The sequence below is a fragment of the Marivita sp. genome, assembly GCF_020055675.1.
Lineage (GTDB): Bacteria > Pseudomonadota > Alphaproteobacteria > Rhodobacterales > Rhodobacteraceae > Marivita.
The window spans coordinates 57163-113263 of sequence record NZ_JAIPUS010000008.1 but is presented as its reverse complement, the minus strand read 5'-3'; the positions used below and the strand labels follow the sequence as shown (position 1 = coordinate 113263).

The 56101-nt window shown below is 63.0% G+C and carries 55 protein-coding genes, 3 tRNA genes and 2 riboswitches (2 of these 60 running past the window's edge); of the genes, 29 read left to right on the top strand and 29 right to left on the bottom strand.

The window, feature by feature from the left end; translation table 11 throughout:
• The 7 genes from LCF59_RS07955 to LCF59_RS07925 form a co-directional block, all read right to left on the bottom strand.
• Positions 1–347: the start of a hypothetical protein gene (locus LCF59_RS07955; protein ID WP_292286917.1), read on the bottom strand. 550 nt of this gene lie to the left of the window's left edge; 347 of the gene's 897 nt are visible here — the first part of the coding sequence; its start codon is at positions 345–347; the stop codon falls past the left edge of the window.
• An 11-nt stretch (positions 348–358) separates the two neighbouring features.
• Positions 359–850, bottom strand: a complete 492-nt coding sequence (locus tag LCF59_RS07950) for a DUF2244 domain-containing protein (RefSeq protein ID WP_292286916.1) — start codon at positions 848–850, stop codon at positions 359–361.
• 7 nt (positions 851–857) lie between these two features.
• Positions 858–1157: a CcdB family protein gene (locus LCF59_RS07945; protein WP_292286915.1), complete on the bottom strand. Its 300-nt coding sequence runs from the start codon at positions 1155–1157 to the stop codon at positions 858–860.
• A gap of 2 nt (positions 1158–1159) precedes the next feature.
• The gene (locus tag LCF59_RS07940; RefSeq protein WP_292286914.1) at positions 1160–1381 is read right to left on the bottom strand and encodes a type II toxin-antitoxin system CcdA family antitoxin; all 222 of its coding nucleotides are present in this window, start codon (positions 1379–1381) and stop codon (positions 1160–1162) included.
• Between the two features lie 117 nt (positions 1382–1498).
• Positions 1499–3172, bottom strand: a complete 1674-nt coding sequence (gene ctaD, locus LCF59_RS07935) for a cytochrome c oxidase subunit I (protein WP_292286913.1) — start codon at positions 3170–3172, stop codon at positions 1499–1501.
• A 373-nt stretch (positions 3173–3545) separates the two neighbouring features.
• Complete coding sequence (gene lipB / locus LCF59_RS07930; protein WP_292286912.1) at positions 3546–4205, bottom strand: lipoyl(octanoyl) transferase LipB; 660 nt, start codon at positions 4203–4205, stop codon at positions 3546–3548.
• A gap of 5 nt (positions 4206–4210) precedes the next feature.
• Positions 4211–4996 (bottom strand): LytTR family DNA-binding domain-containing protein, encoded by a 786-nt coding sequence (locus LCF59_RS07925; RefSeq protein ID WP_292286911.1) that lies wholly within the window; start codon positions 4994–4996, stop codon positions 4211–4213.
• Between the two features lie 96 nt (positions 4997–5092).
• Here LCF59_RS07925 and LCF59_RS07920 point away from each other — a divergent pair, with 96 nt between their 5' ends.
• Positions 5093–5584: a DUF2306 domain-containing protein gene (locus LCF59_RS07920; protein ID WP_292286910.1), complete on the top strand. Its 492-nt coding sequence runs from the start codon at positions 5093–5095 to the stop codon at positions 5582–5584.
• A 70-nt stretch (positions 5585–5654) separates the two neighbouring features.
• Positions 5655–5741: transfer RNA gene (locus tag LCF59_RS07915), tRNA-Leu, on the top strand.
• 42 nt (positions 5742–5783) lie between these two features.
• Here LCF59_RS07915 and LCF59_RS07910 read toward each other — a convergent pair.
• The 9 genes from LCF59_RS07910 to LCF59_RS07870 form a co-directional block, all read right to left on the bottom strand.
• A complete protein-coding gene (locus tag LCF59_RS07910) occupies positions 5784–6809 on the bottom strand; it encodes an AbrB family transcriptional regulator (RefSeq protein ID WP_292286909.1) in 1026 nt (341 codons plus the stop codon).
• Positions 6806–7450: a GntR family transcriptional regulator gene (locus tag LCF59_RS07905; RefSeq protein WP_292286908.1), complete on the bottom strand. Its 645-nt coding sequence runs from the start codon at positions 7448–7450 to the stop codon at positions 6806–6808. Before LCF59_RS07905 ends, LCF59_RS07910 begins: the two co-directional genes overlap by 4 nt.
• Positions 7451–7524: 74 nt before the next feature.
• A complete protein-coding gene (locus tag LCF59_RS07900) occupies positions 7525–8460 on the bottom strand; it encodes an AEC family transporter (RefSeq protein WP_292286907.1) in 936 nt (311 codons plus the stop codon).
• Between the two features lie 48 nt (positions 8461–8508).
• Positions 8509–9303: an MBL fold metallo-hydrolase gene (locus LCF59_RS07895; protein WP_292286906.1), complete on the bottom strand. Its 795-nt coding sequence runs from the start codon at positions 9301–9303 to the stop codon at positions 8509–8511.
• An 8-nt stretch (positions 9304–9311) separates the two neighbouring features.
• On the bottom strand, positions 9312–10115 hold the full coding sequence (locus LCF59_RS07890; RefSeq protein WP_292286944.1) for a TatD family hydrolase: 804 nt from the start codon (positions 10113–10115) through the stop codon (positions 9312–9314).
• Between the two features lie 43 nt (positions 10116–10158).
• Entirely contained in the window at positions 10159–11286 is a 1128-nt protein-coding gene (locus LCF59_RS07885) for a DNA polymerase III subunit delta' (protein ID WP_292286905.1), read from the bottom strand.
• Positions 11283–11909, bottom strand: coding sequence for a dTMP kinase (gene tmk, locus LCF59_RS07880; RefSeq protein ID WP_292286904.1), 627 nt, complete (start codon positions 11907–11909; stop codon positions 11283–11285). Before tmk ends, LCF59_RS07885 begins: the two co-directional genes overlap by 4 nt.
• Positions 11906–13063, bottom strand: a complete 1158-nt coding sequence (locus LCF59_RS07875; protein ID WP_292286903.1) for a D-alanyl-D-alanine carboxypeptidase family protein — start codon at positions 13061–13063, stop codon at positions 11906–11908. The genes tmk and LCF59_RS07875 overlap by 4 nt, the downstream gene beginning before the upstream one ends.
• 34 nt (positions 13064–13097) lie before the next feature.
• Positions 13098–14000: an SPOR domain-containing protein gene (locus tag LCF59_RS07870; protein ID WP_292286902.1), complete on the bottom strand. Its 903-nt coding sequence runs from the start codon at positions 13998–14000 to the stop codon at positions 13098–13100.
• 182 nt (positions 14001–14182) lie between these two features.
• Between LCF59_RS07870 and LCF59_RS07865 the strand changes: the two genes are divergently transcribed.
• A tRNA-Ser gene (locus tag LCF59_RS07865) sits at positions 14183–14272 on the top strand.
• 1153 nt (positions 14273–15425) lie between these two features.
• Here LCF59_RS07865 and LCF59_RS07860 read toward each other — a convergent pair.
• Both LCF59_RS07860 and LCF59_RS07855 read right to left on the bottom strand, forming a co-directional pair.
• Positions 15426–18869 (bottom strand): pyruvate carboxylase, encoded by a 3444-nt coding sequence (locus LCF59_RS07860; RefSeq protein ID WP_292286901.1) that lies wholly within the window; start codon positions 18867–18869, stop codon positions 15426–15428.
• Between the two features lie 49 nt (positions 18870–18918).
• Positions 18919–20118, bottom strand: coding sequence for an alpha-hydroxy acid oxidase (locus LCF59_RS07855; protein ID WP_292286900.1), 1200 nt, complete (start codon positions 20116–20118; stop codon positions 18919–18921).
• Positions 20119–20269: 151 nt separating this feature from the next.
• Here LCF59_RS07855 and LCF59_RS07850 point away from each other — a divergent pair, with 151 nt between their 5' ends.
• From LCF59_RS07850 to LCF59_RS07835, 4 genes are all read left to right on the top strand, one after another.
• Positions 20270–22639 (top strand): ATP-dependent helicase, encoded by a 2370-nt coding sequence (locus tag LCF59_RS07850; protein WP_292286899.1) that lies wholly within the window; start codon positions 20270–20272, stop codon positions 22637–22639.
• 181 nt (positions 22640–22820) lie between these two features.
• A riboswitch (SAM riboswitch) is annotated at positions 22821–22897 on the top strand.
• Positions 22898–22953: 56 nt separating this feature from the next.
• Positions 22954–24132, top strand: a complete 1179-nt coding sequence (gene metZ, locus LCF59_RS07845) for an O-succinylhomoserine sulfhydrylase (RefSeq protein ID WP_292286898.1) — start codon at positions 22954–22956, stop codon at positions 24130–24132.
• A gap of 122 nt (positions 24133–24254) precedes the next feature.
• Entirely contained in the window at positions 24255–25355 is a 1101-nt protein-coding gene (gene folE2, locus LCF59_RS07840) for a GTP cyclohydrolase FolE2 (RefSeq protein ID WP_292286897.1), read from the top strand.
• A 158-nt stretch (positions 25356–25513) separates the two neighbouring features.
• Positions 25514–26965 carry a TrkH family potassium uptake protein gene (locus tag LCF59_RS07835; protein WP_292286896.1) on the top strand — a complete coding sequence of 484 codons (1452 nt, stop codon included), beginning with the start codon at positions 25514–25516 and terminating at the stop codon, positions 26963–26965.
• 433 nt (positions 26966–27398) lie between these two features.
• On the opposite strand, the gene LCF59_RS07830 is transcribed toward LCF59_RS07835, so the two are convergent.
• The 9 genes from LCF59_RS07830 to LCF59_RS07790 all read right to left on the bottom strand — a co-directional run bounded on the left by LCF59_RS07830 (position 27399) and on the right by LCF59_RS07790 (position 35876).
• Positions 27399–30566, bottom strand: coding sequence for a valine--tRNA ligase (locus LCF59_RS07830; protein ID WP_292286895.1), 3168 nt, complete (start codon positions 30564–30566; stop codon positions 27399–27401).
• Positions 30567–30998: 432 nt separating this feature from the next.
• Positions 30999–31217: a DUF1127 domain-containing protein gene (locus LCF59_RS07825; RefSeq protein ID WP_292286894.1), complete on the bottom strand. Its 219-nt coding sequence runs from the start codon at positions 31215–31217 to the stop codon at positions 30999–31001.
• Positions 31218–31731: 514 nt separating this feature from the next.
• A complete protein-coding gene (locus LCF59_RS07820; protein ID WP_292286893.1) occupies positions 31732–32568 on the bottom strand; it encodes an energy transducer TonB in 837 nt (278 codons plus the stop codon).
• A complete protein-coding gene (locus tag LCF59_RS07815) occupies positions 32565–32951 on the bottom strand; it encodes a biopolymer transporter ExbD (protein ID WP_292286892.1) in 387 nt (128 codons plus the stop codon). Before LCF59_RS07815 ends, LCF59_RS07820 begins: the two co-directional genes overlap by 4 nt.
• Complete coding sequence (locus LCF59_RS07810; RefSeq protein WP_292286891.1) at positions 32948–33322, bottom strand: biopolymer transporter ExbD; 375 nt, start codon at positions 33320–33322, stop codon at positions 32948–32950. Before LCF59_RS07810 ends, LCF59_RS07815 begins: the two co-directional genes overlap by 4 nt.
• A gap of 1 nt (position 33323) precedes the next feature.
• Complete coding sequence (locus LCF59_RS07805; RefSeq protein WP_292286890.1) at positions 33324–33944, bottom strand: MotA/TolQ/ExbB proton channel family protein; 621 nt, start codon at positions 33942–33944, stop codon at positions 33324–33326.
• Positions 33941–34183: a hypothetical protein gene (locus LCF59_RS07800; RefSeq protein ID WP_292286889.1), complete on the bottom strand. Its 243-nt coding sequence runs from the start codon at positions 34181–34183 to the stop codon at positions 33941–33943. The genes LCF59_RS07805 and LCF59_RS07800 overlap by 4 nt, the downstream gene beginning before the upstream one ends.
• Positions 34180–34938 (bottom strand): ABC transporter ATP-binding protein, encoded by a 759-nt coding sequence (locus tag LCF59_RS07795; RefSeq protein ID WP_292286888.1) that lies wholly within the window; start codon positions 34936–34938, stop codon positions 34180–34182. Before LCF59_RS07795 ends, LCF59_RS07800 begins: the two co-directional genes overlap by 4 nt.
• Positions 34935–35876, bottom strand: coding sequence for an iron ABC transporter permease (locus tag LCF59_RS07790; RefSeq protein ID WP_292286943.1), 942 nt, complete (start codon positions 35874–35876; stop codon positions 34935–34937). Before LCF59_RS07790 ends, LCF59_RS07795 begins: the two co-directional genes overlap by 4 nt.
• 145 nt (positions 35877–36021) lie before the next feature.
• A riboswitch (cobalamin riboswitch) is annotated at positions 36022–36204 on the bottom strand.
• Between the two features lie 650 nt (positions 36205–36854).
• On the opposite strand from LCF59_RS07790, the gene mraZ reads away from it, so the two are divergent.
• From mraZ to LCF59_RS07705, 17 genes are all read left to right on the top strand, one after another.
• A complete protein-coding gene (mraZ, locus tag LCF59_RS07785) occupies positions 36855–37364 on the top strand; it encodes a division/cell wall cluster transcriptional repressor MraZ (RefSeq protein ID WP_292286887.1) in 510 nt (169 codons plus the stop codon).
• A gap of 6 nt (positions 37365–37370) precedes the next feature.
• Positions 37371–38363, top strand: a complete 993-nt coding sequence (gene rsmH, locus LCF59_RS07780) for a 16S rRNA (cytosine(1402)-N(4))-methyltransferase RsmH (protein ID WP_292286942.1) — start codon at positions 37371–37373, stop codon at positions 38361–38363.
• Positions 38363–38716, top strand: a complete 354-nt coding sequence (locus LCF59_RS07775; RefSeq protein ID WP_292286886.1) for a cell division protein FtsL — start codon at positions 38363–38365, stop codon at positions 38714–38716. Before rsmH ends, LCF59_RS07775 begins: the two co-directional genes overlap by 1 nt.
• Positions 38713–40500, top strand: coding sequence for a penicillin-binding protein 2 (locus LCF59_RS07770; protein ID WP_292286885.1), 1788 nt, complete (start codon positions 38713–38715; stop codon positions 40498–40500). Before LCF59_RS07775 ends, LCF59_RS07770 begins: the two co-directional genes overlap by 4 nt.
• Positions 40501–40543: 43 nt before the next feature.
• On the top strand, positions 40544–42028 hold the full coding sequence (locus LCF59_RS07765) for a UDP-N-acetylmuramoyl-L-alanyl-D-glutamate--2,6-diaminopimelate ligase (protein WP_292286884.1): 1485 nt from the start codon (positions 40544–40546) through the stop codon (positions 42026–42028).
• Entirely contained in the window at positions 42025–43455 is a 1431-nt protein-coding gene (gene murF / locus LCF59_RS07760) for a UDP-N-acetylmuramoyl-tripeptide--D-alanyl-D-alanine ligase (protein ID WP_292286883.1), read from the top strand. The genes LCF59_RS07765 and murF overlap by 4 nt, the downstream gene beginning before the upstream one ends.
• A gap of 7 nt (positions 43456–43462) precedes the next feature.
• Entirely contained in the window at positions 43463–44545 is a 1083-nt protein-coding gene (gene mraY, locus LCF59_RS07755) for a phospho-N-acetylmuramoyl-pentapeptide-transferase (protein WP_292286882.1), read from the top strand.
• 245 nt (positions 44546–44790) lie between these two features.
• Entirely contained in the window at positions 44791–46023 is a 1233-nt protein-coding gene (locus tag LCF59_RS07750; protein ID WP_292286881.1) for a Coenzyme F420 hydrogenase/dehydrogenase, beta subunit C-terminal domain, read from the top strand.
• Between the two features lie 56 nt (positions 46024–46079).
• Positions 46080–46559 (top strand): UPF0262 family protein, encoded by a 480-nt coding sequence (locus tag LCF59_RS07745; RefSeq protein ID WP_292286880.1) that lies wholly within the window; start codon positions 46080–46082, stop codon positions 46557–46559.
• A 4-nt stretch (positions 46560–46563) separates the two neighbouring features.
• The gene (locus tag LCF59_RS07740) at positions 46564–47013 is read left to right on the top strand and encodes a low molecular weight phosphatase family protein (RefSeq protein ID WP_292286941.1); all 450 of its coding nucleotides are present in this window, start codon (positions 46564–46566) and stop codon (positions 47011–47013) included.
• Positions 47010–47405 (top strand): ketosteroid isomerase-related protein, encoded by a 396-nt coding sequence (locus LCF59_RS07735; protein ID WP_292286879.1) that lies wholly within the window; start codon positions 47010–47012, stop codon positions 47403–47405. The genes LCF59_RS07740 and LCF59_RS07735 overlap by 4 nt, the downstream gene beginning before the upstream one ends.
• Entirely contained in the window at positions 47405–48001 is a 597-nt protein-coding gene (locus tag LCF59_RS07730) for a GNAT family N-acetyltransferase (protein WP_292286878.1), read from the top strand. The genes LCF59_RS07735 and LCF59_RS07730 overlap by 1 nt, the downstream gene beginning before the upstream one ends.
• Positions 47998–48882 (top strand): carbon-nitrogen hydrolase family protein, encoded by an 885-nt coding sequence (locus tag LCF59_RS07725; protein ID WP_292286877.1) that lies wholly within the window; start codon positions 47998–48000, stop codon positions 48880–48882. Before LCF59_RS07730 ends, LCF59_RS07725 begins: the two co-directional genes overlap by 4 nt.
• Positions 48883–48964: 82 nt before the next feature.
• On the top strand, positions 48965–49183 hold the full coding sequence (gene infA, locus LCF59_RS07720; RefSeq protein WP_005978431.1) for a translation initiation factor IF-1: 219 nt from the start codon (positions 48965–48967) through the stop codon (positions 49181–49183).
• A gap of 7 nt (positions 49184–49190) precedes the next feature.
• A complete protein-coding gene (locus tag LCF59_RS07715) occupies positions 49191–49769 on the top strand; it encodes a nucleoside triphosphate pyrophosphatase (RefSeq protein WP_292286876.1) in 579 nt (192 codons plus the stop codon).
• Entirely contained in the window at positions 49766–50788 is a 1023-nt protein-coding gene (locus LCF59_RS07710) for a ribonuclease E/G (protein WP_292286875.1), read from the top strand. Before LCF59_RS07715 ends, LCF59_RS07710 begins: the two co-directional genes overlap by 4 nt.
• Positions 50785–50976: a DNA gyrase inhibitor YacG gene (locus LCF59_RS07705; protein ID WP_292286874.1), complete on the top strand. Its 192-nt coding sequence runs from the start codon at positions 50785–50787 to the stop codon at positions 50974–50976. The genes LCF59_RS07710 and LCF59_RS07705 overlap by 4 nt, the downstream gene beginning before the upstream one ends.
• Before the next feature lie 66 nt (positions 50977–51042).
• On the opposite strand, the gene LCF59_RS07700 is transcribed toward LCF59_RS07705, so the two are convergent.
• Positions 51043–52308, bottom strand: a complete 1266-nt coding sequence (locus tag LCF59_RS07700) for a DUF4147 domain-containing protein (protein ID WP_292286873.1) — start codon at positions 52306–52308, stop codon at positions 51043–51045.
• Between the two features lie 90 nt (positions 52309–52398).
• A tRNA-Tyr gene (locus LCF59_RS07695) sits at positions 52399–52482 on the bottom strand.
• 119 nt (positions 52483–52601) lie between these two features.
• Between LCF59_RS07695 and rlmB the strand changes: the two genes are divergently transcribed.
• The 5 genes from rlmB to nusB all read left to right on the top strand — a co-directional run.
• Positions 52602–53381, top strand: a complete 780-nt coding sequence (gene rlmB, locus LCF59_RS07690) for a 23S rRNA (guanosine(2251)-2'-O)-methyltransferase RlmB (RefSeq protein WP_292286872.1) — start codon at positions 52602–52604, stop codon at positions 53379–53381.
• 49 nt (positions 53382–53430) lie between these two features.
• Positions 53431–53775 carry a hypothetical protein gene (locus LCF59_RS07685; RefSeq protein WP_292286871.1) on the top strand — a complete coding sequence of 115 codons (345 nt, stop codon included), beginning with the start codon at positions 53431–53433 and terminating at the stop codon, positions 53773–53775.
• Positions 53776–53978: 203 nt separating this feature from the next.
• Positions 53979–55106 (top strand): 3,4-dihydroxy-2-butanone-4-phosphate synthase, encoded by a 1128-nt coding sequence (gene ribB, locus LCF59_RS07680; protein WP_292286870.1) that lies wholly within the window; start codon positions 53979–53981, stop codon positions 55104–55106.
• Positions 55106–55657 (top strand): 6,7-dimethyl-8-ribityllumazine synthase, encoded by a 552-nt coding sequence (locus LCF59_RS07675; RefSeq protein WP_292286869.1) that lies wholly within the window; start codon positions 55106–55108, stop codon positions 55655–55657. The genes ribB and LCF59_RS07675 overlap by 1 nt, the downstream gene beginning before the upstream one ends.
• Positions 55654–56101, top strand: the 5' portion of a protein-coding gene (gene nusB, locus LCF59_RS07670) for a transcription antitermination factor NusB (protein ID WP_292286868.1). The gene runs 41 nt beyond the window's last position; only the first 448 of its 489 coding nucleotides appear in the window; it begins with the start codon at positions 55654–55656; its stop codon lies beyond the right edge, outside the window. The genes LCF59_RS07675 and nusB overlap by 4 nt, the downstream gene beginning before the upstream one ends.

Here is a 56101-nt window from a genome sequence, read left to right as displayed (position 1 = left end):
TCGTCAAAGGGCAGGTAGCTGATGCGTGGATCGTCTGGCAGATCCGGCTGGTTCTGACAGCAGACCACCGCCCGCCAATTGGGATTGTCTTGTGCCGTGAAGCTGTCCAGCGTGGTCCGGAGGCGTGCCGTGACGGACTGCCAGTCGCCAACGTGATGCGCGCTAACCAACGGGATGAGGAACATGACATGCTCTGCCGTCTTGCGCGGGGTGTCCGCGGTGCGCAATGACACAGCAGCGCGTTCGGATGCTGCCAGGCCTGTTGCCGGGGCGGTGTCACCCGCGAGACGGGTTCGCAGCAGATGCCAGGCGCGGGTGAGTTTGGGAACGGCGGGGACTTGTGCCATGACGCCTCGGCTCAGGGTTGGACAATACGGCGGAGCTTGTCACTCAGTTCCCCGTAGAGCGCTTTGCGTTCGTCTTCGCTCAGAAACGCGCCGATCTCAACCTCGCGCCCGGAACCGGACAACGTGACGTAATGCGGCACGGGGCCGCCCTTGTGGTGCATGTTCACCTTGGTCCAATAGGGGTTGCACTGCCACTCCAGCGGATCGCTGGTGCGTGTCTGTCGTGTCAGGTGCAGGGTGTCGGTGGTGAGCGTCAGCACTTCGAGGATTTGCAGGTCGCGCTCGTTGCGCCGCAGCGCGTACCACATCGCCCCGAGCGCCAGAAGCATGAACGGCAGAATCCCCCAAAGCGCAACCGTGCCAAGCAGCCCGTAGAGCGGGATCGTCGACAGGGTAAAGATGCCCAGAATCGTCGCCGCGAACCCATGCGCAGGCAGGGATTGGTGCGGCCAGAGGCGCAGTTCCTGATGGTCCTGCGAGGTGTCGGTCCATGTATACGGCATGGTTCGTTTAGTATCCTGTCAGCAGAAGATCCGTCGCACGGATGATGTCGTCGCGCTGATGAGACGCCGAGCCCAGTCGTGTCCCAAGTTCTTTCTTCGTCAGGGTTGCCAATTCGGTTGCTTGCAATCGCAAAGTCACATCGCCCAAGGTCAGCTTCGGACTCAGGTTGTTGAGCGGTGGCTCGGGCCAGTTTTCCGACACCAGTCTCGCAACGACGCGGGTGGCAAGGCTCTCGAAAGTGTCGCTTTGCAGGACAAGCACATAGGTGTCGTTGGACGTTCGATAGACATCATATTGCCGTGCCATGCCTACCACTTCCGATAGGCGTCGAGGGGCAAGCCTTCGTCTTCGACCCGGCGATTATAGGCCTGGATGGCGTCCTTGTTTTCCTCTTCCCAGCGGTTGGCTTCAGCCTGGCGAAGCTGTTCCTTGATCCCCGCTTCGGCGGCGCGGGACAGGTTCACCCCGGCGTTCTTGGCGCGGGCGATGAGGTCGGCATCAAGGCTGAGACTGGTGGATTTACGCGGCATCGGGGGTCTCCTTTGCCCGATTGAATACCGTATAACCTACCTGCCAACAACGGTAGGTTTTATAGCAAATGGCCCCGGCGTTTCCGCCGGGGCCATTCTTTTCGGATCACACAGCGCTTAATGCGCGTGGGCCTTTTCCCAGTCTTCCCGCTTCGGGAGCTGCTCGAACGTGTGCTCGGGCGGCGGCGAAGTAAGGGTCCATTCCAAGGTATCCGCGTATTCGTTCCAAGGGTTCTTCGCGGTCTCGGCACGGCCCTTGGCAAGGCTCCAGGCGATGACGCCGATGAAGAACAGGAACGACGCGAAGGACAGGAACGCACCCCAGCTCGACACGTAGTTCCAGAAGGCGAAGGCCTCGGGATAGTCGATATAGCGGCGTGGCATGCCCTGACGGCCCAGGAAGTGCTGCGGGAAGAACGTCAGGTTCGCACCGATGAAGAACGTCCAGAAGTGCAGCTTGCCGGCCCATTCGGGATACATCTTGCCGGTCATCTTGGGGAAGTAGAAGTAGATCCCCGCGAAGATGCCGAACACGGCCCCAAGGCTCATCACGTAGTGGAAGTGCGCCACGACATAGTAGGTATCATGGTAGGCGCGGTCCACGGCGGCCTGGCTCAGGACAATGCCCGTCACGCCACCGACGGTGAACAGGAACAGGAACCCGAAGGCCCAGAGCATCGGCGTCTTGAACTCGATCGAGCCGCCCCACATGGTGGCAATCCACGAAAAGATCTTGACCCCTGTCGGCACCGCGATGACCATCGTTGCCAGCATGAAATAGCTCTGCTGGGTCAGCGACATGCCGACGGTGTACATGTGGTGTGCCCACACGACGAAGCCCAGGGCGCCGATCGCGATGATCGCCCAGACCATCGGCAGGTAACCGAAGATCGGCTTGCGGCTGAACGTTGCGATGACATGGCTGATGATGCCGAACGCGGGCAGGATCACGATGTAGACCTCAGGGTGGCCAAAGAACCACAGGATGTGCTGGTAGAGAACCGGGTCACCACCGCCTGCGGGGTCGAAGAAGGTCGTGCCGAAGTTGCGGTCGGTGAGCAGCATGGTGATCGCACCCGCCAGAACCGGCAGCGCCAGAAGGATCAGCCAGGCTGTGACGAAGATCGACCATGCAAAGAGCGGCACCTTGAACAGGGTCATCCCCGGTGCGCGCATGTTCAGGAAGGTGGTGATCACGTTGATCGCCCCGAGGATCGAGGACGCACCCGACACGTGCACAGCAAAAATCGCGAGGTCCATCGACATCCCGCCTTCGTTGACCGAAAGCGGCGGGTACAGGACCCAGCCCACGCCGGAGCCGAGCTGCCCGTTGCCGCCCGGCGCAAAGACCGAGCAGATCGCCAGGGTGGTGCCGGCCACGAACAACCAGAACGACAGGTTGTTCAGACGCGGAAACGCCATGTCCGGCGCGCCGATCTGCAAGGGCATGAAGTAATTGCCAAACCCGCCGAACAGCGCCGGGATCACCACGAAAAACATCATCAGGATGCCGTGGGCCGTGATCAGCACGTTCCATAGATGCCCGTTGGGGGTACAATCGCCGACCGCCGCTGCGGTGAATCGGGCGCCCTCCATACACATGTATTGAACACCGGGGTTCATCAGCTCCATGCGCATGTAGACTGTGAATGCCACCGAGATGAAGCCCGCGAGACCGGCGACGATCAGGTACAGAATCCCGATGTCCTTGTGGTTCGTGGACATGAACCAACGCGTGAAAAACCCGCGCTCGTCCTCATGCTCGTGGCCGTGAATGGCGGCGTCTGCCATATCTGCCTCCTGCTGGTTCCCAATGAAATGGCACAAGGCCTCGCCAAGCGCATTTCTCTCACCGACGTTTTAGAATGTGTGACCGGTGGCGGCAACGGATGTATTTGACGCAGATCAAACTTTATTGTCGCAGTTTGTCCGGATGGACGCGCTTGTGACCCGGACGCGGGCCCGATGAATCGGCCCCCTCAGCACGGCGGGAGTCCCGTCCTGCAATGGCCGGGAGCGCAGGAACAGTCCTTCCGCGTTCAAGCCGCAGTCAAGACCACGCAGCGGGGACTGTGCGAAAACCGCCAAGCCCGCTTTGCCGGACGCGAAGTTTTTCGCGAATCGCATCTTCAACGCTGTTTCGAAGGAGTGATCGGTTCACATACTAGGCGCGGTCGGGCCCGAAAATCGTATCGAACGACCGGCGCAGGGCCACGTCGACGTCATCCATCGTGACGGGCATGCCCAGATCGACCAGAGAGGTCACCCCGTATTGCGTGATGCCGCAGGGCACGATGCCGTCGAAATGCTCCAACTCCGGTTCGACGTTGATCGATATCCCGTGGAAGCTGACCCATTTGCGCAGGCGGATGCCGATGGCGGCGATCTTGTCCTCGGCAGGTCTGCCATCCGGCAACCGCGGTTTGTCTGGCCGATCGATCCAGACACCCACGCGCCCGTCGCGGATATGTCCGGTCAGGCCAAACTCGCCCAACGTGGCGATCACCCAACGTTCGAGATCCTGCACGAAGCAGCGCACGTCTCGGCCGCGTTTGCCGACATCGAGCATCACATAGACCACCCGCTGGCCCGGCCCGTGATAGGTATACTGCCCGCCGCGTTTCGTCGCATAAACGGGAAAGCGGTCCGGGTCCCGGAGGTCGGCAACATCAGAACTGGTTCCGCCGGTATAGAGCGGGGGATGTTCGACCAGCCATACCAATTCCGGCGCGGTACCCGACGCGATCTCGGCCGCGCGGGCCTCCATCAGGGCCACGGCATGATCGTATTCCGTCAGACCGTCTTCGATGATCCATTCAACCATATGTGTTATCGCGGCAAGAGCCCCGCCCGTTTCAGTTTCGGAATATTGCTGCGGCTGACAGGAATGTCGGCCCCGTTTGTCATATGCAGACGCGCGCGGTCGCCATCGCGGGTCACGCCGGTGACCTGATCAAATGCCGCCCAATGCGAACGATGGACCCGGTCACCTTGCGTGTCGCCGACCTCGCGGATCGCATCGGCCAGGCGCATCAGGATCATGTCTTCGCCTTTCGTCGTGTGCACCCGGACGTAATGATCCTCGACCGAGAGCGCGATCAACGCACCGCGCTTGTCCAGCGGCAGGCGGTCAAGGATCGCCGGAGGTGTGACATCGCCTTGCGCGCGGGCCTCCTGTCGCGGAGCGAGGTGACGGCTGAACGTGTCGATCACCGCCATGATCACCACGGATATCGCGATGATCGTGGCAACGAAAGTGGGGAACGCCGTCTTGCCGGGCAAACGGCCGAAGACGACCAGGTTCAGAAGTGTCACCGCCACGGCCATGCAGAGCCCGGTCGACCCGCCGGCCAGTGCCACGCGCAGCCAATGCCGGCCGAGCCCGTCCGCACGGTGCAGGAAAACCAGGCTCAGACTGTAGCCGGTGGCATAGCCGCCCGCGACAAGCAGCAGCCAATAGGCCAGCCGCTCAAGGGTGTTGAGCGACGTGATGGTGCCGAACGGACCGACCAGCGCGAGGATCACCGTCACCCCTGCAATCGCCGTCAGCGTCAGCGGATGTGCCATGTGCAGGCGCCATTCGCGAAGCGCGGAATGCGATTCGGTGTCTGTCACGAAGCCCTCTCGTCGTTCGGCGCATCCGGTCTGGCGTGCAGCCGGTCCCTTGGCACAGGTGGTGCCGTATCCAAAACCAAACAGCAAGAGGCCAACATGACGCTCACCCCCTTGATGTCCGCCCCTGTCGTGATCCAGATCCATGTGATCGCCGCGCTTTTATCCATCGTCCTTGGCCCGGTGGTGCTCTACCGCCCGCGCCGGGACCGCATGCACAGGCGCCTCGGCCATGTCTGGGTGACAGCGATGGCGACGGTGGCCCTGTCCGCCATGCTGATCCCGAGCTTTGCCAGCCCATTCCATTTCGGCATCCTGCATGGCTTCGCGGTGTTGACCTGCGTCACGCTGGTGATCGGTGTCCGGTCCGCGATCCGACGCGACATCGCTGGCCATGAAGCCGCATTTCGCAGCTTGTACTGGAACGGTCTGCTGATCGCGGGATTATTCACTTTGCTGCCCGGCAGGCGCATCAACGAGATGCTGTTCGGGGAGCGTGCGCAGCTCGGCTACCTGGTGATCGCGCTGGGTGCCGCGCTCTTGATCCGGCGCGTGGCGCGGGGTCTGCGCTCTGGTCCGATGCAGGCCTGAGATCGGCGAAATTTGTCCTTGCCCCCCCTGCGGCAGATCGCTAAAGAGCGCATCACCAAGTCGGGACAGTGCGGTCGTGGCGGAATTGGTAGACGCGCAGCGTTGAGGTCGCTGTGGGGTAACACCCGTGGAAGTTCGAGTCTTCTCGACCGCACCATACTCTCTGGAAGAGACCGACGGACCCCATGAATTGCGGACCCTAGTCGAAGCGTTGGCTGAAGAGCCGTGCGGCTATGGGGGCACCGAGTATCACGACGACGATGCGCAGCACGTGGTGTGCCACGACAAAGGCCACGTCTGCTCCGACAATCAATGCCAGGACTGTCAATTCGGCCTGGCCGCCCGGGGCAAAGGCCAGAAGCGTCTCCATGCCCGGGGCCAACCCCATGCCATAGATCACTTCGACGAAGATGAGGGTCAGGATGATCAGGATCAGGCAAAAGCCCAGCCCGGCCACCAGGTCTCTGCGGACTTCGGCGAAGGTGATTCCGGCGTATTTCGTGCCGATTGCCATGCCGATGAAAAACTGCGCCGCCCAGATCGCCTCGGTTGGGGGGCGGTTTTGCAGGCCGCCGGCAAGGGTTACCGCCGCAGTGGCGATCATGGGGCCAAGGATCGACGCGCCGAACAATCCGACACGATCGGCCACGCGCCAGCCGACGAAGGCGCATACGACCATCAGGGCCATTTCATCCAGCGGCACGCCCGAGGCTGGCGTGCCGGGCGGGTTCGACAGGTCGGCGTCCCATATGCCGATCAGCAGAAACGGCAGGGCAAAGACAATCACCATGACCCGTGTCGCGTGGATCAGGCTGACGGATTTGACATTCGCGCCGGCCTCTTCGCCGAAAATGATCATGTCCTGGAGCCCGCCGGGCATGGTCGCGTAATAGGCGGTCGGGAAGTCATACCCGCAATAGCGTTGGAAATACGGTATGCCGATCAGCCCGATACAGGCCACCATGATCGGCATCAGCAACAGCGTGGGCCACATCGCCGGAAAGGTTGCCAGAACCGCGGGAGTCAGTGTGGCGCCCACCGCGACGCCAAGTATCGTGCGCATGGAGTCGTTCAGCGTTTTCAGGCCGCGCATTGGCACCCCGGCAAGGGCGGCCACAAGACAGGCCGACATCGGTCCCAGCAACCATGGAAGTGGCAGGTGGAGTATCTTGAACACAACCACACCGCACCCGGCGACCGCGAAAGCAAGCAGAACCTCCCTCACGAGGACAGCCCCTTGAGCCGGTAGCGCAGCGACGTTTGCAGATGCGCCTCTGCGGCGCTTGCGGCCATATCGCCGTCGCGCTGGCGCAGGGCGGTGATCACATCGGCATGTTGCATCACCACGATCCGCACGCGCTCCGGGTCGTGATAGGTGGTGGGACCCAAGAGGATCAGGGCAGTGTTGATCGCGTCGGCGGAGGACAACAGAAACCTGTTGCGGGCCGCACGGTAGAGCGCCGCGTGAAAGTCCTGATTGATCGCGGCGCCAAGGGTCGGAGTCTGCCTGGCCGCCTCCAGCCGGGCATTCATTTCCTCCAGCGCGTCGAATTCGGCCTCGGATCCGTGCTGCGCGGCCATCCGCGCCGCCGTGCGTTCGAGCACGATCCGCATCTCGTAAAGTTCCACGATTTCGGTTTGTGACAGTTTGCGGATCACCGCGCCGATACGCGGGCGGTGTTCGATGACACCTGCGGTTTCGAGCCGCCTGAGTGCTTCGCGCACCGGGGTTCGGGACAGGTCGAGCCGTTTGGCAACGTCCTCTTCGCGCAAACGGTCACCGGGTGCGAAATCTCCGTTGCGCAGCGCGGCGATCAGGCTGGCATAGGCGGTTTCGCCGCTGGAAAGGGAGGTGTCGGGGGCCATCCCGTGCTCGTATCCGGTCGGATACAATAGGTCCAGTCCTCGTCACGGATCCGATTGGCCGGCGGGAGGGATGATCAGGGCAGAGTGCCCAGCCAGAGCCACGCCGTGACAATCGACAGGCCGCTGGCCATCAGCACCGAAGACGCGGCGACCCGGCGGGCGCGGCCATAGATATTGGCAAAGACATAGCAATTCACACCGGGCGCCATTGCTGCGGTGATCACGGCGCTGCGCATGGCGTCGTCCGGCAGGGCAAAGCTGGTGCCAAGGGTCCATGTGATTGCGGGATGCAACAGCAGGGTGATCGCACAGACAAAAAGGATGATCCGCATGTCCCCGTCAGGCCGGTAGCGATAAAGAACGCCGCCCATCGCGAAGAGCGCGGCGGGAAGGGCGGTGCGCACGATCATGTCCAGCGCCTCGGTAAAGGGGGCAGGCAACGAGATGCCCAACAGGTTGAACATCGTGCCGAAAGCGATTCCGATCACCAGTGCGTTGCGAAACATCGCCCTGACCACGATCATCGGCACGTCCCTGTTGGGCTGACGCGCGGCGCGTGCGCGAACGAACTCCATCACGGTGATGCCCACGCCATAGCAGAACGGCGAGTGCAGCGCGATGATGGCATAGTTCGCCGCCAGCGCATCCGGCCCGAAGGCGCGTTCCGTGATGGCGAGCCCCAGAAGCACCGAATTGGCGAACAAGCAGCAAAAACCGATGGCGACCGAATCCTGCCAATCGCGTTTGAACAGGTGGCGCGCGCCCAGCAGACCAATCGTGAAACATGTCAGCGACCCGGTATAGAAGCTGACGAGCAGGGGCACGGAAAAGCTGTCCGCCAGATCGAGCGTCCAGATCGCGCGAAACAGCAGGCACGGGATCGCCACGTTCTGGGTAAAGATCATCAGCCCGTCGACCGTGGTTTCGGACAAAAGCCCGCGCCAGGCCGCGGCATAGCCGAAACCGATCACGATAAAGACGGGAAAGATAACGTCGATCAGCGCCTGCATGTCAGGCCGGACCCTTTAACCTGGACCCGCCATATCGCCTGCAGCCTGTCACACCAGGGATTGCGTGATGACCATGCCGTCATACGCGGGTGTGATGTGATCGGGTGTTTCAGCCTCGACCGTGGCGTAATCCAGATCGACATGCATGTTGGTCAGCACGCCGCGCCTGGGCTGGGCGCGCTCGATCCAGGCCAGGGATTTTTCCAGATGGGCATGTGTCGGGTGCGGATCGCGGCGCAGCGCATCCAGAACCCAGACATCAAGGTCTTGCAGATGGGTGTCCCAGACCGGGTCCGGAATCTCGGCCACGTCTGGCAAGTAGACCAGGTCGCCGATCCGAAAGCCCAGCGCGTCTATGCTGCCGTGGTTGACCTCGAACGGGTCGAAAGTGAGCGGCCCGCCAGCGCCATCGATCCGCACCGGTCCGTTGATCGTGTTCATCTCGAGGATCGGCGGATAGGGGCTGTCCGACGGTTGCACGAAGGCATAGCCGAAGCGCGAATAGAGATCGTTCTGCGTGTCGCCATCTGCCCAGACCTGAAGCCGTCTTTTCATGTTGAAGACGATCATCCGCAGATCGTCGAGCCCGTGCACGTGATCGGCGTGGCTGTGGGTGTAGATCACCGCATCCAGCTCTCCGATGCCGCTATCCAGCAATTGCGCGCGCATGTCGGGGCTGGTGTCGATCAGCACGCGCGTCGTGCCCGCATCCGTGACCCGCTCGACAAGCATGGAGCAGCGCCGGCGTGTATTGCGCGGATTATTCGGGTCACACGCGCCCCAAAGGCCCCCAAGGCGCGGCACGCCGCCGGACGATCCGCAGCCCAGAATTGTAAAGCGCATATCGCCCCTCACGTGGTCGCCTCGTACTCTGCGGCTTTCCAGAACAGGTGGTTGAAATTTTCCTCTGTCTGTGCGGCGAAGCGGGCATAGTCCAGTCCAAAGACCTCCGCACCGACCTGTGCGGTATGCGCGGTATAAGCGGGTTCATTGCGCTTGCCGCGATAGGGCGGTGGCGCGAGATAGGGGCTGTCGGTTTCCACCAGCACCCGGTCGACGGGCGCGGCCGCGAAAATGTCGCGCAGGTCCTGGCTTTTGGGGAACGTGGCGATCCCTGACATCGACAGGTAAAATCCCAGATCCAATGCCGTGCGCGCTAATTCGGCTGAGGAGGAAAAACAATGCATGACACAGGTATATGGCTTGACCTTGACGCCTTCGGTCAAGATGCGCGCCATGTCGTCATCCGCCGCGCGGGCATGGATGATAAGCGGCAGGCCGGTTTCCTGCGCTGCCTCGATATGCACGCGCAAGGAGCGTTTCTGAATCTCTGCGCTCTCTGACGTGTAGTGGTAGTCCAGCCCCGTTTCCCCGATCCCGACGAATTTCGGATGCTGCGCCATCGACACCAGGTCATCGACGGTCGCCAGGGGTTCGTCGGCGGCGCTCATCGGATGTGTGCCGGCGGCATAGAACACCGGCGCATGCGCCTCGGCAATGGCGCGCACCGTCGGCTCCAGCCGCAGTTTGGTGCAAATCGTGACCATGCGGCGCACGCCCGCCGCCAGGGCGCGGTCGATGATCTCGGGGCGTTCGCCGTCGAAATCGGGAAAATCCAGATGGCAGTGGCTGTCGGTGATCTGAGGTATGGACATGCCCGTGGTATCGGGGATGCGGCGCGGGGCGTCAAGCAATGGCTCAGCCCCTGGGACATCCATCCTGTATCGCCAGAAAGCTGGACAGCAGCAGTGACCCGGCCTCCACGTTGACAGCCCGGCCATGGCGCAGGCGCTCGCCCTGGTCCTGCGCCAATTGCGCCCATATGCGCGCCTCGGCGGGGCCGGGGCACAGGCGCCGAAATGTCTCGGCTTCCTGCGGCGCCGCTTCCGGATCGGGCGGCTGGCCGATGGCCCCGCTGCGCGCCAGCCGGGCAAAGGCCCGATCCATCAGGCCCAGCAACAGATCCAGCCGCTCCTCCTGGCCGCGCCCGGCGGCACTTTCGGCCAGCGCGATCGCATGTGGGCGGCTCAGGTCGGGCAGGGTGGAGAACAGTTTGACCAGGTCGGCATACAGCTTGAGTCCGTCCCTTTGCATCAGCCGGACCGCGTCGCCCACGGACCCGCCTGACAATGCGGCAAGGGCGGCCGGATCGCCGAGTGTCTGGTCGATCCCGGTGGCGGCCAGCGCCTGCGCCATATCGGCGACGTTCAGCGGGGCCAGCCGCAATTCGCGGCAGCGCGACCGGATGGTTGGCAGCAGGCGCGAGGGCTGGTGGCTGACCAGCAGCAGCGTTGTGCGCTCTGGCGGCTCTTCCAGCAGCTTGAGCAGCGCATTCGCGGCGTTCACGTTCATGTCGTCGGCGGTATCGACGATCACGACCCGGCGCCCGCCATCGACAGAGGACAGCGCAAAGAAATTCTTCAATCGCCGGACCTCGTCCACGGTAATCTGCGCTCTCAGACGTTTGGCCTTTTCGTCATAGGGGCGGCGCAGGGCAAACAATCCGGGTTCGGAGCCGGCCATGATGCGGCGGGATACCGGGTGGTCGTCCGCGATTGCGAGGTCGGTCGGCGGCGGTGCTGCGCCGAAAAGACCAGCCTCATCCGATATCGGGGTGGCGAGCAGGAAGCGCGCGATCTGCCATGCAAGCGTTGCCTTGCCGACGCCGCGCGGCCCCGTGATCAGCCAACCATGGTGCAGCCTGTCAGACCCGAAGGCCTGCAGGAAATCGGCCTGCGCTGCATCCTGACCGAACAGCTTTGCCGTCTCGCGTGGATGCGGCGCCCCGTCGATGCGGTCGGGTTCGGTCCGTGTGGTCTCGGTCATGGCAGGTGTCCGCTTATCGCAGCCCAGACATCGCCTGCAACGCGGTCGGCGTCCCGGGCGCCGTCAATGACATGAAAGCGGTTGGCAAATTCCTTGGCCAGCCCAAGGAACCCGGCGCGCATCCTGTCTTGCAGGCCCTGGCCAAAATCCTCGAACCGTTCCTCTTTGGTCTGGCGCGCCTTGGCGCGGCTGAGGCCGGTGGCCGGGTCCATATCGATCAGCAGGGTCAGATCAGGCTCGACCCCGATCATCAACTCGTGCAGCGCGTCCACCTTGGCGCGCAGATTGCCGCGCGACAGGCCCTGATACATGCGGGTACTGTCGGCGAAACGGTCGCAGATCACGACCTTGCCCGCCTCAAGGGCAGGCTGGATCGTCCGTTCCAGGTGATCGCGCCGAGCAGCGGTGAAAAGCAGCAATTCGGTATCGGCCGACCAGCGGTCCGGATCGCCCTGAAGGACAAGCGCGCGGATCTCTTCCGCGCCGGGGCTGCCACCGGGCTCACGGGTCAGGATGGCGTCATGGCCGCTCTCGCACAGCCGTGTCGCCAGGCGTCGTGCCTGGGTGGATTTGCCTGACCCGTCGATCCCTTCAAAGCTGACAAATAGCCCGGATCGGCTCACATCGCGTCCTCGGCCTGCATCCGCCCCAGAAGCACCTGAGAGACACTGATCATGCGCGCGACAAATCCGCTGGCGGGCACCGCATGCGCTGCGTAAAGGGGAATGCGATGTTCCGGCAGGTCGTCGGGCCTGATGATCAGTTCGGCAAGCTGCCGCCCCTCGGCAATCGGTGCCTCGATGGGTCCGGTGTAGGCCACTTCGGCGGTGACCTCGCGTCCGGGCGTGTTGGGCAGCAGGATCGTGAGGTCCTGGTCCGCCATCAGGCCAACGGTTTCGCGGGCGCCCATCCAGACATCCGCCTGTGCGATCACGTCCCCGGCGCGGGTCACTGTCTGCTCGGCGAATTGGCGAAAGGCCCAATTGACGATGGACTCGGCTTCGCGTGCGCGTGTCGACGCCGCATCCAGCCCGGTGATGGTGAAGATCACGCGGCGGTCGCCCTGCTTGGCCGATCCGACAAGACCGTAGCCCGCCTCCTGGGTGTGGCCGGTCTTGAGCCCGTCCGCCCCGATGCCAAGCGTCAGCAAAGGGTTGCGATTGAACCGGTTCGAGGATTCCGCCTCGTCGAACAGGAATTCGGTCTCCGCGAACATCTGGTAGAAATCCGGGAAATCCTCGATGATGCGTTGCGCCAGCAGGGTCAGGTCGCGGACGGACATCACATGGCCTTCGGCGGGCCAGCCGCTGGAATTCTTGAAGGTCGAATTCGTCATGCCCATCTGCTGCGCGCGTTGGGTCATCATCGCGGCAAACCCGGCTTCCGTGCCGTCAGGTGACAAGGCCTCCGCGATCACGACACAGGCATCGTTGCCCGACAAAACGATGATCCCGCGCAACAACTCCTCGACCGAGACGCGCTCACCGGTCCGCAGAAAGAGCGTTGAGCCGCCAAAGGAGTTGGCGTGCGCCGATACCGGCAACGCCTCGTCCAGGCTCAAACGCCCGTCGCGCACGGCCTCGAAGGCGATATACAGCGTCATCAGCTTGGACATCGACGCCGGGGGCAGGGGCACGTCGGCATTCTTGGACAAAAGAACCGTCCCGGTCTTTTCATCCAGCACAAACGCCGCGCTGGCCTGCGTATCGAACGCGGCCAGGGGCGCGGTGGCCAGCATCAACGCCGCGATCCCGGCGGCAAGATATTTGCGGATCATGGCGGGTCTCCTGTCATACCTGCAACGGTCTGGACTAGTTGGTGACGGCGTAGGCGTCGGTAAACCCGGTATCCTTGATCTTGGCAAGCAAGGCGCTGCGTTCCGCGCGGGTTTGCGCCGGGCCGACGATGACGCGCCAAAAGGTCTTGCCGCTGGAGGATTGTTCGAGAACCGTCGGCACCATGCCTGCCTGGCGCATCGCCGTGGCGGTGTTGTTGGCGTTTTCTTCGACGCTGAATATGCCGATTTGCAGGAACGGCTTTTCGAGGGAAGACGCCGGCGGCTTCGGTGTATTCGTCTCCTGGGTCGGTGCTGCCTCGCCTGGCGCTGCGTCCAGTGCCGCGGCGGCGGATGCAGCCACCGGATCGAGCGTGGTTTCGGCCACGTCGGACGGCGCGTCCAGAGTGCCGTCGCCGCTGGGCGCGTCCTGCGGGGGGGCGGCTGTGGCACCTTCCGGGGCCTCCTCGCGGCGGAGCGCCACCACGTTCAACTCTGTCGGGGCCCCGGCCAGCACATCCAGCGCGGCGGCCGCGTCGGAGGAGATTTGCAAGCGCGGTCCGGGCGTGTCGCGCTCCTTGCGGAACAGCGCGCCGATCACGAAACTGTCATTGGTCTCGTTGCGGATGATCGCACGCTCGGGCTCGGAGACATCCGGATGCGCCGCCCAGACCCCGCCCAGCGATGGACGCCCGTCCCAAAGCCCGGCTTCGGTAACCTGGAAGACCTCGGGCGCTTCGACGTCGCGCTCCACCAGACGTGTCGATCGGGTGCCGCCTGCGGCAGGCACATCCATTTGCGCCTCGGCGATGTCACCCCCCTGCAGGAAGGCCGGCATGTTGGCCGTCTCGCAGGCCGCCAACGACAGGGCCGCAATGCCACAAAGCGTTGCGTTCTGAGTGCTGCGCCAAAACCGGAAACTCGTTATCGTGTTGCTCATTGCCTGCGTGCCTTCTGCTTTGCCGCCCCGCGCGCGCCTCGCCCCTGCCAGCCCGGCGCAGCTTTCGTTGCAACCACGCTTACAGACTTCGGTGCCGCAAGAAAAGTCCGACGCTTGCGAAGCACAGATTTTCCTGTCCCCCGCTTCCAGAATCGCGGACAGCGGTCTAAGAAGCGTCCACCGGAGGTTTGGCAGAGTGGTCGAATGCGGCGGTCTTGAAAACCGTTGGGCGTGAGAGCGTCCCCAGGGTTCGAATCCCTGAGCCTCCGCCAATTTCTTCAGTGCGCTTCAAATTATTGAAATTACTTAATAAAAAATAGCGCAGGAAATTTTGACCACACACGCCAACCACACACGTTTACCACACCTTTTCCCGCATTAAGTGTGGCGCTTGGCCGAGTCCCACCGCTTTTCAAGCCCGCCGAATCTATCCGACTGAGGTTGCCTCCGAAATATGACCCAGCTTGGTTCGATCTCGAACAACCACATGTCGATTACTTGCAAGGTCTGTGGCTACAACACCCTCCTGACCTGCCCCCGTAGAACTGGGCCATTCAAAATGAGAGTTTGTTCTCGTAACGTTCAAAACGACGAGGAGAACAGACGAGGCGCGAAGCATCAACTGTTGAGTTCGAAGCGGCAGGTTTTAGGGTGCAATTATAAGGCGATTCCCGCTCTAAGAGCTACTGGAGTTGAGTGGCATTGAAGTTCTTGGGAACATCTCAACAATCCAACTACTGCTTGAGCCAGAATTGTCACCCGCTTTCGTGTAGCCCGTGTCATGCAGCCGATAAACGCTCGATGCCGCGTGATTCAGGATCCTCTTTTCGAAACGCATCGCAGCATCCGCTTGTTGCCGGAAAGCCGACTATGGGTCGGAGTGTGTTGAAGGACGCCGACAGCATGCAACCTTGCAAACTTAAACACCCGAGACCCAGCCGATATCTTGTCCCCGCGCGGGGTCAAGGCCGAAGGCCGCCGAGCATCGCCGGGCCGCCCCCCGGCACGGCGATTGGGTTGGTCTGGGCGCTGAGACCGGAGATGACGCGCCAGTTACGGGGATAAAGCGCGCCGGCTCGACCTTTGGATCGCCGCACCGCGGCCCTGCGACACGCGGCTGGGTCTCGCGCTGTATCCTGTGCGCATCGCCCTGCGGACAGCCTGCCTTGGGCACGGCGGCCCCCCCGGCACGGCGATTGGGCTTGGCAATGCGCGTTGTCCAGAGACTGCGCACCGGTTTCGGGGATAAACTGCTCTGGACCATCGGTTGCATAGGCCGCGCCACGGACCGGCGCTGCGCGGCTCTGACAGGGCCTCCGCCAGACCTCGGCAAATCTTGACAAATGGTAAATCCGTCCCTGTAACCCATTGAAATCATGTGGGGCAGGGGGCGTCCCATGCGTGGGACACCCCGGCGGGCGTGGATCACTCCAGCTCGATCAGCAGGTCCTTGGCATCGATCTGGGCCGCCGCCTGGACGTGGACCGCCTTCACCCTGGCGTCCCTTTCGGCGTGCAGGCCGGTCTCCATTTTCATCGCCTCGATCGTCAGCAGCAGGTCGCCTTCCTTGACCGTCTGCCCCGGCTGGACCGCGACCGACGCGACCACCCCCGGCATCGGCGCGCCGATATGGTCCGGATTGGCCCCGTCCGCCTTGGGCCGCGCCGCCGTCGAGGCCTTGGCCTTGCGGTCGGCCACCCGGATCGTGCGCGGCTGGCCGTTCAATTCGAAGAACACCCGGACCTCGCCATCATCCTGGGTCTCGCCCACCGCGATCAGCCGGATTTCCAGCGTCTTGCCGGGGTCGATCTCGGCGCTGATCTGCTCGCCCTGCTTCATCCCGTAGAAGAAGGTCAGCGTCGGCAGCACCCTCACCGGCCCGTAGATCCGGTGCCGGCCCATGTAGTCCAGGAACACCTTGGGATACATCAGGTAGGCATTGAGATCCTCGTCGTCGATCGCCTTGCCCTCGAGCTGCTTGACCACGGCGGTCCGCGTCTCCTCTATATCCACCGGCTCCGCATGTTTGCCGGGCCGGTCGGTGAAGGGGGTGTCCCCCTTGAGCACTTTTTTCTGAATCGCGGCGGGCCATCCGCCCGGTGGCTGTCCGAGATTGCCGCGCATCATGTCGACCACCGAGTCGGGGAAGGACACGTCTTTTTCCGGGTCCTCGACATCCGCGCGGGTGAGCCCCTGGCTCACCATCATCAGCGCCATGTCGCCCACCACCTTGGAGGACGGCGTGACCTTGACGATATCGCCGAACATCCGGTTCACATCCGCATAGGTCTGGGCGACCTCGTGCCAGCGCTCCTCGAGCCCCATGGAGCGCGCCTGGGCCTTGAGGTTGGTGAATTGCCCGCCCGGCATCTCGTGCAGGTAAACCTCGGATGCGGGGGCCTGCTGACCGCTCTCGAAGGCCGCGTATTGCCCGCGCACGGTTTCCCAGTAGTTCGAGATCTCGCGGATCGCCGAGATATCCAGCCCGGTTTCCCGTTCGGTGTGCCGCAGCGCTTCGACCACCGATCCCAATGTCGGCTGCGAGGTGTTGCCCGACAGCGCGTCCATCGCCGCATCCACCGCATCGACGCCCGCGGCTGCCGCTGCCATGATCGTGGCGATGCCGGCTCCGCTCGTGTCGTGGGTGTGGAAATGCAGCGGCAGGCCGACCTCTTCCTTGAGCGCCTTGACCAGCGGCCCGGCGGCGGCGGGCTTCAAAAGCCCCGCCATGTCCTTGAGGCCCAGGATGTGCGCGCCGGCGTCGCGCAACTCTTTGCCCATTCCGACATAGTACTTGAGGTCGTACTTGGACCGCGCCGGATCGTTCAGATCGCCTGTGTAACAGATCGTGCCTTCCAGAACCCGGTTCGTGTCCAGCACGGCATCCATCGCGACTCGCATGTTCTCGGTCCAGTTGAGGCTGTCGAAGACGCGGAACACATCGACCCCGGTCTCTGCCGCCTGTTTGACAAAAAACTGCACAACGTTGTCGGGGTAGTTGGTATAGCCCACGCCGTTCGCGCCCCGCAGCAGCATCTGCGTCATGATGTTGGGCATCCGCGCGCGCAGGTCGCGCAGGCGCTGCCACGGGCATTCCTGCAGGAACCGGTAGGCCACGTCGAATGTCGCACCGCCCCAGCATTCCACGCTGAACAGTTGCGGCAGGTTGGCGGCATAGGCCGGTGCCACGGTGATCATGTCGATCGACCGCATCCGCGTCGCCAGCAGGGATTGATGCCCGTCGCGCATCGTGGTGTCGGTGATGAGCACTTCTTTCTGTGCCGCCATCCAGTCGGCCACGGCCTGCGGGCCGTTTTCCTCCAGCAGGGTCTTGGTGCCGGGGGGTGGCGTCTCGACCCTCGCTTTCGGCGCGCGTGCGGGTTTCAGATCGGGATGTGGCTTGGCGCGTCCCTGCACCTCGGGATGACCGTTCACGGTGATGTCGGCGATGTAGGTCAATACCTTGGTGCCCCGGTCGCGCCGTTTCTTGAACTGGAACAGCTCGGGCGTCTCATCGATGAACTTGGTGGTGTACTGGTTGTTCAGGAAGGTCGGGTGCTTGAGCAGGTTTTCGACAAAGGAGATATTGGTCGACACACCGCGCACGCGAAATTCGCGCAACGCGCGGTCCATGCGAGCGATGGCCTTTTCCGGTGTTGGGGCCCAGGCCGTGACCTTGGTAAGAAGCGAGTCGTAGTAGCGCGTGATGACCCCACCCGCATAGGCCGTGCCGCCGTCCAGACGGATGCCCATGCCAGTGGCCGAGCGGTAGGCCGTGATCCGGCCGTAATCGGGGATGAAGTTGTTCTGCGGGTCCTCGGTCGTCACGCGGGTCTGAAGCGCGTGGCCGTTCAGGCGGATGTCGTATTGGCTGGCCTTGCCTGTCGCCTCGGACAGTGACTTGCCCTCGGCGATCATGATCTGCGCCTGCACGATGTCGATGCCGGTCACTTCCTCGGTGACGGTATGTTCGACCTGCACGCGGGGGTTTACCTCGATGAAGTAGAACTTGCCGTCATCCATATCCATCAGGAATTCGACGGTGCCGGCGCATTCGTAATTGACATGGGCGCAGATCTTGCGGCCCAGCTCGCACAGCTCTTCGCGTTGCGCCTCGGACAGATAGGGGGCGGGGGCGCGCTCCACGACTTTCTGGTTACGGCGCTGGACCGAGCAATCGCGTTCGTAGAGGTGATAGATGCTGCCCTGCTTGTCGCCGAGAATCTGCACCTCGACATGGCGGGCGCGGATGATCATCTTTTCGAGATAGCCTTCGCCATTGCCGAATGCCGCTTCCGCTTCACGGCGGCCTTCGAGCACTTTCTCTTTCAACTCCTTGGGGTCGTTGATTGGACGCATCCCGCGCCCGCCGCCGCCCCAGCTTGCCTTGAGCATCAGCGGATAGCCGATCTCCTCGGCCTTCTTGGCGATGGCGTCCCAATCGTCGCCCAGCACGTCTGTCGCGGGGATCACGGGCACACCCGCCTCGATCGCCACACGGCGCGCGCTGGCCTTGTCACCCAGCGCGCGCATGGTCTCGGCGCGCGGGCCGATAAAGGTGATGCCGTTGGCGGCGCAGGCATCCACAAGATCGGGGTTTTCCGACAGCAGGCCATAGCCCGGATGGATCGCATCCGCACCCGCGCCCTTGGCGACGCGGATGATCTCGTCAATGCTCAGATAGGCCGCGACGGGTCCAAGGTCTTCGCCGATACGGTAGGCTTCGTCCGCCTTGAACCGGTGCAGACCCAGCTTGTCCTCTTCGGCATAGACGGCAACCGTCTTCTTGCCCATTTCGTTGGCCGCCCGCATGATGCGGATGGCAATCTCGCCTCGGTTGGCAATGAGGATCTTCCTGAAATCTGGCATGGCAGCGGTCCTGACGTATTGGCTTTGATGGCTGCTTAGTAGGAATTCGTCACGGTCTCAATTGCAAGTCACGGGTTTCCTCGAACGACACGGGCCGCCCGAACGTGTCGTGTGCGTCGAGTTTCGCCGTGCCGCGCAGATCGGCGGGTCGGGCCACGCCCAGTTGCCCCAGATTGGCGACCATGTCTTTCTTCAGGATGTCGACCAGATGGGCAGGGCCATCGGTATCCAACGCCCCCAGCGCATAATGCCACGCCCGGCCCAGCATGACGAAATCGGCCCCCAGGGCGATGGCGCGCAGCACGTCCAACCCGCCTTCGATCCCGCTGTCGAAGATCAGCGGCAGCGTCGTGGCCCTGCGCATCGCGGGCAGCACCTCGATCGGGGCCGGGGCCGCATCGAACTGGCGTCCGGCATGGTTTGAAAGCCAGATCGCATCAACGCCCGCCTGTTCCAGCCGCGGCGCATCTTCGGGGTTCAACACGCCCTTGACGAAGAATTTGCCATCCCAGGCATCGCGCAGCCAACGCACGTAATCCCAGTCTGGCGAGGTGCGCAGCATGTAGCCCGCGTGCTGTGTCGAATTCAGCCCCGTGACCTTGCCGGCGTAATCATCGATCAGCCGCATCCGGGGCATGCCATGCGTGGCGGTACCGATCGCCCAGGCCGGGCAGGTCGCGATCTGTGCCAGCAGCCTTGGTGTCAGCTTGGGCGGCGTGGTCAGGCCCGACCGCACCTGGCGTTCGCGGCGGGACGGAACCGGCACATCGACGGTCAGTATCAGCGTCGAGAACCCGGCATCCCCGGCGCGTTTGAGCATGTCGGTGCGGATGCTCTCGTCGCGGGGCGGATACATCTGGAACCATCCGTTGCCCTCCAGCCGCGGCGCCACGTCTTCGGGCGTGCGGGTGGCCACGGTGGAAATGCTGTAGGGCATGCCCGCCTTGGTCGCCGCCCGCGCCAGCTTGCGCTCCGCATCGGGCCAGATCAGTCCGGACATGCCAACCGGGCTGATCCCGACGGGCAGGGAATAGCTGCGGTCACAGAGCGAGGTCGCCAGATCAATCTCGATCTCGCCATGCAGGATCGACGGTGTGAACAGGACCTGGTCCAGCGCCGACCGGTTGCGTCGCAGCGTGGCTTCGAGTCCGGTGGCCGAATCAAGATACTCCCAGACGAATTTCGGAATGCGCCGCTGCGCGCGCCTCTTGAGGTCCCCGATCGCGGGGTATTTTGCGTGATAATCCATAACCGCGCATTTGTGGACAGAAGTCGGGAATTGTCCAGAACCGGATTTTCGAAATCTCCGGCCAGTTCCTGCGAAGAAACCCGCGCGGTGCCGGAGTGAACATTATCAGAACATCTTTATCTCTGCTGCCTGTGGCGTTATCTTGCCTCGCATGAGCAGTTTCGATGAAATGGAGGCGTTCGAAAACGCCTCCCTGTCCGCCCGCGCCATGTCTGCGCGCCCGCAGCCCTATCTGGACGATCTCAACCCGGCACAGCGCCAGGCGGTCGAGACGCTGGACGGCCCTGTCCTGATGCTGGCCGGCGCCGGCACCGGCAAGACCAAGGCGCTGACCACCCGAATCGTGCACCTGTTAAACACGGGCCGTGCGCGGCCCAACGAAATCCTTGCCGTGACATTTACCAACAAGGCCGCGCGCGAGATGAAGGAGCGGGTGGGGCGGCTCTTGGGCCAGACCGTCGAAGGTATGCCGTGGCTTGGTACCTTCCATGCGATCTGCGTGAAACTGCTGCGCCGCCACGCCGAACTGGTGGGGCTGAAATCGAACTTCACGATTCTCGACACCGACGACCAGTTGCGGCTCCTGAAGCAACTTGTCCGTGCCGCAGGCATCGACGACAAACGCTGGCCCGCACGGCAACTCGCAGGCATCATCGACGGCTGGAAAAACCGCGCGATCACCCCCGACAAGGTGCCCGCCGCCGATGCAGGCGCGTACAACCACCAAGGGCCAAAGCTTTACGCGCTCTACCAGGCGCGGCTCAAGGAACTGAACGCGGTGGATTTCGGCGACTTGCTCTTGCATGTCGTGACGATCTTTCAGGCGCATCCGGACGTGCTCGGGCAGTATCAACGCTGGTTCAAATACATCCTCGTGGACGAGTACCAGGACACCAACGTCGCGCAGTATCTCTGGCTGCGGCTGCTGGCGAGCGCTCACAAGAACGTCTGCTGTGTCGGTGACGATGACCAGTCGATCTATGGCTGGCGCGGCGCCGAGGTGGGCAACATCCTGCGGTTCGAGAAGGATTTCGAAGGCGCGCATGTGGTGCGCCTGGAACAGAACTACCGCTCCACGCCGCACATCCTGGCTGCGGCGTCGGGCGTCATCGCGGGCAACCAGGGGCGTCTGGGCAAGACGCTCTGGACCGCCGCGGAAGACGGCGAAAAGGTTCGTCTCATCGGCCATTGGGACGGCGAGGAAGAGGCCCGCTGGATCGGCGAGGAAATCGAGGCGATGCAGTCCGGCACACGGGGCCTGCGGGCGTTTTCGCTCGACGACATGGCGATTCTCGTCCGCGCGTCTCACCAAATGCGGGCCTTCGAGGACCGGTTCCTGACCATCGGTCTGCCCTATCGCGTGATCGGCGGGCCGCGATTCTATGAACGGATGGAGATCCGCGACGCGATGGCCTATTTCCGCGTCGTGATCAGCCCGGACGACGACCTGGCGTTCGAGCGGATCGTGAACACCCCCAAGCGGGGTTTGGGTGACAAGGCGCAGCAAACCCTGCAAACGGTGGCGCGCGAAAATGGCGTGTCGCTGGTCGAAGGGGCGCGACTGGCGGTTGACCAGGGGCTGATCAAGGGCAAGGGCGGGTCCGAACTGGGCCAGCTTGTTCGCGATCTGGACCGCTGGGGGCGCATGGTCGAAGACGCGGATGTCGACCATCCCGAACTTGCGGGCATGGTTCTGGACGAAAGCGGCTATACCGCGATGTGGCAGAACGACAAGACCCCCGAAGCGCCGGGGCGGCTCGAGAACCTGAAGGAACTGGTCAAGGCGCTTGAGGAATTCGAAAACCTGCAAGGGTTCCTGGAGCATGTCAGCCTGATCATGGACAACGACAAGGGCGGCGATGGCGAGAAAGTGTCGATCATGACGCTGCATGCCGCCAAGGGGCTGGAGTTTCCCGCCGTGTTCCTGCCCGGTTGGGAAGACGGGCTGTTCCCGTCGCAGCGCTCGATGGACGAATCGGGGCTCAAGGGGCTCGAGGAAGAGCGCCGCCTCGCCTATGTCGGGATTACCCGCGCCGAAGAGGTGAGCACGATTTCCTTTGCCGCCAACCGGCGCGTGTTCGGCCAGTGGCAATCGGCACTGCCGTCGCGGTTCATCGACGAATTGCCGGAAGACCATGTCGAGGTGCTTACGCCACCGGGCCTCTATGGCGGCGGTTACGGCGCGGCGGGCATGGCATCACCCGCCACCCAGATGATGGCCGGGTCCGACCTGCACGACAAGGCAGCAGAGGCGAATGTCTATAACTCGCCGGGCTGGCGGCGGCTGCAATCCCGCGCGGCCCAGCGGCCCATGAGCCAACCGACCGAAGCGCGCAACACGATTATCGACGCCACCGCCGTATCCTCCTATGAACTGGGTGAACGCGTTTTTCACCAGAAATTTGGCTATGGCGCCGTGTTGGGGATCGAAGGTGACAAGCTCGAGATCGATTTCGACAAGGCCGGGATAAAGAAGGTGGTCGCCCGCTTCATATGTGCCGCCGATGACGTGCCCTTCTGAATCCGGTGGAATGCGCTGACGCGCATGCAGGTTTGTGGTGCCCGTGACGGCGGGGACACAAGGCACGCGGACGATCGCGCCGATTGGCCGACCTCGCGTTGGCATATTTGAAAAGAGAAGAAGCAGGGGGCCGGCGCTTGACGGCGTCGCGTCTTCTTGATTCCGGGCGTGTATCGGTCTATGCCACCGATGTGGCGATTTGTTACCGGATTGCGGGCCACGTTAAACACGCCGCTAAAAGGTCAGCTGAAAGCCCCCTTTCGCTTGGCCGGAACGGGGCTTTTTCGTTGGGCTGCGGCCCAAAAGGTGATGGAATGAAAAACAGAAAACCGAGAACGAAACTGGTGCATGGCGGCACCAGGCGCAGCCAGTGGGGCGAGGTGAGCGAGGCGATGTTCCTCACCCAGGGCTTTGTCTACGACAGCGCCGAGCAGGCCGAGCAGCGGTTTATCCAGGCTGGACCGGACGAATATATCTACGCGCGGTACGGCAACCCGACGGTCGCGATGTTCGAAGACCGCATCGCGATGCTGGAAGGGGCCGAGGACGCCTTTGCCACCGCCAGCGGTATGGCGGCTGTGAATGGCGCGTTGATGTCGATGCTCAAGGCCGGTGATCACCTTGTGTCGGCGCGGGCGCTGTTCGGATCCTGTTTGTACATCGTCGAGGATATACTGCCGCGCTATGGTGTCGAGGTGACGTTGGTCGATGGCGCCGATCTGGGACAGTGGCGCGCTGCGGTGGGGCCCGACACGCGCGCCGTGTTTTTCGAATCGATGTCGAACCCTGCGCTGGAGCTGGTTGATATCGCGGCAGTTTCTGAAATTGCCCGGGCACATGGCGCGACCGTGGTGGTGGACAACGTGTTTTCGACCCCGGTCTTTTCCGATGCCCTGGCGCAAGGCGCCGACGTGGTGATCTATTCCTCGACCAAACACATCGACGGGCAAGGGCGCACGCTTGGCGGGGTGATCCTGGGGACGCGCGACCATATCCGCAAGGTCGTGGAACCTTACATGAAGCATACCGGTGGGTCGATGTCGCCCTTCACCGCATGGGTGCAGCTCAAGGGGTTGGAAACGCTCGATCTTCGGGTGCGCGCGCAGGCGAAATCGGCACAGGAGATTGCCGAGTCGCTGGAAGGACACCCGGCGCTGCGCAGGGTGATCTACCCCGGCCTGCCGTCGCATCCGCAGGCGGCGCTGGCGCAGCGTCAGCTGGGGTCAGGCAGTACGATGGTTGCGATCGAACTGGCCGGCGGCAAGGACGCCGCCTTTGCCTTTCTCAACGCGCTGGGGATCATCGTGATCTCGAACAACCTTGGAGATGCCAAGAGTATCGTGACCCATCCGGCCACGACCACCCATCAGCGGCTTGCTGCCGAACAGCGCGACATGTTGGGGATCACTGACGGATTGGTGCGCCTCTCGATCGGAATTGAGGATACGGAGGACCTGATCGACGATATCCAGTCGGCGCTGGCGGCTGTGTGAGCGCAGGTTTTTCCCCCGCAGATTGATCTGCATGCGATGTCGGGACGTAACAGGGTCTATGGAATAAATCCTGATCGCACCTATGTTTGAGTGACGCGACCAACAGGCGAGGGGGCCTGAGTATGAACATCCATACACCTGAGATCGACCGCAAACCGAGTCGGGACGAGGCGGAGGCCGCTTTGGCGCTGTTGCGCCAATGGGCCGAAAAGGCACAAGATGCCGAGATCGACACCGTCGATCCCGCTCTGCGCAGCTTTGTGGATGGCGCAGACAACATGCCTTACCCGGAGATGCGCCGGGACTATCCCGGCGGGTTTTCCGTGGACGACTCGTACAAGGCGTCTCTGCCCGATCTTCAGAACGGCCCGTCGGCCCTGATCCGGGGCGCCAATCGCGGGATCCAGCATGTCGGGATCTCCAATTTCCGCCTGCCGATCCGCTATCATACCCGCGACAATGGTGACCTGACACTGGAGACAAGCGTCACCGGCACGGTCAGCCTTGAGGCCGACAAGAAGGGCATCAACATGAGCCGCATCATGCGGTCGTTTTATGAGCATGCCGAAAAGACCTTCAGCTTCGATGTTATCGAACGCGCGCTGGATGACTACAAATCCAACCTCGAGTCCTTCGATGCGCGGATCAACATGCGCCTGTCCTTCCCGATGAAGGTCGATAGCCTGCGCTCGGGCTTGTCCGGCTACCAGTATTACGACATCGCGCTGGAGCTGTTCGACCAGGACGGCGTGCGCCACAGGATCATGCATCTGGACTATGTCTACAGCTCGACCTGCCCATGTTCGCTGGAATTGAGCGAACATGCCCGCCGCACGCGCGGGCAGTTGGCGACGCCGCATTCGCAACGCTCCGTGGCGCGGATTTCGGTGGATCTGAAGGATGACAAATGCCTGTGGTTCGAAGACGTGATCGACATGTGCCGCAGTGCCGTGCCCACTGAAACGCAGGTCATGGTCAAGCGCGAGGACGAACAGGCCTTTGCCGAACTGAACGCGGCCAACCCGATCTTCGTCGAGGATGCGGCGCGGCTCTTTGCCGAGCAATTGCAAGCGGATCCCCGAATCGGCGATTACCGTGTGCTGGCCAGCCATCAGGAAAGCCTGCACAGCCACGATGCTGTGTCGGTCCTGACCGAGGGCGACTTGTTTGCGGCGCAGAGCCTTGATCCAAAGCTGTTCTCGACCTTGTTTCACGTCGGTTGAGAGCGGCGGGGGCGGGGGGCACCCAGATGGTGATCCCCCAACCGGCCTGCGGCGAACCCGGGTGCCATTTTCCGCGCCCGTTTTTCCGGGCGTATCTTCATGGAACATTCCGCGTCGATGCTTGACAGCCTGCAACGGGGGGGCCAACGGTAGCCCTCATGTTCGATATCCGTCCCGTGGCCTATGTGATTGGATTGCTGGTTGCCGTTCTCGGGGCAACCATGCTTTTGCCGATGCTGGTCGACATCGCCGAAGGGCGCGGCGAATGGTACGTTTTCCTGCAAAGCTCTGTTCTGACCATGTTTTCCGGCGGCCTGATGGCGCTGGCTTCGGCCAATGGAGTAAAGCAAGGGCTGTCGATCCAGCAGACCTTTCTGCTGACCACCGGTGTCTGGCTCATCTTGCCGATCTTCGGCGCGCTGCCTTTTGTTCTTGGCGCGACCGAGGCGCGATTTGTCGATGCGTTTTTCGAGGCGATGTCAGGGCTGACAACCACAGGTTCGACGGTATTGTCGGGGCTTGAGGCGCTGCCAAAGGGGCTGTTGCTCTGGCGCGGACTTCTGCAGTGGCTCGGCGGAATCGGGATCATTGTGGTGGCGATGGTGTTCCTGCCCGAATTACGAGTCGGAGGGATGCAGATCTTCCGCACCGAATCCTTCGACACGATGGGCAAGATCCTGCCGCGGGCCACCGAAATTTCCGCTTCAATTTCAACGATCTATGTCGGTCTCACTTTGGCTTGCGCCGTATCCTACGGGGTTGCGGGTATGGGGGTGTTCGATGCCACGGTGCATGCCATGACAACCATCGCCACCGGCGGGTTTGCCAATTACGACGCCTCTTTCGGGGCTTTCAACCCGATGGTCGAATACATGGCCGCCATCTTCATGCTGCTCGCGGCGCTGCCATTTGTGCGCTACGTCCAGCTGACCGCGACTCGCTCGGCCAAACCGCTGCTCAAGGACAGGCAAATCCGTGCGTTTTTCGGGACCGTGGCGGTTCTCGTCGCGGTTCTGGTGGCATGGCGCGCGCTGTCCATGGGCGTGCAGACCGAAGAAATGCTGCGAAAAACGCTGTTCAACGTCGTCTCGATTATCACCGGGACGGGCTATGCGTCGCAGGATTACGGGCTTTGGGGGCCGTTGGCGGTGGCGGTGTTCTTTTTTATCGGCCTGATCGGGGGATGCGCCGGATCGACCGCCTGTTCGATCAAGGTGTTCCGCTACCAGCTTCTTTTCGCGTCGATCGGCGTGCAATTGCGCAAGGTTCGCACACCGCATGGCGTCTTCATGCCGCGATATGATGGCCGACCGGTCGGAGAGGAAGTGCTGAACTCGGTGATCTCGTTCTTTGTGTTCTTCGTGGTGACTCTGGGTGTCCTGTCCGTTGCGCTTGGCATGACGGGGCTGGATTTGATCACCTCCGTCTCGGGCGCGGCGGCGGCTCTTGCCAATATCGGCCCCGGCCTCGGGCCCGAGATTGGTCCGTCTGGCAATTTCGGCGGGTTGAACGATACCGCCAAATGGATGCTGTCACTTGGGATGCTCTTGGGCCGGCTTGAACTTCTGGCGGTCTATGCCCTTGTCACCGTCAGTTTCTGGAGAGCCTGACGCGGCACCCGTGCGCAAGCCCGTTTGAACGGGTTTGAAACGCGGTTTCGAAACCGCGTCGCACGGGCTTTCGAAAGCCCGTCCACCGCCCGGGTCCTTTTCGACGTCTTGATGCCTGTCCGTCAGACAGAGTGGCACGATGCGCCTCAAGCGGAGGGAGAGGATCACTCCGACAGCGCGACTGACAGCACCTTGTGCCTCATCATGCCCCGGCACCGGGGGCAAACCATGAGAGACCGGTCACACAGCGGTCACACAAGGCCCGATCCGGGTTACAGGTCCGGGAGATGTCCCCCGCCGTGCAAGCAGGAGGACGGTCATGCCCCTTCGGGTGACGCCTCTTCTATAGCAAGCTGCAGGATCGCAGGCATCCTGCTTACCCGGACATACCCGGCTGGGGGGGGCGGTATGGCCTGTTTGCCCCCGTGTCACATCACCCAATTTCAGCCAGCCGGTTCAAGGCATCGCGCAGCTTTTCCGCCTCATCTTTGCGGGCTGCAAGATTGGCGCGTGTCTCGGCCACAACCTCTTCTGGTGCGCTCTGGACGAACTTGGGGTTGTTCAACCGTCCGGTCATCCCGCCGATTTCCTTTTCCAGCTTCTCGAGCGACTTGTGCAGCCGGTCCTTTTCCGCTGCGACATCTATGATGTCAGCCAGCGGCAGACCGAAGGTCGCGCCATCAACCGGAACCGTGGCGCTCCCCTTGGGAAAGCTGTCGACCGGGGTCAGCTCATCGATACGGGCCAAGCGTTTGATCAGCACCTCGTTGCGGTCCCATGCCGCGCTGGCGGCATCGTCCATATCCTTGACCACCAGCGGCAGGTAAAGACCCACTGGAACATGCATCTGCTGACGCGCCGAGCGGATGCCCTCGATCAGCCCGATCACCCAGTTCATTTCGAGATCGGCCTCGGCGTCGATCAGATCGGTCCCGTAGGCGGGCCAATCGGCATGGACCAGCATGCTGTCGTGTTGCCCGGTCACCGACCAGAGTTCTTCGGTGATGAAGGGCATGATCGGGTGCAGCAGGATCAGGCACTGGTCGATGACCCAGGCCATTGTTTCCTTGGTTTCTGCGGTTTGCGGGCCGTCGTCGAGCAGCAGCGGCTTGGAGAATTCGACGTACCAGTCACAGACCTTGCCCCAGACAAAGCGATAGAGCGCCGCCGCCGCGTCGTCGAAACGATAGGCCTCCAGCGCGGCATCCACGTCAGCCCGCACGCGAGCGGTTTCGCCGATGATCCAGGTGTTCACCGTTGTGGTGGCCTTGGGCATGTCGGCGTTGGATGTGCGGGTCTCGAACACGCCGTTCATCTCTGCAAAGCGCGTGGCATTCCACAGCTTGGTGCCGAAATTTCGGTAGCCCGCGATGCGTTGCAGGTCGAGTTTCAGCACTCCGCCCAGCGAGGCCATCGCCGCATTTGTAAAGCGCAGCGCATCCGCGCCGTAATCGTCGATGATTTCAAGCGGGTCAACCACGTTGCCCAACGACTTGGACATCTTCTTGCCCTTGGCGTCGCGCACGAGCCCGTGCAGGTAGACGTCCTTGAAGGGCACTTGGTCGACCACCGCCAATTGCATCATCATCATCCGGGCGACCCAGAAAAACAGGATGTCCTGCCCGGTGACCAGGACGCTTGTCGGGAAATACCGGGCCAGTTCCGGCGTCTCTTCCGGCCAACCCAGCGTCCCGATCGGCCAAAGACCGGAGGAGAACCACGTGTCGAGCACGTCGGGGTCTTGCCAGACGGGATAGACCAGCTTGGTCGGGTCCTGGTCATGCGCCTCGTAGTTGGCGAGGCTCGCGGCCAACTGCTCTGATGCCTCCGCGCGATCGGACACCTCGACCAACCGCGCGTGGTTCAGCGGTGTCGGCAGATCCGCCAATACATCCGCAAACCGGCCTTGCAGGTCATCAAAGCTGGCCGCCGCGTGGTGCTGTTCGCTGCCCTTGGGCAGGGCCTGCGCGCTGAGCAGGCGGCCCATCTCCACCAGGTCAAGGGCGCCATCACCTTCGTCGTCGCGGAAGCCTTCGCGCGCAAGGTCGAACCCGTACCAGACCGGGATCTGGTGCCCCCACCAAAGCTGGCGCGAGATGCACCATGGTTCGATGTTTTCCAGCCAGTGGTAATAGGTCCGCTCGCCGGACTCCGGCACGATTTTGACCTCACCCGAGCGCACGGCGTCCAGCGCGGGGCCGACGATCTTTTCGGCGTCGACGAACCACTGGTCGGTGAGCATCGGCTCGATCACCACCTTGGACCGGTCTCCGAAAGGCTGCATGATCGGCTTGGCCTCGACCTGGGGCACCAACGCCTCATCGCGGGGGGCGCCGCCCTCTTCAGGGGCGTCCGGCGCCGTGGGGGACCCCAATCTCGGATCGGTGGCGGGGACCATGACGGCGAGGCCTTCGGCGGTGATCTCTTCGACCACGCGGCTGCGCGCCTCGAACCGGTCGAGCCCGCGCAGGTGATCCGGGACGAGGTTGAGCGCGTCGGTCTCCGTCTCATCCAAGGTCCGCTCGCCGCGCGCAACCGCGCCCGCGATCTCGGCCGCTTCGGCATAGGACGCCCCGTCGTCGCGCATCTGCGCCGTGGTGGTCATTAGGCGATAACACGGAATGCCGGCACGCTTGGCAACCCCGTAATCGTTGAAGTCATGCGCGCCGGTGATCTTGACGGCCCCCGATCCGAAAGTGGGGTCGGGGTAGGCGTCGGTGATGATCGGGATCAGGCGGCGATGCTCTTTCGGGCCAACCGGGATCTCGCAGAGCGTCCCGACGATTGGTGCATAACGCTCATCTGACGGGTGAACCGCAACCGCGCCGTCGCCCAGCATGGTTTCGGGGCGCGTCGTGGCGATGGAGATATAGTCGCGCTCTTCCTCGAGCACGATGTTCCCCTCTGCGTCTTTCTCGACATAGGTGTAGGTCGCACCGCCCGCGAGCGGGTACTTGAAATGCCACATGTGGCCGGGGACTTCGGTGTTTTCGACTTCGAGGTCCGAGATCGCGGTCTCGAAGTGCGGGTCCCAATTGACCAGCCGCTTGCCGCGATAGATCAGGCCCTTGTCGTACATGTCGACAAAGACCTTGATCACCGCGTCGTGGAAATTCGGCGCGCCGCTGTCCCTGTCCGGGTCGCCCGCAGCCCCGCCCATGGTGAAGGCTTCGCGTGACCAGTCGCAGGATGCACCAAGGCGCTTCAATTGCCCGATGATGGTCCCGCGCGATTTGACCTTTTGCTCCCAAACCCGGTCCAGGAACGCGTCGCGCCCCATCTCGACGCGAGCCGGTTCGCCATTGGCGGCCATCTCGCGTTCGGTCACCATCTGCGTCGCGATGCCCGCGTGATCGGTGCCCGGCTGCCACAGCGTGTCAAAGCCGCGCATCCGGTGCCAGCGCACAAGGATATCCTGAAGCGTGTTGTTGAAGGCATGTCCCATATGCAGCGAGCCGGTCACGTTCGGCGGCGGGATCATCACGCAGAAGCTGTCCTCGCGCTTGGCATTTGCACCGGCCTTGAAGGCACCGCTGTCTTCCCACGCCTTGTAGAGCCGCGCTTCGGCGGCCTGCGCGTCGAATGTCTTTTCCATCGCCATGGGGTAAATCCCGCTGTTGTGCCGCAGCAGACCGCGGCAAATGTTCCGTCCCGCTTCATCTAGCGAATGGTCGGGGAAAGGAAAACCCAAGGGATGTGTGAAAATCGGGTGGTCCGGGGCGAAGGCCCTTCGAAGGGCCTTGGGCACGGGATTTCGAAATCCCGTCGAACCGCGCTTCGAAGCGCGGTCCACCGACAGACGAAAAAACGGTGGTGCCAAGGGAGGAGAGGCACCACCGTTCCAGTTCACGACATCCAGGGAGGAGGAGAGGATGCCGATTCCGTTCGGACCGAAAAGTCCGGAATTTCAAGACGGTGACACCAGGGAGGAGGAGAGGTGCCACCGTCATATTCGGAGCGCCGAGGGAGGAGGAAACGGCGTCCGATCTGTGTTGGCGAGGGGCCTGTTACGGCCATGCTCACCGAATTCTGCTCAGGCTTCGTAGGCAGCCTGATACGCGATACGGCGGATTTCACTCCGGTTCAATCCGAGGTCGCTCAGATCGCGCGCGGACAATGACTCCAATTCTTGCACCGTCTCGCGGTAAATCTTGCGGCGCGCCGCCTTGCCGCGATATTCTGCGATCAGCGCGTTCAGGCGGGTCATGAGACCCGTGCCGACGCCGCCGATGCTGTTGGTTTCGTATGCCATGTGTCTGCTCTGTTCGAATATGTGTGTTTCCGTTCGCTTGTTATGAAGATAGGCAAATGCTGCGCATGCACAATCCTCTTTTGTCTCAACGCTGCTATGCAGCATTTGCATAGACCGAATGGTTTAATTTTGTGCGTTTCGACCCATGCGCGCTCGGAACGAGGCAACTGGGTGACTAGACTCTGGCGCAAGTGTCATGTTCCGGGAAAAACGATGAAAGCCTGTGCATTTTCGAAACATGTACCGAGCATGGGTCCGTGCTGACCTTTGCGGAATCGGCTGATGGCGACACGCTGGATCCGGTCGAAGACGTCGCTGCGATTCGGGGCCAGGGACGGATGACCCTTTCGCCACAGGGGGTCCGTCGCTCCGTTTTCCTGGGCTGCGTCGTGCAGAAGGGAGGGGCGCTTTCCTGCGTCCAGGATGTGCTGTGGCAGAAAGTGACGGGGTGGCGTCGAGGGGGTGCCGATCTTCGGGGCGCTTTGGATGTATCCGCCGTGATGAAGGCGCCAGGTCAGCGCGAGACGGTCAGGCGCTGACTGAAGCGATAGCTCGAGTCCGAAAGCCCTTTCGGCGCGCGCGGAAAGCGGGCGCGTTTGACAGCCGCTATTGCGGATTGATCGAGACGGGGGCTGCCCGAGGATGCTGTCACCGACACGCCGGTCACGCGCCCTGCCGGTGTGATCACGATCATGAGCTGTGTGGTTCCGGGCACGCCGCGTGGTGGACGATGCGCACGCCGCAACGCGGCGGTGATCTGCGCGCCCCATTGCTGTTGCAGCCTTGCGCGCTGGGCCTTGGACGGTCCGGGGGCTTCGGGTGCCGCCCGTACCGGGGCTGCGCTATTATTTGCTCCGCGCCCTTCGGCCTTTTGCGGTTTCTGCGGTGCGCTTTGCGCTTTTTGCGGCGCGGGCGCGGCGCGGTCCACGGGCTGGTCAGGCCGGCGTTCGGGACGCGGGGAGGCAGTGGGCGCGATCGGCGTGGCTGCGGGGCTGAGGTCGACCACCGGTAACGCGTTCGCTGCGGGTGCAAGAGCGGGCCTGTCCGGTGCCTGCGGGACAGGCATTGCCTGCACGTCGGGCGCGCGCCGGGCCTCTGGCGTGACATGTCCTGTCGGCGTGGGCGGTGTCGTGGGGCGTTTCAGGGCCGGTGCGGCACTGACGTCTGGCGGGCGATCCCAATCCTCGACCATCGCGGCAAGTGACGGGCGGGCCGCCTGGAGCGTGAGCCGCGCCGCGCCGTCATCCCCTCCGCCGCTGCCACCGGAGCTTGGCGGTGTCCAGAACACCGTCGCAGCGTGAAGCACGCTGGACAGCGCAAGGAACGCCATGATTTCCAGCAGCCGGATCATTGCGCCTCCGTCACGATTTCGACCTCTGACGCGCCAAGGTCGGACAATTGAGCAAGGATGCGCGCGAGCGTGGCCGCGGGCAGTGCCGCGTCTGCCTGCAGGCGCAAAGGTCCAGTGCCGTGCTGCGCCGCCAGCGCCAAAGCCGCGTCTCCGCGCGCCTGGTCAAAGGCAATCGCACCCCGTGCGCTGACATGCAGGGCGGCATCCCCGGCATCCTCTTCTCCGACCGCGCGGGGCAGGTCGATGTCGAACGGCGCCGATGGGGAGATTTGCGCTGTCATCAGGAAAAAGATCAGCAACAAAAACACCACGTTGATCATTGGCACCACCGGTTCGCGCGGCGGACGGCGGGGACGCGGGGATATCAGTGTGCGGCGTCTCATTCCACCACCACGAGATTGGACCAGCCAGCGCCCCGCAACAGCGCCATCGCGTCCAGCAAATCCTGGACCGACGCGCCGTCCCGCGCGCGCAGGATAACGACGTCTTGCGGCGTGGCCATGAGCGGTGCAAGTGTCTCTGCCAGGGTGTCCGTTGCGACGCCATTCACCAACATGCCGCCGGGGCGGATCGTGACAAGACGCGGCGGCCCGTCATAGGGTTGCGCGGCACCGCCGGATAACGACACCGGGACCGCGTCCGTCATTCCGAAGCGCGCCGCGAGCATGAAGAACACCAGGAGCAGGAACACCACGTCGATCATCGGGGTCAGCCCGATGCGGCGTCTGCGTGTTCGTTGCGCGAGGTCCAGCATGTCAGACCTTGCCCCCCTTGGTCAGAACCCGGATGGCGAGATCGTCGAAATCATGCGCCAGCCGGTCGTTGACGCTGTCGAACCAGCTGAGCGCCATGGCGGCCGGTATTGCCACGGCCATGCCGGCGGCCGTGGTCAAAAGCGCCTCCCAGATGCCGCCGGCAAGGGCGGCCGGATCGGCGCGCGCGCCACTGTCCTGCAAGGCCTGGAACGCTTCGATCATGCCAAGAACGGTGCCCAGAAGGCCCACCAGCGGCGCAATGGTGGCGATCAGGTCAAGCGCGCGCAGACCGCCGCCCGCCTCCATCAGCGCACCACGGGCGACGCGGGCGGTCTCGTCGCGCGCATCCTCTTGCGGCATTGTACGTGTGGCGGTCATCGCCGCCCGGACGACGCGGGCACGAAGGCCGCCGCGTTTCCCGAGCACCGAAATTGCCGCATCCGGGTCGCCGTTCTGCCAGTGCCTCACCGCCTGTTCCGTGGCCTCGCGCCGCCACGCGCCCAGCAGCGTCAGGCGCCAGAGCTTCCACAGGATCAGGCCAAGGGTGACGATGCTCAAACCGGCGATGACCCAGAGCGCGGGGCCGCCGATATTCAGGAACGCGGTGATGCGGGTCGTCATGCGGACATGTCCTCCGGGGTCAGGGTGGCGGGGCCGGTTTGCAGGACCAAGGCGGAGCTGATCTTGATGATCCGGCCTGCCGCCAGCGCCGGGATGCGGTCCCGACCGGACCGCGTGGCGATCCTTTCGGGGCGCACGGCATGTCCGGTGACGCCAAAGATGCGGTGTTCCCGCCCCGTCCGGCAAAGCGGTGCGGCTGTTTGCCCTGTCAGGCAGGCGATGCGGTGCGGTCTGGTCATGCGATCACCCCGAGGGGCTGCACGAGGGGGCCGTTTGGCGTGGGCACGATATTGGCCCGAAGATGGAACACCTCGGCCAGCCTTTCGGCTGTCAGGATGTCTTGGGGCGGGCCGTCGGCGACGATGCGGCCTGCGCCCATCATGATCAGCCGTGTGCAGTAGCGCCCTGCCAGCGACAGATCGTGCAATGAGGTCAGAACGGCGTTGCCCTCTTGCGCCAAGGTCTCGAACACTTGGAGCGTGGCGATCTGTGCTGCCGGGTCCAGCCCGGCTATGGGTTCATCTGCCATCAGGAGCGGCGTGTCCTGGGCCAATGTGCGGGCGATCAGCACGCGCGCCTGTTCGCCGCCCGATAGTTCGGTGGCGGTGCGATCGCGGAAATCCTGCAGCCCCATACGGCAAAGCGCGGCCTCGACCGCTGCTTGATCCGCGGCGCGCAGCGTCGCACCGCGCGCGAGATGGGGCAGGCGGCCAAGGGCCACGATACGCTGAACGCTCATGGGCCAGGCGATTTCGCGGAGCTGCGGCAGCCATGCGACCCGCGCCGCGCGGTCGGAGGCGGGCAGGGCGGCCAGCGAGCTGTGGCCCTCATGTGGCAGCAGCCCCAGCGCGCCGCGCAACAGCGTGGTCTTGCCGGACCCGTTGGGTCCGATCAGCCCGACGCATTCGCCTGCACTGACGGAAAATGTCGCCTCATCGACAACCGGACATTCGCCACGCCGTACCGTGAGGGACCGGGCAGACAGCAGGGTCATGCGAATTCCCTGCGTGTCTTGTAGATAAGGTGCAGAAACAGCGGCGCGCCGATCAGGGCCATGACGACGCCCAGTTTCAGGTCCCGCTCCGGCAGCACCAGCCGGGTGACGAGATCGGCCGCAAGCACCATTGCCGCGCCCCCGAGTGCCGAGGCCCAGAGCAGGGTGGAGGGACGTCCATGCACGAAGCGGCGCAGGATATGCGGCACAACGAGACCCACGAAGCCGACAGCGCCCGCGACCGCAGTGGCGGCGCCAACGGCGGCGGCGGTGCCCAGAAGCAGTTGCAGGCGCAGGCGCGACAAGGAGATGCCCATCGCCTCCGCCGAATCTTCGCCCAGGGTCAGCGCATCGAGCCCCCGGCCCAGACCCCCCAGCGCGATCCAGCCCAGAACCATGATCGGCCCGGCGAGCCAGACATGGGTCATGGCCCGATTGGCGACCGACCCCATCATCCAGAACATGATTTCGGACGCGGCATAGGGGTTGGGCGACAGGTTGAGCGCCAGAGACGTCAGCGCGGCGGCAAAGGCCGACACCGCGATGCCGGCAAGGATCAGCGTCAGGGACGACCCGCGTGGACCGGCCAGCAGCAGGATCAGGCCCACCGCGCCGCCGGCAAAGGCCAGGGCGCTGATCGGCAGGGCAAGAAAGAAGGCGGCGGCAAACCCGGTTTGCAATGCGATCACCGCTCCGAGGGCGGCAGAGCCCGACACGCCGATCAATCCCGGTTCGGCCAGCGGATTGCGCAAGAAGCCCTGCATCGCGGCCCCCGACAGGCCCAATGACGCGCCGATCATCGCCGCCAGCACAGCGCGGGGCAGGCGGATCTCCTGCATCACGGTCACGAAAAGCGGATTGCCCTGCCCGAACATGGCAGACAGCCAGGCCGACAGCGGGATCCGGGCATAGCCCACAAGCAGCGATGCGATGAACATCACCCCAGTCAGGACCGTCAGCGCAATAAAGAGCTTCACCGCTCTGCCTCCCGCGCGTCTAACATGTCATGTCCCGCGGCTGTGCCTGGGGACGGTGAATGTCACCACACCGGAGTACCGTCACATCCCGCGCGCCCCGCGCGAATGTAGGGTGATCTGTCATGGCAGGTCTCCTGACTCGCGGGTCGGGGCGTTAGTCGGGCCTTCCCGGTTTCCCAGTGGCATGTGCCGAACACGCTCGCCGCTTACAGTTGCGGGGGCAGTCGTGGTCTTTCACCACGTTCCCTTGTCACCGGGTTTGGCCCGGACCATGACTGTATTGGCCTACAACCGGGCAGACGGCATTGCAAGCGTCCCGATGCCCAGGTCAGTTATGGGAAATGATGGGACGGGCTGGACCAGACGGCTGTCAAACTCGAATCAAATCCAGGATTCGGCTGGAATTTGGATGTGTTTTTGTGGATTGCAGGAGTAAGAGGCGATAAGAAATCAGGATGTTCTAGTTTTGTTTCTTGCCTGTCCGGGAATTCATGGGCAGAGAATTCGGGCAACGCTATTTTCTATATATTGTGATGGATTGTTTATAATTTCCCTTATGTGCCAAATTATTTGATAATTCAGCACCAAACACGGGTTTCATCCGGTTGGTAAAACAGGATGTTGTGGTAATTTCCCATAAAAAACTGTTGCAGCCCATGATTTCCCGTGGCATCCATCTTCACAAGATGAGAGCAGGCACAGCAAACGAGGCACAGACCTCGACGCGGTACCAAAAACAAAAAAAGCAGGTTTCATACAGGCACCCGCTTTCATCGAACGACAGAGATCCGGCGCGCGGGCGAGCAGACATCCCCCCAGGTGGCGCGCGCAGTCGGACTTCCCGGAAACGGGACACGGGCGGCGGGTTGATCAGTGGCAGCAGATCAACTCGCCGTTTCCGTTTCCAGGGGTCAGAATAGTGAAAGGACCGGTTGGGCAGTGACCCGGAAGCTGAGGTTCAGAGGCGAAAGCCACCACAAGGTGGATGGCAAGGGTCGGGTGTCCATCCCGGCCTCGTTTCGCCGTGTGCTGGAGGCAGGCGACCCCAACTATACCGACGGGCTGAACCCCGAGCTTGTCATCGTCTATGGCGACAAGCGCCGCAAATACCTTGAGTGCTACACCATGCAGGCCATCGAAGAGGTCGATGACAAGATCGAGGCGCTCCCGCGTGGGTCGGTCGAGCGCAAGATGCTGCAACGCCTGTTCAACGGGCAATCCCACGCCACCAGCGTGGACGAGACCGGGCGGCTGGTGCTGCCCTCCAAACTGCGCCAGAAGATCGGGCTGACGGGCGAAGCGTTCTTTATCGGTGCCGGCGACACCTTCCAGATCTGGGAACCCGGCACATATGACGCCGAAGAGCTTTCGGCGACCGAGGAATGGCTGGACGAGCTGCCGGATGATGTTGATCCGCTGATCTTCCTGGATCAGCACCAAGGAGGCTGAGTGCGTATGTCTGCTGCCGCTGCCACACGTTCCAAAGACCCACATGTTCCCGTTCTGCTTGCCCCGCTTTTGCGGGCTGTCGCGCCGGTGCAAGGCGTCTGGGTGGATGGCACCTTTGGCGCTGGCAGCTATGCTCGCGGGCTGATCGACGCCGGCGCCGACAAGGTGATCGGAATTGACCGCGATGCGCTGGCGCACGAGATGGCGTCGGCCTGGATAGACGACTACGCCGGCCAAATCGATCTGCACCGGGCGAATTTTGCCGAAATGGACGAGATCGCGTCGGATGTTGATGGCGTGGTGCTGGACCTGGGTGTGTCGTCGATGCAGCTGGACCGGGCGGACCGGGGGTTTTCCTTCATGAAGGATGGCCCGCTCGACATGCGCATGGGGCAGGACGGGCCGTCGGCGGCGGATATCGTGAACACCGCCGACGCGGTCGAGATCGCGGATATTCTCTACACATACGGCGAAGAACGCGCCTCCCGCCGGATTGCCAAGGCGATTGTCGCGGCGCGCGCGATCACCCCGATCACGCGCACACTGGAACTGGCCGGGATCATCGAGACCTGCTTGCCGCGCCCGAAGCCGAATCAATCGCATCCTGCGACACGCAGTTTTCAAGCGCTGCGCATCGCGGTAAACGACGAATATGGCGCGCTGATGCAGGGGCTGATGGCGGCTGAGCGGGCCTTGAAGCCGGGCGGTTTTCTGGCCGTGGTCAGTTTTCATTCGGTCGAGGACCGGATGGTGAAGCGGTTCATCCAGTCCCGCGCGGGGCAGACCGGGCGCGCCAACCGATATGCCCCCGAGATCGAACGCGCGGCCCCCGCCTTTGACATCGTGACCCGCAAGGCGGTGGGGCCGGATGCCGACGAGCTGGCCGAGAACCCGCGCGCGCGATCGGCCAAGCTGCGCGTGGCGCGCCGCACCGAGGCCCCGGCGGGCGAGATCGGCGCGGGGCAGATCGCCCTGCCGCAACTGAAGGACGACCGTTGATGCGTTCCCTGCTCTATGTGCTGACGTTCATGGCCGTCATCGCGGCGGCCTTTTGGGCCTATCACGAGAATTACAAGACCCAGGCCGCGCTGGCCAAGGCGCAATCCGTGCGCTCTGACATCAGCGACGCGCGGGCCCGTCTGGCGGTCCTCAAGGCGGAATGGGCCTATCTCAATCGCCCGGACCGGCTGCGTGATCTGGTCGAGGTGAATTATGAACGGCTCGGACTCCTGCCGTTTGAACCAGACCAGTTCGGCCGGGTTGACCAGATCGCCTATCCCGAAGAGCCGGAAGATGACCTGCCGATCACCTACCCGGTCGAAATTTCCAGTGCAGGAGCGCAAGAGCCATGATCCGCACGCCGCTTCGTCCCCTCGCGCGGATCCTGGATGCCCGGCGCAAAGGCGAAAACCCCGATGCGATCGAGCGGGAAAACCTGCGCATTCGTCAGGAACAGATGCGCGACACTGCCAGGTCGCGCGCCGAAGGGCGGCTTCTTGTCATGGCGATCATGTTCTTTTGCGCCTTTACCGTCGTGGGCTTGCGCATGGGCTCTCTTGCCGCCTCGGAGCCGGCTGAGCCGCGCGCGCAGGTCTCCGGTGCGTCGATCATCGCCAGCCGTGCCGATATCGTGGACCGCAAGGGCCGTATCCTCGCCACCAATATGGAGACGTTCTCGCTTTACGCGCATCCGCAGCAAATGGTCGACCCGCAGCGCAGCGCAACCGAACTTGTGAAGATATTTCCCGAGCTTGACGAGGACCGTTTGCGCAAAGACTTCACCGGCAAGCGCAAGTTTTTGTGGGTGCGCAAGAAGCTGAGCCCGGAGCAAAAGCAGCTGGTGCATGATATCGGCGAGCCGGGGCTGCTGTTCGGGCCGCGCGAGATGCGGCTTTATCCCAATGGTGCCCTGGCGTCGCATGTTCTTGGCGGGGCCAGTTTCGGCCGCGAGGGGGTGCATTCGGCCGAGGTCATTGGCACCGCCGGGATCGAGAAGTTCTTCGATGCCGAATTGCGCGATCCCGCCCGCGAAGGTGCCCCGCTGGAATTGTCGCTGGACTTGACGGTGCAGGCGGTGGCGGAACGGGTGCTTCTGGGCGGGATGAAGCTGTTGAATGCCAAGGGCGCATCGAGCGTCCTGATGGACGTGCAGACCGGCGAGGTGATCTCGATTGCCTCGCTGCCGGATTTCGACCCCAATGACCGGCCCCGCCCGCTGACCCAAGGCGAAGCGGCGGACAGCCCGCTTTTCAATCGCGCAGTCCAGGGGGTTTACGAGCTTGGCTCGACCTTCAAGGTGTTTGCCGCTGCGCAGGCGCTGGAGCTTGGATTGGTCAGTCCCGAGACGGTGATCGACACGTCCGGGCCAATGAGGGTCGCAGGCTTCAACATCGGTGAATTCAACAACAAGAACTACGGCCCGCTGTCGGTGTCGGACATCATCGTCAAGAGTTCGAACCGGGGGACAGGGCGGCTGGCCTTGTCGATCGGGCCGGAGCGACAGCAGGAATTCCTGAAACGCCTGGGGTTTTTTGAGACAATACCGCTTGAAATCGTGGAGGCGGGGGGGGGGAAGCCGCTCTTGCCGAAAAAATGGACCGAGTTGTCGAGCGTGACAATCTCTTACGGACACGGCCTGTCATCGAGCCCGCTGCACCTTGCCGCCGGGTACGCGGCGTTTGCCAATGGCGGGCACAAGGTCGTGCCGACCTTGCTCAAACAATCTGGCCCGCAACTCGGCCCGCGGCTGATGTCCGAACAGACGGCGACGCAAAGCCTTGACATGCTGCGCAAGGTTGTCACCGAGGGCACGGCCAGCTTTGGCGAAGTGGCGGGATATTCGGTCGGCGGCAAGACCGGCACGGCCGACAAACCCAAGCCGCGCGGCGGTGGCTATTACGACGACAAGGTGATCAACACCTTCGCATCCGTCTTTCCGACCAATGATCCGAAATACGTGCTGATCGTGACGCTAGACGAACCGGTCGAGACAAGCGGCAGCGAGCCGCGCCGCACCGCCGGGTGGACCGCTGTTCCCGTGGCGGCGGAAATGATCCGACGCATTGCGCCGCTTCTGGGCTTGCGCCCAGAGGTCGAAACGCGGCATTTGGACGGCATGATCAACACCTCGAACTGAGGACAGTCGCCTGACCAAAGGCGCAAAGGACAAAGGGCGCGGCATGGGGCCAGATGCAAAAAGCCTGACGGCTCTCGGGTTGACCGCGCGCGGCGGGGCCGATGCGTTTGTGACCGGATTGGCTGTGGACAGCCGGGATGTGAAGGATGGCTATCTCTTTGCGGCTCTTCCCGGCACGCGGATGCATGGTGCCGAATTCATCGAATACGCGCTGCGCATGGGGGCAGCGGCCATCCTGACCGACGTGGAAGGGGCCGAGATCGCCAGAGATGCGCTGGACGGCTCCCCTGCGGCCCTCGTGATCGCCGCCGATCCACGCCAGACAATGGCCTTCTGCGCTGCGCTGTGGTTCGAAAAGCAACCCGACACGATGGTCGCCGTGACGGGCACCAATGGCAAGACCAGCGTGGCAAGCTTTGTCCGGCGCATCTGGCAATTGCTGGGCCATTCGGCTGTCAACCTTGGCACCACCGGCGTCGAGGGTGACTGGCAGTCGCCTCTGGCCCACACCACGCCGGAGCCGATCACGCTGCATCGCGCACTCGCTGCCGCGACGGAGGCGGGTATCGAGCACGCGGCGATGGAGGCGTCCTCGCACGGGTTGGCGCAACGGCGGCTCGATGGTGTGAACCTGCGCGCGGCAGGGTTCACCAATTTCACCCAGGACCACCTTGATTACCACGAGAGTTTCGAAGCGTATTTTGACGCCAAGGCAGGGCTGTTCGCCCGTGTGCTGCCCGAAGACGGGATCGCTGTCATCAATATCGATGATGCGCGCGGCATCGACATGCTGGCGATTGCGCGGGCGCGCGGGCAGGAAATCCTGACCGTGGGCCGGGGCGACGGGGCCGATATGGCGCTGCTGGCGCAACGCTTCGATGCCAAGGGGCAGGATGTGCGGATCCGCTTTGGCGGTGAGACATTCCAGACCCGGCTGAACCTGATTGGCGGCTTCCAGGCGGAAAACGTCATGGTTGCCGCCGGTCTTGCGATTGCCAGCGGTGCGGTCCCGGACCGTGTCTTTCCGGTTCTGGCTGAACTTGAAACCGTGCGCGGTCGGATGCAACTGGCCGCAACACGGGCCAACGGCGCGGCGGTTTACGTGGATTACGCGCACACGCCGGATGCCGTGGCGACCGCGGCCCAAGCGCTGCGCCCGCATGTCATGGGGCGGCTTGTCGCGATTGTCGGCGCAGGCGGCGACCGGGATCAGGGCAAGCGCCCGCTCATGGGCGCCGCTGCGGCCGAACACGCGGATGTGGTTATCGTGACCGATGACAATCCCCGCACCGAGGACCCGGCGCTGATCCGCGCGGCCGTCCTGGAAGGCGCGCCGGAGGCGGCGGATGTGGCGGACCGCGCCGAGGCGATCCTGCGCGGCGTCGACGCAGTGGGGCAGGGAGATGCGCTTTTGATCTGCGGCAAGGGGCATGAGACCGGGCAGATCGTCGGCACCACGGTGTTTCCCTTCGATGATGCCGAGCAGGCGAGCGTGGCCGTGGCGGCGCTGGACGGGAAACTGGCATGACGCTCTGGACCAGTTCGGAGGCCGCGAAAGCGACCGGCGGGACATCCACCCGCGACTGGTCGGCAACGGGGGTGTCCATCGACACGCGCAGCCTGGACCCCGGTGATCTCTTTGTGGCCCTGACCGCTGCGCGGGACGGGCACGATTTTGTTGCGCAGGCGCTGGAAAAAGGCGCAGCGGCAGCGCTGGTCAGCCGTGTGCCGGAGGGCGTCGCGACGGATGCGCCGCTTTTGATCGTCGACGATGTGCAAACAGGGCTGGACGCGCTGGCGCGGGCGGCCCGGGCGCGGACCGGCGCCAAGGTGGTCGGCGTGACCGGATCGGTCGGCAAGACCTCGACCAAGGACATGTTGCGCACCGTTCTGTCCGCGCAAGGCGCGACCCACGCCGCCGAGGCAAGCTATAACAATCACTGGGGTGTGCCGCTGACGCTTGCGCGGATGCCGAAAGACAGCGACTTCGCGGTGATCGAGATCGGCATGAACCATCCCGGCGAGATCGCGCCGCTCAGCCGGATGGCCCGGCCGGATGTTGCCTTGCTGACAACTGTTGCCCCGGCGCATCTCGAAGCCTTCGAGAGCATCGAGGGAATCGCGCATGAGAAGGCGTCGATCTTCGAAGGGTTGCAGCCGGATGGCACGGCAGTGTTCAACGGCGATGTCGCGACCTCGGACATTTTGCGCGACGTCGCGAGCCGTTACACTGAAAACCTGATTTCGTTCGGAGAATCGGACGAATGCGACCTTCAAGCCACGTCCATCATCACACATGATGACAGGGTTGTCGTGACGGGCCGCGCCGGAACTGACCCGGTGCTTTTCAAGGTGCACGCGGCGGGCAAGCATTTCGGGCTCAACGGCATGGGTGTTGTCGCGGTGGCCTCGGCGCTGGGGCTGAACCGGGCATTGGTGACCAACGACATCGGTCGCTGGCATCCCGGAGCGGGGCGTGGAGCGCATGCCACTGTCACGCTGGACAGTAGCGACCCGGATGCGACGCTGGCGCTCATCGATGATGCCTATAACGCCAACCCGGCATCGGTTGCGGCGTCACTGGTGGTTCTGGCGGCAGCGCCGGTACAAGACGACACGGGGCGCGTGCGCCGCGGACGCCGGATCGCGGTGTTGGGCGACATGAAGGAACTGGGCCCGACGGGGCCTGAGCTGCATGCGGCGCTGGCCGACCTGGAGGCGACAGGGTCGCTGGACCGGGTGCATTGCGTGGGGCCGCTCATGCGGCACTTGCACGAGGCTCTGCCAGAGGCCAAACGCGGCTTCTGGTGCGAAACGGCGGCAGAGATGGCGGACCGGATGCCGCGCGCCCTGGACGCCGGGGATGTGGTCGTGGTCAAGGGATCGCTCTCAATGGGGCTGTCCCGCGTGGTTGACGCGATCCGGAATTTGGGTGAAAGCGACGCTGAAGGATGAAGTTTGCATGTTGTACTGGTTGACCGCTCTGTCCGACGGGGGCGATTTTTTCAATCTCTTTCGGTATATTACCTTCCGCGCGGGCGGCGCTTTCCTGACGGCGCTGTTGTTCGGGTTCTACTTTGGCCTGCCGCTGATCAACGTGTTGCGCAAACGGCAGGGCAAAGGCCAGCCCATCCGCAGCGACGGGCCTGAGGGGCATGTCGCGAAGGCGGGAACCCCCACGATGGGCGGGCTTTTGATTGTCGGCGCACTGCTGACATCGACGTTGCTTTGGGCGCGTCTGGACAACGCGTTTGTCTTGATGGTGCTGTTCGTGACCGTGAGTTTCGCGCTTATCGGCTTTGCCGACGATTATTCCAAGGTGAAAAAACAGAATACGGCCGGTGTGTCCGGCAAAATACGGTTGCTGCTGGGGTTCTTGATTGCCGCGATTGCCGGTTTCTGGGCGGCACAATATCATCCGGAGGCGTTGACCAACCAACTGGCCTTTCCGGTGTTCAAGGATACGCTGCTGAACCTCGGCTATCTTTTCATCCCCTTCGCGGTCATCGTGATCGTCGGATCGGCCAACGCCGTGAACCTGACGGATGGTCTTGACGGGTTGGCGATCATGCCGGTGATGATCGCCGCCGGGACACTCGGTGTGATCGCCTATGCCGTGGGGCGGGTCGATTTCACCGATTACCTGGACGTGCATTACGTGCCGGGCACCGGCGAGATCCTCATTTTCACGGCCGGGCTGTTTGGCGGCGGGCTTGGGTTTTTGTGGTATAATGCACCGCCAGCGGCCGTGTTCATGGGAGACACCGGATCGCTTGCGCTGGGTGGCGCCCTGGGCGCCATCGCGGTGGCCACCAAGCACGAGATCGTTCTGGCCATCGTTGGCGGGCTTTTCGTCGTGGAAGCACTGTCGGTGATCGTGCAGGTGTTCTACTTCAAGCGCACCGGAAAACGCGTGTTCCTGATGGCTCCGATCCATCATCACTACGAAAAGAAGGGCTGGGCCGAGCCGCAGATCGTGATCCGGTTCTGGATCATCTCGCTTATCCTTGCCCTGATCGGTCTGGCGACGCTCAAGGTGCGCTAAGGCGCCCGACCCGAAACGGCGTAATCGGTTTTTCAGACAAGTTGAGCGCAAACGATTGCGCGCAGGGTGCCTCGTCCTTTCGCCTGCGGCGACGTCCTCGGGCGGGTGGGTCGCGTGACGCGCTTGTTTCGCGGCGTGCCACTGGTGGATGGTGGATTTGCATATTTGGAAAGAGAAGAAGTCCAGACTGGTTTTTTGCGGTTGTGTCAACTAAACTTGACATGTGGTGCCAAGCGGAGGCTGACATGGATGGGGGTCGCATCGGCCTGACAGTGCCGGAGATCGGGGGCGCGCCGCGGGCGGGTCTGTGCACCGATTGTGGCGTGTCGCGCATGGGGGATGGCCGCGCCTGCGGGCGCGTCTGCCAGTTCATTCAGCCGGATTACGATGGTTTGGAAGCGCGTGTGCATGGGCGTTTGGCCGGTGCCGGGGACGAGGCGTTTTTCGGGGTCACGCAGGCCATGTACCGTGCGCGGCTGGAGCCGGCTGCGAAGGATGCGCAATGGACCGGGGTGACGACCGAATTGGCGGCCGAGCTGCTCCGCGCCGGTGCTGTGGACGCGGTTCTGGCAACGGCACCGGACCCGGAGGATCGCTGGAAGCCGATGCCGGTGATCGTGACCCAGGCCGGGCAGATGGCGCAGTGTCGCGGGATGCGCATGGGGTTCGGACCTCTTCTGGCGCTCCTGGAGCCGGCACGGGAGGCGGGACATCGGCGAATTGCCGTGATCGGCATCCCCTGCCAGGTCTACGCGCTGCGTGCGCTCGAGGCGGAACTGGGTTTTGACGAGATCACGGTGATCGGTACGCCCTGTTCGGACAATACGACGACCGACAATTTCCATGCGTTCCTGGCGCGTCTGGACGACAGGCCGGAGACGGTGTCTTACCTCGAATTCCGCGCCGATTACCGGGTCGAACTGCGCTTCGATGACGGGCGCAAGCCGCGGTTCATTCCGTTTCTGAAGCTGCCGCTGTCGGATTTGCCGGCGGATTTCTTTCCGATGACCTGCAAGACCTGTGTCGATTACACCAACCGGCTGGCGGACATCACGGTGGGGTATATGGGCGGTGATGGTGACCAATGGCTGATCGTGCGCAATGCGCGCGGGGCGGCTGTCCTGGACCGGCTGGGGGACCGGGTGGTGCGGAGCGCCTTGACGGACAAAGGCAAGCGTGACGCGGCGGTGACGGGGTTTCTGGTCAACACCGAACGCGCGGCGGGCGGTCTTCCCTTGCGGCGGATGCCGGACTGGGTGCGCCCCATCGTGGCCTGGTTGCAGCCGCGCATCGGGCCTCGGGGACTGGAGTTTGCACGGGCGCGCGTCGAAATGAAGGCGATCGAGACAATTTTGCACCTGCGGCGGGTGCATCCGGCGCGGATCAAGAACATGGTGCCCGCGCATGTCTGGCGGGTCGCGGCGAAATATGGTCTGGTTCCCGTCAAAGACGAGACGCGCGACCGCGACAACGGTTAGATTGCGCACAAGGACACCGCGCAGTAGGGAGGTGCGCAGATCGAGGATCATCGCCCATGACACGCATTTCCCATATCCGGTTGGATGACGGCAATCTGCCTCCGCCCACCCCCGAGATCGAACAGGAACGCCGCGTGGCCATGTTCGACCTGATGGAGCACAACACTTTCGACTTGCCCGCGCGCGATGGCAGTGACGTGCCAGCGGGGCCGTATAACGTCGGCCTGTCGATAAAGGACAAGCGGTTGGTCTTTGACGTTACCACGGAACGGCACGAGAAAGCGGCCGAATTTCACTTGTCGCTGACGCCGTTCCGGCAGGTGGTGAAGGATTATTTCCAGATCTGCAAATCCTATTTCGACGCTGTGAAAACCCTGCCGCCCAGCCAGATCGAGACGATCGACATGGCGCGGCGCGGCATTCACAACGAAGGGGCCCGCATCCTGCAAGAAAGGCTTGAAGGCAAGGCGATGGTGGATGACGACACGGCCCGCCGCCTCTTCACGCTGGTCTGTGTGCTGCATTTCGGGGGGTGAACCTTTGGGGGCGTTGCCGCAGTCGATCCTGTTTTGCTGCGACCATAACGCTGTCCGCTCCCCGATGGCCGAGGGGATCATGAAGAAGCTGTATGGCCTTGAAACCTATGTCCAATCCGTGGGGGTGGTCAATGATCTCGAGATTGACGGGTTCGCCATCTCTGTCTGCAAGGAGATCGGGGTCGAGATGAGCCGCCATCAGTCGCGCAGTTTCGACGAGATGGAACAGACCGGCGAGGCTCTGTCCGGTTTCGACCTGATCGTGTCGCTGTCGCCGGCCTCTCAGCGGCGGGCCCTGGACCTGACGCGGTTTTATCATCTGACGGTGGAATATTGGTCGATCATGGACCCGACCGGGCTGGGCGAGCTGCGCGACCAGAAGTTGACTGCCTATCGGCAGACGCGCGACCAGCTGGTGGATCAAATGCAGCGCAAATGGGGAGAGGGGCGATGAGCCGGGACACGATCGAGCGGTATTTCGATGCGTTCAATCGCAATGACATTGCGGGGATGCTGGATTGCCTGGACGAACAGGTCGCACACCACGTGAACGAGGGGTCTGTCCGTGTCGGGCGTGAGGCGTTTCACGCATTTTGCGCGCATATGGGGCGGTGCTATGACGAATCCGTGACCGAGCTTGTGGTCTTCGTGGCCGAAGACGGCGCGCGCGGCGCGGCGGAGTATATGGTGAATGGCACTTATTTGCAGACCGATGCAGGATTGCCGGAGGCGCGGGGGGAGGGATATCGCCTGCCGGCCGGATCGTTCTTTTCGCTGGAGGACGGCAAGATCAGCCGCGTGGTGACGTATTACAATCTCAGCGACTGGATCGCACAGGTGTCCTGATGCGGGTCGAGGTGTTGACCGGGGCCGCGCTGGAGGCGGCGCTGGAGGATGTGGCGCTGCTGCGCATCCGGGTGTTTCGCGACTGGCCTTATCTCTATGACGGGGAGCTGGCCTATGAGTGGGATTACCTTGCCGCTTACCGCAACAGCCCCGACGCGATTCTTGTCGGGGCTTTTGATGGCGCGCGCCTTGTCGGGGCTGCGACCGGAACGCCGATGGTCGATCACGCCGATGATTTCGCGGCAGCCTTTGACGGGTCCGGGCTTGCGCTGGGCGATATCTTTTACTGCGCAGAGTCGGTGCTTTTGCCCGAGTACCGCGGGCAGGGCGTCGGGCATCGGTTCTTTGATCTGCGCGAGGATCATGCACGGTCCTTGGGGGCGCGTGTCTCGGCGTTCTGCGGGGTGGTGCGCCCGGACGAACACCCTCTGCGGCCGGATGGGTATGTGCCGCTGGACGGGTTTTGGCGCAAGCGCGGCTACCAGCCGCTGGAAGGCGCGGTGGCGTGGTTTTCGTGGCGTGACGTGGATCAGGCCAGTGAAACCCGCAAGCCGTTGCAGGTCTGGACGCGAGTCTTGGACGGGGGTGCGGCATGAAGATTGCAACAGCGGCATATCCAATGGATTTTCTCGCATCATGGCAGGCTTACGAAGAAAAGCTGACGCGATGGGTAAGTGAGGCTGCCGGTGAGGGGGCCGATATTCTGGTCTTCCCGGAATATGGTGCGATGGAATTGGCGACGCTCGCGGGGCGTGCCGCCGCGCAGGATCTGGAACTGTCCTTGCATGCCGTGTCGGACCGGATTCCCGCGGCGGATGCGTTGCATGCGCGGTTGGCCGAGGCGCATGGTGTCTACATACTTGCTGCCTCGGCCCCCTTTTTTGATGCCGAAATCAGCGACCGGCCGGTAAATCGCGCGCGGTTTTTTGCCCCGGATGGCAGTATGGGCATTCAGGACAAACAAATCATGACCCGATTCGAACGCGAGGATTGGGGCGTCGTGGCTGGTGGGCCATTGCGCCTGTTCGAGACACGGTTCGGCACGCTTGGTATCCTGATCTGCTATGATTGCGAGTTCCCGCTGCTTGGGCGCGCCATGTCGGATGCGGATGTCCTTCTTGTGCCGTCTTGTACGGAGGCGTTGACAGGCTATTGGCGTGTCCGCATCGGTGCAATGGCGCGTGCGTTGGAAAATCAATGTGTTACCGTCATGTCTTCAACCGTTGGATCATGTGATTGGTCCGAGGCTGTGGACGAAAATACCGGCGCGGGAGGTTTTTTCGGTCCGCCTGACACGGGTTTCCCGCCAACGGGCGTGATGGCTGAGGGTGTCCTGAACCATTCGGGATGGACCTACGCCGAGATCGATCCGCACCGGATTTCGCATGTGCGAGCCGATGGTGTTGTGCTCAATCGTCGGCACTGGAACGAGCAGTCCGGGCGTGACGTGATTGCCGAAACCCGCAGACTGGGTTGAATTGCCCTTGATAAACGGGCGATTTGCCCCCATTTAATGGCGCGCCTCGCACTCTGTCGGGGCGGTTAGTTAAGGAGAAACCATGGCCAAGGAAGATACGCTCGAATTTCCCGGTGTCGTTAAGGAACTCCTGCCTAACGCGACGTTTCGGGTCGAGCTTGAGAACGGCCATGAGATCATAGCGCACACGGCAGGCAAGATGCGCAAGAACCGGATTCGTGTTCTTGCGGGCGACAAGGTGCAAGTCGAAATGACACCGTATGATCTGACCAAGGGTCGGATCAATTACCGCTTCAAGTAAGCGTTTCATGAAGCTGATCCTGGGTTCCGGCAGCCCCCGGCGGCGGGAGCTTTTGGCGCAGATCGGGGTGGAGGCGGATGATATCCGCCCGCCCGACATCAACGAAGATCCGCGTCCCGGTGAATCGGCGCGTCCGTACTGCGTGCGTCTTGCTCGCGAAAAGGCGTTGGCTATCCCGGCGCGCGATGACGAGATCGTTCTGTCCGCCGACACGACGGTGGCCATGGGCCGGCGTATTCTGGGCAAGCCGGCTGATGCGGCCGAGGCGGCGCAGTTTCTTTACGCCCTGTCCGGGCGACGTCATCGTGTCGTCACGGCGGTGGCCATACGGCGGGGTGAAGCCCTGTGGGAGCGGGACGTGGTGACCCAGGTCAAGATGAAGCGTCTGAGTGATGCCGAGGTGAATGCCTACCTGGCGACTGATGATTGGCGCGGCAAGGCCGGTGGCTATGCCATCCAGGGGCCTGCCGGGGCATTCGTGCCATGGATCAATGGCAGTTTCAGCGCGGTTGTCGGTTTGCCTTTGGCCGAAACGGCAAACCTGTTGGTGGCGGCGGGTTACCCGCTTTACACGGGGGCGGCATGAAGGGCCGACTGATCGCGCTGGATCATGTGCAGGGCCGCGCGGCGGCGGCGCTCATGGTCGATGGTCAGGTCGAAGACCTGTTCGTCGAGGCCGATCGACCCGCGCCTGGTACGATCTACCGTGCAATTTGCGAACGCCTGATGAAGGGGCAGGGCGGCATGTTCCTGCGTACCCCCGATGGGTCGGCCTTTGTCCGGCAGGTCAAGGGGCTGGCCCCCGGGCAAAGCCTGCTGGTGCAGGTCACCGGCTACGCCGAGCCGGGCAAGGCGATTCCGGTCACGCACAAGCTGCTGTTCAAGAGCCGCTATGCGATCGTCACGCCGGATGCGCCCGGGATCAACGTATCGCGCCGGATCAAGGATGACGACCTGCGCGAAGGCCTGTTGGAGATTGCGCATGACATCATGGATGCGGGCGGGGTCGGCCTGATCCTGAGATCGTCGTGCGAAGGCGCCGGGACTGGTGAAATCGCCGATGACATCGCAGCGATGGCGGACTTGGCGCAGACCGTGATGCACGAACCCCGCGGTGACGCGGAAACGCTGTTGGAGGGGGATGGGCCGCATCTTCTTGCTTGGCGCGAATGGAGCGAGACTGCCGAGATCGACCCTGTCGACGGCAGCTTTGAGCGGCATGGCATTCTGGATGTGCTCGACAGTCTGAGAACCCGCGACGTGCCCCTTGGCGCGCAGGCGTCGATGGCGATCGAACCGACAAGGGCGCTGGTCGCGGTGGATGTAAACACGGGCGGTGACACCAGCCCGGCTGCGGGGCTCAAGGCGAACCTTGCCGCGGTCAAGGACCTGCCGCGCCAGTTGCGGCTGCGGGGTTTGGGCGGGCAGGTCGTGATCGACCTCGCTCCGACTGCCAAGAAGGACCGCCGCCAGATCGAATCCGCCCTGCGCGCATCGCTCAAGCGCGACAGCGTGGAAAGCGTTTTCGTGGGGTGGACACCGCTGGGGCATATCGAGTTACAACGCAAACGTGACCGACTGTCCCTGAGCGAGGTGCTGACATGAGCTGTCCGATCTGTGGCAAGGAAACGCATGCCGAGGCGCGGCCGTTCTGTTCGAAACGCTGTGCCGATCTGGACCTGTCGCGCTGGCTGAACGGGCAATATGCCGTGCCGTCCCAAGACCCCGAGGATATCGAGGCCGCGATCGACGCCGCCGAACAGGCCGCCGAAGACCCTGACAAGCTTCATTAGGTCCACGTGGGCCCGCCTTGAAGGGTCAAGCCTGTCTGTCTGGCAACCAGATCGGGCTGCCGGCTGTCAGGGGGCGATCAGCAAGACCTGGACATCGGCGACATTGGTGCCTGTCGCCCCTGTCATCAGCAGATCACCACTCGCCGCGAGCGCGGTATAGCTGTCGTTGTCAAAAAGCAGGGCCTGCGCATCTTTGCCCGCCGCCGCGATTCGGGGCAGCGTGCCCGCATCCACCAAACCGCCCGCCGCATCCGTGGGCCCGTCGCGCCCATCGGTGCCGCCGGACAGGAACGCCCAGTTCGTCAGGGTCTCTGGCGCGCCCGCGGCCACGCGCAGCGCGAGTTCCTGGTTGCGCCCGCCCCGGCCTGAGCCGCTGAGCCTGACCGTGGTCTCGCCACCAAACAGCAGGGCGGTTGTTTCGGACTTGGGTGTCAGCTCAGACAGGACCGCTCTGGCCGCATCGCTCACGTCTCCGGTAAGCCTGTCAGACACGATCTTCGCGTTCAGCTCCAGATCTTGCGCTGCTTGCATCATCGCGTCGAGGGACATGCGATTCGATCCCACCAGCGTGTTTGTCGCGTCAGGCGCATGGCGGATTGGGACCGTCTGCGCCTTCTGGAGGTGGGATTGGATCGATGGTGGCGTTGCATCCCAAATCCCGTTGTTTTTCAATATGCTGATCGCGTCTTTTGCAGTGCCGATTGACCGGGCCGTGGGGCCGGAGGCAATGGCGCGCAGGTCGTCGCCGATGACATCCGACAGAAGGTAGGCGTGGACCGGCGCAGGGGCGGCCAGGCGCAGGAATCCGCCGCCCTTGAGCCGGCTGACCTGTTGGCGGACAAGGTTCATCTTCACGATGTCCAGCCCGGCCGACAGGAGCAGATCGTTCAGGCGCGCCTTTTCGCCAAGGCTAACGCCTACGGGCGGCGCCGGCAAAAGCGCGGATCCGCCGCCCGAGATCAAGGCAACAACACGGTCTGCCTCCTTTGCCTCGGACAAGAGCCCCGTCACATGACGCGCCGCCTGCGCCCCTGCATCGTCTGGCACAGGGTGTCCTGCGCGCCAGATCTCCGCGCCATGCAAGCTTGCCGTGTTTTCGTGATGGGTCACTGCGACAGCGGCATGGGCATCTGGTATGGCCTTGAGCGCCGCTTCCAGCATGGCTGGTGCCGCTTTGCCTATGGCGATCAGGAACGTGCGGCCCCCCGGCTTTGGGGGCGGGAGCGGCGCCGTGGCAAACCCACGTTTGACCGCCTGCGCCGGATCTGCCGCCGTGATGGCGGCGTCAAACAGTCGGCGGGCCGTGCCGCGCAGATCCGGGGCTTGGGTCATGCCGGTATAGAGCGCCAGACATGCAGTTGTGTCAAATACTTCTGCCGTGACGTTCACTCAACTTGTGAAGATTTGTTTTGCGGAAGAAAGTGGTGGGCGACCTAGGAATCGAACCTAGCGTGCGTCTCCGCGAGGGAGTTACAGTCCCCTGCCACACCTTGCGGCCTGTCGCCCACTGCGCCACGGGACCTGCCCTCGGCATGAGCGCGTGACTACAATTCGCCCCTTGCGGCGTCAACAGGAAAATCCCATCAAGCGCCAAGTACAATTCGACAGGAAATACGGGGGCTGTGATGGTCAAGAAACCGAAATGGGTCGTGGCCAAAGAACAGTCCAGGAAGGCTGCTGCGGCGGAAACCGTCTGGCTTTTCGGCTTGCACGCGGTGCGTGATGCACTTGTCAATCCACAGCGCGAAAGGCTTCGGCTGATTGTGACGCGCAACGCGATGGACAAGCTGGCCGAGGCCATCGAGGTCGCCGGAATCGAAGCCGAAATGAGTGACCCGCGCAATTTCGCGGCGCCGCTTGATCCGCAATCCGTGCATCAGGGTGCGGCGCTCGAGGTCAAGCCGCTCAACTGGGGGCGGCTGGAGGACGTGGCGCTTGCCGGGCCTGATGGCCCCCCGCGCGTCGTGATGCTCGATCGGGTGACGGACCCGCATAACGTCGGCGCGATTCTGCGGTCTGCCGAAGTTTTCGGGGCATCGGCCGTGGTGGGCACGTTGCATCATTCCGCGCCGGAAACCGGGGCTTTGGCCAAGACCGCATCAGGTGCGCTGGAACGGCAACCCTACCTGCGGGAGCGCAACCTCGCGGATGCGATGGAGCGTTTGAGGTCAATGGGTTACGTGATCTTCGGGCTGGATGGCGAGGCGGATAAGACGCTTGAAGAGGCGATCGAGCCGGTGCGCGACAGGCCGATCGCGCTTGTGCTGGGGGCCGAGGGGCCGGGACTGCGACTCAAGACGAAGGACACGTGCGACGGGCTGGTAAAAATCCCGTTCCTGCGGGCGTTCGGGTCGCTCAACGTGTCGAACGCGGCGGCTGTGGCGCTTTACGCCGCACGCGGCTGAACTTGCGGTTCGCGGGGTGCGCGCCAATATCCCACATAAAGGAGATATCATGCCGCGCGGAACGAAGATCGCCACCTGCTGCTACTGCGGAACACGCAAGGCTCTGGTTCTACAGGGAAAAGACCGCCACGAGTTGAGCTGTTCGGCCTGTGGCGCGCCGTTGCACGACATGAAGATGTTGCGGTCGGACGCGGTGGACACATCTGCGCCGACAAGGAAGGCGGCGGGTCATGGGGCCAGGGGACGGCAGAAAAAGGGGTCTGTCACGCCGCTGCCAGTGTGGGAGAGAGAGTCCGGGTTTTCGCGCAAGAAGAAAAAGAAGAAACGGCGCAAGACGCTGACCAAAAGGTTTTTCGAGGAAGCCTTTGATGTGCTGGAGGACATTTTCGACTGACCTGTACAACAGGCGCGGACAGACCGTACGATTCGCCACCTGGATCGTCGGCGATCCACCGCTTTGGGGTCGAAGGGGCAAAGAATGCCCTGCTTTTGTACCGGTGGGTGGTCGTCGTCGTACGGTTCGGCTGTACGGCACGTCGCACTGGTCAATTGCAGTGACGTGATTTACATCCCCGAGTGAAATATCGGAGGCGTCTTGTGACCACATTCGAAAATCCCGGACAGTCCGAGGAAAACTGGGCGGACGCGATTTCCTCGGTCGAGGAGATCATCGAGGACGCGCGAAACGGAAAGATGTTCGTCCTTGTCGATCACGAGGATCGCGAGAACGAGGGCGACCTGGTGATTCCCGCGCAATGGGCGACGCCGGATGCCATCAACTTCATGGCAAAGCACGGTCGCGGGCTGATCTGTCTCGCGATGACGCCGACGCGCGTCGAAGAGCTTGGGCTTGAGTTGATGTCGACGAACAATTCGTCCCGGCATGAAACCGCGTTCACCATCTCGATCGAGGCACGCGAAGGGGTAACGACCGGTATATCGGCGGGGGATCGTGCGCGCACCGTTGCGGTGGCCATCGATGGCACCAAGGGGGCGCAGGATATCGCGACGCCGGGGCATGTGTTCCCGCTGCGGGCCAAGTCCGGCGGCGTGCTGGTCCGGGCCGGGCATACCGAGGCCGCGGTGGATGTGAGCCGGCTTGCCGGGTTGAACCCGTCGGGTGTGATCTGCGAGATCATGAACGAGGACGGGACAATGTCGCGCCTGCCGGAACTGGTGGCCTTCGCGCAGCGGCATAACCTCAAGATCGGGACGATCAGCGATTTGATCGGCTATCGCCGCCGCAACGACAACCTGGTGCGCGTGCAACAGGAAGAGACGATCACCTCGGAATTCGGGGGGGCGTGGAACATGCGCATATACACCGACGAGACCCATGGCGATGAACATATCGTCCTGACCAAGGGCGATTTGTCGGGGGAGGATCCGGTTCTGGTACGCATGCATGCGATGGACCCGATGCTCGACATCGTGGGCAGCGGACCGATCGGGCGGGCGGATGAATTCAAACACGCGATGCAGGCCGTGGCCGATGAGGGGCGCGGCGCCGTGGTCTTGTTGCGCGACACGTCGATGAAGATGGAGACGGGCGACGAGGTGTCGCCCAAGACCTTGCGGCAATACGGGCTTGGCGCGCAGATCCTGTCGTCGCTTGGATTGTCGAAATTGCGGCTGCTGACAAATTCGCCGACGCCGAAAGTTGTCGGACTCGAGGCCTATGGTCTTGAAATCATTGGAACTCAGAAGATTTCGGAGTTGGGATAATGGCAACATCGGAAGAGCATTACACACCGGAGCGGCCGAGCTTCGACCGTCCCGTTAAGCTTTTGATAATGGTTGCCCCCTACTACAAGGCCATCGCGGACCAGTTGGTCGCCGGTGCGCGGGCCGAGATCGAGGCATGTGGCGGCACATATGACCTTGTCGAAGTGCCGGGCGCATTGGAGATTCCCACGGCGGTCGGAATTGCCGAGCGGATGTCGAATTTCGACGGTTACGTTGCGCTTGGCTGTATCATACGGGGAGAGACGACACATTACGAAACCGTCTGCAATGACAGTTCCCGGGGGCTTATGCTATTGGGATTGCAGGGCCTGTGTATCGGCAATGGCATCCTGACCGTTGAAAACATGGGACAGGCCGACGTGCGGGCGGACATGGACGGGCAGAACAAGGGTGGCGGGGCTGCGGCAGCGGCCTTGCACCTGGTCGCGCTCAGCCGTAAGTGGGGCGCTTCACGCAAGGGTGTGGGGTTCGTCCCGCGCACGGATGAGCACCAGATCGCTGGGAATGCCAAGGACCCGAATATCGCATGAACCACGCTGCAAAGCCGCGCCGAAAGGTGGACGAGAAACGCCAGATGAGATCCGCATCGCGGCTCTATGCCGTGCAGGCGTTGTTCCAGATGGAACATTCCGGCCAGTCCGTCGACCGGGTGGCGGCCGAGTTCATGGATCACCGGTTCGGGCTTGCCCAGGTCGAGGGTGAGGATATGGCGGAAGGGGATGTCGATCTTTTTCGCCGGATCACCGACGAGGCGGTGAACTGGCAGGCAAGAATCGACCAGATGACCGACCGCGGATTGGTCGCGAAATGGCCCATCGCGCGGATCGATCCGACACTCCGGGCCTTGTTCCGCGCGGCTGGGGCCGAATTGGTCGCGACGGAGACGCCACCCAAGGTGATCATCAACGAATATCTGGATGTGGCGCGTGCCTTCTTTCCGGACGGCAAGGAACCGCAATTCGTCAATGCCGTTC

Bases quoted from the DNA above. Each gene is read 5' to 3' on its own strand.
- LCF59_RS07950 (WP_292286916.1), bottom strand. From the start codon at position 850: ATGCCGTATACATGGACCGACACCTCGCAGGACCATCAGGAACTGCGC.
- LCF59_RS07945 (WP_292286915.1), bottom strand. From the start codon at position 1,157: ATGGCACGGCAATATGATGTCTATCGAACGTCCAACGACACCTATGTG.
- LCF59_RS07940 (WP_292286914.1), bottom strand. From the start codon at position 1,381: ATGCCGCGTAAATCCACCAGTCTCAGCCTTGATGCCGACCTCATCGCC.
- ctaD (WP_292286913.1), bottom strand. From the start codon at position 3,172: ATGGCAGACGCCGCCATTCACGGCCACGAGCATGAGGACGAGCGCGGG.
- lipB (WP_292286912.1), bottom strand. From the start codon at position 4,205: ATGGTTGAATGGATCATCGAAGACGGTCTGACGGAATACGATCATGCC.
- LCF59_RS07920 (WP_292286910.1), top strand. From the start codon at position 5,093: ATGACGCTCACCCCCTTGATGTCCGCCCCTGTCGTGATCCAGATCCAT.
- LCF59_RS07905 (WP_292286908.1), bottom strand. From the start codon at position 7,450: ATGGCCCCCGACACCTCCCTTTCCAGCGGCGAAACCGCCTATGCCAGC.
- LCF59_RS07900 (WP_292286907.1), bottom strand. From the start codon at position 8,460: ATGCAGGCGCTGATCGACGTTATCTTTCCCGTCTTTATCGTGATCGGT.
- LCF59_RS07895 (WP_292286906.1), bottom strand. From the start codon at position 9,303: ATGCGCTTTACAATTCTGGGCTGCGGATCGTCCGGCGGCGTGCCGCGC.
- LCF59_RS07890 (WP_292286944.1), bottom strand. From the start codon at position 10,115: ATGTCCATACCTCAGATCACCGACAGCCACTGCCATCTGGATTTTCCC.
- LCF59_RS07885 (WP_292286905.1), bottom strand. From the start codon at position 11,286: ATGACCGAGACCACACGGACCGAACCCGACCGCATCGACGGGGCGCCG.
- LCF59_RS07875 (WP_292286903.1), bottom strand. From the start codon at position 13,063: ATGATCCGCAAATATCTTGCCGCCGGGATCGCGGCGTTGATGCTGGCC.
- LCF59_RS07870 (WP_292286902.1), bottom strand. From the start codon at position 14,000: ATGAGCAACACGATAACGAGTTTCCGGTTTTGGCGCAGCACTCAGAAC.
- LCF59_RS07860 (WP_292286901.1), bottom strand. From the start codon at position 18,869: ATGCCAGATTTCAGGAAGATCCTCATTGCCAACCGAGGCGAGATTGCC.
- LCF59_RS07855 (WP_292286900.1), bottom strand. From the start codon at position 20,118: ATGGATTATCACGCAAAATACCCCGCGATCGGGGACCTCAAGAGGCGC.
- LCF59_RS07850 (WP_292286899.1), top strand. From the start codon at position 20,270: ATGAGCAGTTTCGATGAAATGGAGGCGTTCGAAAACGCCTCCCTGTCC.
- metZ (WP_292286898.1), top strand. From the start codon at position 22,954: ATGAAAAACAGAAAACCGAGAACGAAACTGGTGCATGGCGGCACCAGG.
- folE2 (WP_292286897.1), top strand. From the start codon at position 24,255: ATGAACATCCATACACCTGAGATCGACCGCAAACCGAGTCGGGACGAG.
- LCF59_RS07835 (WP_292286896.1), top strand. From the start codon at position 25,514: ATGTTCGATATCCGTCCCGTGGCCTATGTGATTGGATTGCTGGTTGCC.
- LCF59_RS07830 (WP_292286895.1), bottom strand. From the start codon at position 30,566: ATGGCGATGGAAAAGACATTCGACGCGCAGGCCGCCGAAGCGCGGCTC.
- LCF59_RS07825 (WP_292286894.1), bottom strand. From the start codon at position 31,217: ATGGCATACGAAACCAACAGCATCGGCGGCGTCGGCACGGGTCTCATG.
- LCF59_RS07820 (WP_292286893.1), bottom strand. From the start codon at position 32,568: ATGATCCGGCTGCTGGAAATCATGGCGTTCCTTGCGCTGTCCAGCGTG.
- LCF59_RS07815 (WP_292286892.1), bottom strand. From the start codon at position 32,951: ATGAGACGCCGCACACTGATATCCCCGCGTCCCCGCCGTCCGCCGCGC.
- LCF59_RS07810 (WP_292286891.1), bottom strand. From the start codon at position 33,322: ATGCTGGACCTCGCGCAACGAACACGCAGACGCCGCATCGGGCTGACC.
- LCF59_RS07805 (WP_292286890.1), bottom strand. From the start codon at position 33,944: ATGACGACCCGCATCACCGCGTTCCTGAATATCGGCGGCCCCGCGCTC.
- LCF59_RS07800 (WP_292286889.1), bottom strand. From the start codon at position 34,183: ATGACCAGACCGCACCGCATCGCCTGCCTGACAGGGCAAACAGCCGCA.
- LCF59_RS07795 (WP_292286888.1), bottom strand. From the start codon at position 34,938: ATGACCCTGCTGTCTGCCCGGTCCCTCACGGTACGGCGTGGCGAATGT.
- LCF59_RS07790 (WP_292286943.1), bottom strand. From the start codon at position 35,876: ATGTTCATCGCATCGCTGCTTGTGGGCTATGCCCGGATCCCGCTGTCG.
- rsmH (WP_292286942.1), top strand. From the start codon at position 37,371: ATGTCTGCTGCCGCTGCCACACGTTCCAAAGACCCACATGTTCCCGTT.
- LCF59_RS07775 (WP_292286886.1), top strand. From the start codon at position 38,363: ATGCGTTCCCTGCTCTATGTGCTGACGTTCATGGCCGTCATCGCGGCG.
- LCF59_RS07770 (WP_292286885.1), top strand. From the start codon at position 38,713: ATGATCCGCACGCCGCTTCGTCCCCTCGCGCGGATCCTGGATGCCCGG.
- LCF59_RS07765 (WP_292286884.1), top strand. From the start codon at position 40,544: ATGGGGCCAGATGCAAAAAGCCTGACGGCTCTCGGGTTGACCGCGCGC.
- murF (WP_292286883.1), top strand. From the start codon at position 42,025: ATGACGCTCTGGACCAGTTCGGAGGCCGCGAAAGCGACCGGCGGGACA.
- mraY (WP_292286882.1), top strand. From the start codon at position 43,463: ATGTTGTACTGGTTGACCGCTCTGTCCGACGGGGGCGATTTTTTCAAT.
- LCF59_RS07750 (WP_292286881.1), top strand. From the start codon at position 44,791: ATGGATGGGGGTCGCATCGGCCTGACAGTGCCGGAGATCGGGGGCGCG.
- LCF59_RS07745 (WP_292286880.1), top strand. From the start codon at position 46,080: ATGACACGCATTTCCCATATCCGGTTGGATGACGGCAATCTGCCTCCG.
- LCF59_RS07735 (WP_292286879.1), top strand. From the start codon at position 47,010: ATGAGCCGGGACACGATCGAGCGGTATTTCGATGCGTTCAATCGCAAT.
- LCF59_RS07730 (WP_292286878.1), top strand. From the start codon at position 47,405: ATGCGGGTCGAGGTGTTGACCGGGGCCGCGCTGGAGGCGGCGCTGGAG.
- LCF59_RS07725 (WP_292286877.1), top strand. From the start codon at position 47,998: ATGAAGATTGCAACAGCGGCATATCCAATGGATTTTCTCGCATCATGG.
- infA (WP_005978431.1), top strand. From the start codon at position 48,965: ATGGCCAAGGAAGATACGCTCGAATTTCCCGGTGTCGTTAAGGAACTC.
- LCF59_RS07715 (WP_292286876.1), top strand. From the start codon at position 49,191: ATGAAGCTGATCCTGGGTTCCGGCAGCCCCCGGCGGCGGGAGCTTTTG.
- LCF59_RS07710 (WP_292286875.1), top strand. From the start codon at position 49,766: ATGAAGGGCCGACTGATCGCGCTGGATCATGTGCAGGGCCGCGCGGCG.
- LCF59_RS07705 (WP_292286874.1), top strand. From the start codon at position 50,785: ATGAGCTGTCCGATCTGTGGCAAGGAAACGCATGCCGAGGCGCGGCCG.
- LCF59_RS07700 (WP_292286873.1), bottom strand. From the start codon at position 52,308: ATGACCCAAGCCCCGGATCTGCGCGGCACGGCCCGCCGACTGTTTGAC.
- rlmB (WP_292286872.1), top strand. From the start codon at position 52,602: ATGGTCAAGAAACCGAAATGGGTCGTGGCCAAAGAACAGTCCAGGAAG.
- LCF59_RS07685 (WP_292286871.1), top strand. From the start codon at position 53,431: ATGCCGCGCGGAACGAAGATCGCCACCTGCTGCTACTGCGGAACACGC.
- LCF59_RS07675 (WP_292286869.1), top strand. From the start codon at position 55,106: ATGGCAACATCGGAAGAGCATTACACACCGGAGCGGCCGAGCTTCGAC.